The 55679-nt window shown below is 72.9% G+C and carries 52 protein-coding genes (1 of these 52 running past the window's edge); 18 read left to right on the forward strand and 34 right to left on the reverse strand.

What is annotated here, in order from left to right:
• Positions 1-639 precede the first annotated feature (639 nt).
• On the forward strand, positions 640-1665 hold the full coding sequence (gene trpS, locus IEZ05_RS10910; protein ID WP_189229861.1) for a tryptophan--tRNA ligase: 1026 nt from the start codon (positions 640-642) through the stop codon (positions 1663-1665).
• Here trpS and IEZ05_RS10915 read toward each other — a convergent pair.
• Positions 1605-2621: a GlxA family transcriptional regulator gene (locus IEZ05_RS10915; RefSeq protein WP_189229862.1), complete on the reverse strand. Its 1017-nt coding sequence runs from the start codon at positions 2619-2621 to the stop codon at positions 1605-1607. The two genes, trpS and IEZ05_RS10915, sit on opposite strands and share 61 nt — an antisense overlap.
• Positions 2622-2696: 75 nt before the next feature.
• On the opposite strand from IEZ05_RS10915, the gene IEZ05_RS10920 reads away from it, so the two are divergent.
• Entirely contained in the window at positions 2697-3281 is a 585-nt protein-coding gene (locus tag IEZ05_RS10920; protein WP_189229863.1) for a cysteine hydrolase family protein, read from the forward strand.
• Between the two features lie 25 nt (positions 3282-3306).
• Here the strand turns inward: IEZ05_RS10920 and proC are convergent, their stop codons facing one another.
• From proC to IEZ05_RS10950, 6 genes are all read right to left on the reverse strand, one after another.
• On the reverse strand, positions 3307-4119 hold the full coding sequence (gene proC / locus IEZ05_RS10925) for a pyrroline-5-carboxylate reductase (protein WP_189229864.1): 813 nt from the start codon (positions 4117-4119) through the stop codon (positions 3307-3309).
• Between the two features lie 154 nt (positions 4120-4273).
• Positions 4274-5068 carry an ABC transporter permease gene (locus IEZ05_RS10930; RefSeq protein WP_189229865.1) on the reverse strand — a complete coding sequence of 265 codons (795 nt, stop codon included), beginning with the start codon at positions 5066-5068 and terminating at the stop codon, positions 4274-4276.
• On the reverse strand, positions 5065-5898 hold the full coding sequence (locus IEZ05_RS10935; protein ID WP_189229866.1) for an ABC transporter ATP-binding protein: 834 nt from the start codon (positions 5896-5898) through the stop codon (positions 5065-5067). The genes IEZ05_RS10930 and IEZ05_RS10935 overlap by 4 nt, the downstream gene beginning before the upstream one ends.
• A gap of 32 nt (positions 5899-5930) precedes the next feature.
• On the reverse strand, positions 5931-6722 hold the full coding sequence (locus tag IEZ05_RS10940) for a class I SAM-dependent methyltransferase (RefSeq protein ID WP_189229867.1): 792 nt from the start codon (positions 6720-6722) through the stop codon (positions 5931-5933).
• Between the two features lie 323 nt (positions 6723-7045).
• Positions 7046-7549 (reverse strand): EamA/RhaT family transporter, encoded by a 504-nt coding sequence (locus tag IEZ05_RS10945; protein ID WP_189229868.1) that lies wholly within the window; start codon positions 7547-7549, stop codon positions 7046-7048.
• A 43-nt stretch (positions 7550-7592) separates the two neighbouring features.
• Complete coding sequence (locus tag IEZ05_RS10950) at positions 7593-7919, reverse strand: SH3 domain-containing protein (protein ID WP_189229869.1); 327 nt, start codon at positions 7917-7919, stop codon at positions 7593-7595.
• Between the two features lie 194 nt (positions 7920-8113).
• Here IEZ05_RS10950 and IEZ05_RS10955 point away from each other — a divergent pair, with 194 nt between their 5' ends.
• A complete protein-coding gene (locus tag IEZ05_RS10955) occupies positions 8114-10216 on the forward strand; it encodes a serine/threonine-protein kinase (RefSeq protein WP_189229870.1) in 2103 nt (700 codons plus the stop codon).
• A gap of 20 nt (positions 10217-10236) precedes the next feature.
• Here IEZ05_RS10955 and ilvD read toward each other — a convergent pair whose 3' ends face one another.
• The 4 genes from ilvD to IEZ05_RS10975 form a co-directional block, all read right to left on the reverse strand.
• Positions 10237-12090 (reverse strand): dihydroxy-acid dehydratase, encoded by a 1854-nt coding sequence (gene ilvD / locus IEZ05_RS10960; protein WP_189229871.1) that lies wholly within the window; start codon positions 12088-12090, stop codon positions 10237-10239.
• A gap of 133 nt (positions 12091-12223) precedes the next feature.
• Positions 12224-12859, reverse strand: a complete 636-nt coding sequence (locus tag IEZ05_RS10965; RefSeq protein ID WP_189229872.1) for a TetR/AcrR family transcriptional regulator — start codon at positions 12857-12859, stop codon at positions 12224-12226.
• Positions 12856-13695 carry a sugar phosphate isomerase/epimerase family protein gene (locus IEZ05_RS10970; RefSeq protein ID WP_189229873.1) on the reverse strand — a complete coding sequence of 280 codons (840 nt, stop codon included), beginning with the start codon at positions 13693-13695 and terminating at the stop codon, positions 12856-12858. The genes IEZ05_RS10965 and IEZ05_RS10970 overlap by 4 nt, the downstream gene beginning before the upstream one ends.
• Before the next feature lie 163 nt (positions 13696-13858).
• Positions 13859-14791, reverse strand: a complete 933-nt coding sequence (locus tag IEZ05_RS10975; protein ID WP_189229874.1) for a Ppx/GppA family phosphatase — start codon at positions 14789-14791, stop codon at positions 13859-13861.
• A gap of 161 nt (positions 14792-14952) precedes the next feature.
• Here IEZ05_RS10975 and IEZ05_RS10980 point away from each other — a divergent pair, with 161 nt between their 5' ends.
• Positions 14953-15747, forward strand: a complete 795-nt coding sequence (locus tag IEZ05_RS10980; protein ID WP_372462692.1) for a hypothetical protein — start codon at positions 14953-14955, stop codon at positions 15745-15747.
• Positions 15748-15755: 8 nt separating this feature from the next.
• Here IEZ05_RS10980 and IEZ05_RS10985 read toward each other — a convergent pair whose 3' ends face one another.
• On the reverse strand, positions 15756-17522 hold the full coding sequence (locus IEZ05_RS10985; RefSeq protein WP_189229876.1) for a BACON domain-containing protein: 1767 nt from the start codon (positions 17520-17522) through the stop codon (positions 15756-15758).
• A gap of 529 nt (positions 17523-18051) precedes the next feature.
• On the opposite strand from IEZ05_RS10985, the gene radA reads away from it, so the two are divergent.
• Both radA and disA read left to right on the forward strand, forming a co-directional pair.
• Positions 18052-19461, forward strand: a complete 1410-nt coding sequence (radA, locus tag IEZ05_RS10990) for a DNA repair protein RadA (protein WP_161166834.1) — start codon at positions 18052-18054, stop codon at positions 19459-19461.
• Between the two features lie 81 nt (positions 19462-19542).
• A complete protein-coding gene (gene disA / locus IEZ05_RS10995; RefSeq protein WP_189229877.1) occupies positions 19543-20667 on the forward strand; it encodes a DNA integrity scanning diadenylate cyclase DisA in 1125 nt (374 codons plus the stop codon).
• A 9-nt stretch (positions 20668-20676) separates the two neighbouring features.
• Here disA and IEZ05_RS11000 read toward each other — a convergent pair whose 3' ends face one another.
• A complete protein-coding gene (locus IEZ05_RS11000; protein WP_189229878.1) occupies positions 20677-21522 on the reverse strand; it encodes a hypothetical protein in 846 nt (281 codons plus the stop codon).
• 175 nt (positions 21523-21697) lie between these two features.
• On the opposite strand from IEZ05_RS11000, the gene IEZ05_RS11005 reads away from it, so the two are divergent.
• On the forward strand, positions 21698-22348 hold the full coding sequence (locus IEZ05_RS11005) for a phosphatase PAP2 family protein (protein ID WP_189229879.1): 651 nt from the start codon (positions 21698-21700) through the stop codon (positions 22346-22348).
• A gap of 9 nt (positions 22349-22357) precedes the next feature.
• On the opposite strand, the gene IEZ05_RS11010 is transcribed toward IEZ05_RS11005, so the two are convergent.
• Entirely contained in the window at positions 22358-23023 is a 666-nt protein-coding gene (locus tag IEZ05_RS11010; RefSeq protein ID WP_189229880.1) for a response regulator transcription factor, read from the reverse strand.
• A complete protein-coding gene (locus IEZ05_RS11015; protein WP_189229881.1) occupies positions 23020-24693 on the reverse strand; it encodes a sensor histidine kinase in 1674 nt (557 codons plus the stop codon). Before IEZ05_RS11015 ends, IEZ05_RS11010 begins: the two co-directional genes overlap by 4 nt.
• A gap of 118 nt (positions 24694-24811) precedes the next feature.
• Between IEZ05_RS11015 and IEZ05_RS11020 the strand changes: the two genes are divergently transcribed.
• From IEZ05_RS11020 to cseC, 5 genes are all read left to right on the forward strand, one after another.
• On the forward strand, positions 24812-25768 hold the full coding sequence (locus tag IEZ05_RS11020) for an A/G-specific adenine glycosylase (RefSeq protein ID WP_189229882.1): 957 nt from the start codon (positions 24812-24814) through the stop codon (positions 25766-25768).
• Between the two features lie 307 nt (positions 25769-26075).
• Positions 26076-26615 carry a SigE family RNA polymerase sigma factor gene (locus IEZ05_RS11025; protein ID WP_161166322.1) on the forward strand — a complete coding sequence of 180 codons (540 nt, stop codon included), beginning with the start codon at positions 26076-26078 and terminating at the stop codon, positions 26613-26615.
• Positions 26603-27268 (forward strand): hypothetical protein, encoded by a 666-nt coding sequence (locus IEZ05_RS11030; protein WP_189229883.1) that lies wholly within the window; start codon positions 26603-26605, stop codon positions 27266-27268. Before IEZ05_RS11025 ends, IEZ05_RS11030 begins: the two co-directional genes overlap by 13 nt.
• A gap of 152 nt (positions 27269-27420) precedes the next feature.
• On the forward strand, positions 27421-28125 hold the full coding sequence (gene cseB / locus IEZ05_RS11035; RefSeq protein ID WP_189229884.1) for a two-component system response regulator CseB: 705 nt from the start codon (positions 27421-27423) through the stop codon (positions 28123-28125).
• Between the two features lie 8 nt (positions 28126-28133).
• Positions 28134-29501, forward strand: a complete 1368-nt coding sequence (cseC, locus tag IEZ05_RS11040) for a two-component system sensor histidine kinase CseC (RefSeq protein ID WP_189229885.1) — start codon at positions 28134-28136, stop codon at positions 29499-29501.
• A 45-nt stretch (positions 29502-29546) separates the two neighbouring features.
• On the opposite strand, the gene IEZ05_RS11045 is transcribed toward cseC, so the two are convergent.
• The 3 genes from IEZ05_RS11045 to IEZ05_RS11055 all read right to left on the reverse strand — a co-directional run bounded on the left by IEZ05_RS11045 (position 29547) and on the right by IEZ05_RS11055 (position 32209).
• Complete coding sequence (locus IEZ05_RS11045) at positions 29547-29993, reverse strand: VOC family protein (RefSeq protein WP_189229886.1); 447 nt, start codon at positions 29991-29993, stop codon at positions 29547-29549.
• A gap of 66 nt (positions 29994-30059) precedes the next feature.
• Entirely contained in the window at positions 30060-30494 is a 435-nt protein-coding gene (locus IEZ05_RS11050; RefSeq protein ID WP_189229887.1) for a helix-turn-helix transcriptional regulator, read from the reverse strand.
• A 113-nt stretch (positions 30495-30607) separates the two neighbouring features.
• Positions 30608-32209, reverse strand: coding sequence for an MDR family MFS transporter (locus IEZ05_RS11055; protein WP_189229888.1), 1602 nt, complete (start codon positions 32207-32209; stop codon positions 30608-30610).
• 147 nt (positions 32210-32356) lie between these two features.
• On the opposite strand from IEZ05_RS11055, the gene IEZ05_RS11060 reads away from it, so the two are divergent.
• Positions 32357-32956, forward strand: a complete 600-nt coding sequence (locus IEZ05_RS11060) for a TetR/AcrR family transcriptional regulator (RefSeq protein WP_189229889.1) — start codon at positions 32357-32359, stop codon at positions 32954-32956.
• Between the two features lie 62 nt (positions 32957-33018).
• Here the strand turns inward: IEZ05_RS11060 and IEZ05_RS11065 are convergent, their stop codons facing one another.
• Positions 33019-33690, reverse strand: a complete 672-nt coding sequence (locus tag IEZ05_RS11065; protein WP_189229890.1) for a M23 family metallopeptidase — start codon at positions 33688-33690, stop codon at positions 33019-33021.
• A gap of 546 nt (positions 33691-34236) precedes the next feature.
• On the opposite strand from IEZ05_RS11065, the gene IEZ05_RS11070 reads away from it, so the two are divergent.
• Positions 34237-34914 carry an HAD family acid phosphatase gene (locus tag IEZ05_RS11070; RefSeq protein WP_189229891.1) on the forward strand — a complete coding sequence of 226 codons (678 nt, stop codon included), beginning with the start codon at positions 34237-34239 and terminating at the stop codon, positions 34912-34914.
• Between the two features lie 43 nt (positions 34915-34957).
• On the forward strand, positions 34958-37999 hold the full coding sequence (locus IEZ05_RS11075) for an NACHT domain-containing protein (RefSeq protein WP_189229892.1): 3042 nt from the start codon (positions 34958-34960) through the stop codon (positions 37997-37999).
• Positions 38000-38066: 67 nt separating this feature from the next.
• Here IEZ05_RS11075 and IEZ05_RS11080 read toward each other — a convergent pair whose 3' ends face one another.
• Entirely contained in the window at positions 38067-40592 is a 2526-nt protein-coding gene (locus tag IEZ05_RS11080; RefSeq protein ID WP_189229893.1) for an ATP-dependent Clp protease ATP-binding subunit, read from the reverse strand.
• Between the two features lie 430 nt (positions 40593-41022).
• On the opposite strand from IEZ05_RS11080, the gene IEZ05_RS11085 reads away from it, so the two are divergent.
• Positions 41023-41622: an SCO3374 family protein gene (locus IEZ05_RS11085; RefSeq protein ID WP_189229894.1), complete on the forward strand. Its 600-nt coding sequence runs from the start codon at positions 41023-41025 to the stop codon at positions 41620-41622.
• Between the two features lie 68 nt (positions 41623-41690).
• Here IEZ05_RS11085 and IEZ05_RS11090 read toward each other — a convergent pair whose 3' ends face one another.
• From IEZ05_RS11090 to IEZ05_RS11135, 10 genes are all read right to left on the reverse strand, one after another.
• Positions 41691-42026 (reverse strand): histone-like nucleoid-structuring protein Lsr2, encoded by a 336-nt coding sequence (locus tag IEZ05_RS11090; RefSeq protein WP_189229895.1) that lies wholly within the window; start codon positions 42024-42026, stop codon positions 41691-41693.
• Between the two features lie 285 nt (positions 42027-42311).
• A complete protein-coding gene (locus IEZ05_RS11095; RefSeq protein ID WP_189229896.1) occupies positions 42312-42821 on the reverse strand; it encodes an amino-acid N-acetyltransferase in 510 nt (169 codons plus the stop codon).
• 9 nt (positions 42822-42830) lie between these two features.
• On the reverse strand, positions 42831-43229 hold the full coding sequence (locus tag IEZ05_RS11100; RefSeq protein WP_189229897.1) for a BlaI/MecI/CopY family transcriptional regulator: 399 nt from the start codon (positions 43227-43229) through the stop codon (positions 42831-42833).
• Positions 43230-43447: 218 nt separating this feature from the next.
• Positions 43448-43627 (reverse strand): hypothetical protein, encoded by a 180-nt coding sequence (locus IEZ05_RS11105; RefSeq protein WP_189229898.1) that lies wholly within the window; start codon positions 43625-43627, stop codon positions 43448-43450.
• Between the two features lie 23 nt (positions 43628-43650).
• Positions 43651-44274, reverse strand: a complete 624-nt coding sequence (locus tag IEZ05_RS11110) for a hypothetical protein (RefSeq protein ID WP_189229899.1) — start codon at positions 44272-44274, stop codon at positions 43651-43653.
• Positions 44275-44860: 586 nt separating this feature from the next.
• The gene (locus IEZ05_RS11115; protein ID WP_189229900.1) at positions 44861-45658 is read right to left on the reverse strand and encodes a type III pantothenate kinase; all 798 of its coding nucleotides are present in this window, start codon (positions 45656-45658) and stop codon (positions 44861-44863) included.
• Positions 45659-45662: 4 nt separating this feature from the next.
• Complete coding sequence (gene nadC / locus IEZ05_RS11120; protein ID WP_189230325.1) at positions 45663-46643, reverse strand: carboxylating nicotinate-nucleotide diphosphorylase; 981 nt, start codon at positions 46641-46643, stop codon at positions 45663-45665.
• A gap of 5 nt (positions 46644-46648) precedes the next feature.
• On the reverse strand, positions 46649-48382 hold the full coding sequence (locus tag IEZ05_RS11125) for an L-aspartate oxidase (RefSeq protein WP_189229901.1): 1734 nt from the start codon (positions 48380-48382) through the stop codon (positions 46649-46651).
• The gene (gene panC, locus IEZ05_RS11130; RefSeq protein ID WP_189229902.1) at positions 48379-49371 is read right to left on the reverse strand and encodes a pantoate--beta-alanine ligase; all 993 of its coding nucleotides are present in this window, start codon (positions 49369-49371) and stop codon (positions 48379-48381) included. The genes IEZ05_RS11125 and panC overlap by 4 nt, the downstream gene beginning before the upstream one ends.
• The gene (locus IEZ05_RS11135; protein WP_189229903.1) at positions 49368-50324 is read right to left on the reverse strand and encodes a Rossmann-like and DUF2520 domain-containing protein; all 957 of its coding nucleotides are present in this window, start codon (positions 50322-50324) and stop codon (positions 49368-49370) included. The genes panC and IEZ05_RS11135 overlap by 4 nt, the downstream gene beginning before the upstream one ends.
• Positions 50325-50532: 208 nt before the next feature.
• On the opposite strand from IEZ05_RS11135, the gene IEZ05_RS11140 reads away from it, so the two are divergent.
• Entirely contained in the window at positions 50533-51726 is a 1194-nt protein-coding gene (locus IEZ05_RS11140; RefSeq protein WP_189229904.1) for a threonine aldolase family protein, read from the forward strand.
• A 53-nt stretch (positions 51727-51779) separates the two neighbouring features.
• Here IEZ05_RS11140 and IEZ05_RS11145 read toward each other — a convergent pair whose 3' ends face one another.
• Entirely contained in the window at positions 51780-51995 is a 216-nt protein-coding gene (locus IEZ05_RS11145; protein WP_189229905.1) for a hypothetical protein, read from the reverse strand.
• Between the two features lie 164 nt (positions 51996-52159).
• On the opposite strand from IEZ05_RS11145, the gene IEZ05_RS11150 reads away from it, so the two are divergent.
• Positions 52160-53266, forward strand: coding sequence for a DUF5937 family protein (locus tag IEZ05_RS11150; protein ID WP_189229906.1), 1107 nt, complete (start codon positions 52160-52162; stop codon positions 53264-53266).
• A gap of 32 nt (positions 53267-53298) precedes the next feature.
• Here the strand turns inward: IEZ05_RS11150 and IEZ05_RS11155 are convergent, their stop codons facing one another.
• The 3 genes from IEZ05_RS11155 to IEZ05_RS11165 form a co-directional block, all read right to left on the reverse strand.
• The gene (locus IEZ05_RS11155; protein ID WP_189229907.1) at positions 53299-53931 is read right to left on the reverse strand and encodes an AAA family ATPase; all 633 of its coding nucleotides are present in this window, start codon (positions 53929-53931) and stop codon (positions 53299-53301) included.
• Positions 53932-53972: 41 nt separating this feature from the next.
• On the reverse strand, positions 53973-54647 hold the full coding sequence (locus IEZ05_RS11160; protein WP_189229908.1) for a response regulator: 675 nt from the start codon (positions 54645-54647) through the stop codon (positions 53973-53975).
• A gap of 84 nt (positions 54648-54731) precedes the next feature.
• Positions 54732-55679, reverse strand: partial view of a sensor histidine kinase gene (locus IEZ05_RS11165; protein WP_189229909.1) — the 3' portion only. 255 nt of this gene lie beyond the right edge of the window; only the last 948 of its 1203 coding nucleotides appear in the window; the start codon falls outside the window, past its right edge — the gene reads right to left on this strand; the stop codon is at positions 54732-54734.

Here is a 55679-nt window from a genome sequence, read left to right on the forward strand (position 1 = left end):
TGTACTCACCCTCTCGGGCTTTCCTCCGGGCGCTTCCCTTCGGTCTTGCGTTTCCGACTCTATCAGATCCTTTTCCGATCCGATTTCCTCGGTGCTTTCCAGGTTTCCGCTTTCGCGTTTCCCTTTCCGGCGGTTCCGACTCTATCAGATCCTTTCGGGCCCTGATTCCCCGTCAGAGGGGGTTGTCTTCCCGGCTGTTGGGCCGTTCCGACGAGTGAGACTCTAGCGGATTCCCGACTCCCGAGCTAATCGGGGCCGCGTTCTTTCGAACGTGGATTCCTCATTCCGCGAATACGCGTGCCAATGACACGACGACGCCGACAGCGCGACTGTTCGTCGAGAGTGGTTGGTACTTGCGGAATCGCTGTCCGGGGACCGACCGAGGTCGGCGCTCACGTCGGACAACTCGGAGAACAGTACGGATGGGGGCATGCCGTGTCAACTTCATGGCGAAGCGGCTGTTCGAGGCGTAGCGTGACCGACGTGATGACGCGTACGTGCAACCAGTTCTGGTGGGCCGCCTGACGGCGGCCGCGCTCACGTACGCACTCGACGGCCGCCGCTTCGGCGGCCGTTCTCGTATCTCCCTCCAGGAGGGGCGGCCGGCGGGTGGCGGCGGCCCTGACCAGAGGTGGAGAGATGACACGGGTCTTCAGTGGGGTCAAGCCGACCGGGCATCTGACGCTGGGGAACTACCTGGGAGCCATGCGGCAGTGGGCCGCGGAGGACCAGCATCGGTCCGACGCGCTGTTCTGCGTGGTCGATCTGCACGCGCTGACCGTCGACCACGATCCGGCACGGGTGCGCCGGCTGAGCAGGCAGGCGGCGTCGCTGCTGCTGGCGGCGGGGCTGGATCCGGAGTTGTGCACCGTGTTCGTCCAGAGCCATGTGGACGAACACGCGCGGCTGTCGTACGTACTGGAGTGCGTGGCCACGGACGGTGAGATGCGCCGGATGATCCAGTACAAGGAGAAGGCCGCGCGGGAGCGGGAGCGGGGCGGGAGTGTGCGGCTGTCGCTGCTGACGTATCCCGTACTGATGGCGGCCGACATCCTGGCGTACGGGACGGACGAGGTGCCGGTCGGGGAGGACCAGACGCAGCACGTGGAACTGGCCCGGGATCTCGCCGTGCGGTTCAACCAGCGGTACGGGCACACGTTCGTGGTGCCCAAAGCCACGAATCCGGCGGTGGCGGCCCGGGTGATGAATCTGCAGGAGCCGGCGTCGAAGATGGGGAAGAGCGACGACGTCGGGCCGGGGATCGTCTATGTGCTGGACGAGCCGGACGTGGTGCGGAAGAAGGTCATGCGGGCCGTGACCGACAGCGGGCGCGAGGTCGTGTACGACCGGGAGACGCGGCCGGGGCTCGCGAACCTGCTGGAGATCCTCGCCGCGTGCACGGGCGGGGACCCGGCGGAGCTGGCGGGGGCGTACGACGCGTACGGCGCGCTGAAGAAGGACGTCGCGGAGGCCGTGGTGGAGGTGTTGCGGCCGTTGCGTGAGCGGCACCAGGAGCTGTGCGCGGATCCCGGCTACGTGGAGGGCGTGCTGCGGGACGGCGCGGAGAAGGCGCGGGCGATGGCTCGGCCGACCGTGGATGCCGCCTATCGCGCGATCGGACTGTTGCCACCGGTGGCGGACACCGTGGTGAACGCGGCCCGATAGGCGCGGGGACTGGTGGCGAGGCGCGATGCGAAGTGCTGACGCATCGTGACCTCGCTGCCGAAGCCGGCCCGGCGGGCGATCTCGGGCATGGGGAGGTCGGTGCGCTCCAGGAGTTTCTGGGCGGCGGCGATGCGCTGGTCGAGGAGCCAGCGCAGCGGCGTGGTGCCGGTGGCCGCCGTGAAGTGGCGGGCGAAGGAGCGGGGTGACATGCCCGCGCGGGCGGCCAGGTCGGCGACGGTCAGGGGCTCGTGGAGGTGGCGCAGCGCGTGCTCGCGGACGGCGGCGAGGGCGTCGGCGTCCCGGTCGGTGCGGGGCGTGGGGTGCTCGATGAACTGGGCCTGGGTGCCCGTGCGGAAGGGTGCGGTGACCATCGAGCGGGCGATGGTGGCGGCGGCCTCGGCACCATGGGCCAGGCGGACCAAGTGGAGACAGAGGTCTATGCCGGCCGCGGTGCCGGCCGCGGTCCAGAGGTTGTCGTCCTCGATGAAGAGGGCGTCGGGGACGACGGTGACGCGGGGGTGGTGGGCGCGCAGGAGGTCGATCAGCCGCCAGTGGGTGATGGCGCGGCGGCCGTCGAGCAGGCCCGCTTGAGCGAGGGTGAACGCGCCGCCGCAGAGGGCGGCGACGGTGGTGCCGCGGGCGTGGGTGCGGCGGAGGGCGTCGAGGACCGGCGCCGGGGCCGGGGTGAGGTGGTCGTCGAGGCCGGGGACCACGACGAGGTCGGCGTCGTCCAGCCAGTCGAGGGGCCTGTCGGGGTGGAGGGCGAGCCCGCCGCGCATCGGGACCGCGGTGGTGCCGTCGGCGGCGACGCGGCGCAGGTCGAAGGCGGGGGCGCCGCGGTCGGTGCGGTCGGCGCCCCAGACCTCGGTGATGACGGAGACGTCGAAGGCCCGGATGCCGGGGAAGGCGACGAGGGCGACGCGGTAAGGGGCCTGGACGGTGGCCTGCACTGCCATGGGTGGCAGTAAACCATCGATCGCTGACTTCTGTACCGCTGGGGAGCGCGGCCGTCCGGCGGCACGATCGTGGGCATGGACATCGCGGAGAACGCAGCGCTGGTGGTCGTGGACGTGCAGAAGGGCTTCGAGGAGCTCGGCTTCTGGGGGACGCGCAACAACCCGGCGGCGGACGACAACATCGCCGCCCTCATCGACGTATGGCAGTCGACCGGGCGGCCGGTCGTCTTCGTGCGGCACGACTCGGCCAAGCCGGGGTCGCCGTTGCGGACGGGGTACGAGGGCAACGACTTCAAGGAGTACGTCGAGCAGCGGCGCGGGAAGGGGAACGGGGCCGAGCTGCTGATCACGAAGACCGTGAACTCGGCGTTCCTCGGGACGCCGGACCTGGGAGCGTGGCTCGGGGAGCAGGGGATCGACCAGGTGGTGCTGGCCGGGATCCAGACGAACATGTGCGTCGAGACGACGGCCCGGATGGGCGGGAACCTCGGGTACGACGTGCTGGTCGCGTTCGACGCGACGTACACCTTCGGCCTGGAGGGGCCCTTCGGCTGGCGGCAGAGCGCGGACGAGCTGGCCAGCGCGTCGGCGGTGTCGCTGCACGGGGGCGGGTTCGCGCGGGTGGTGACGACGGGGGATGTGGTGGCCGCGGCGGAGTGAGCCCCCGCGGGGGCTCACCGGGTCGTCAGTCCTTGGTGCCGGAGGCCAGTTCGCGGCTGCGGTCGCGGGCGGCTTCCAGGGCGGCGATGAGGGCGGCGCGGACGCCGTGGTTCTCGAGTTCGCGGATGGCGTTGATGGTGGTGCCGGCGGGGGACGTGACGTTCTCGCGGAGCTTGACCGGGTGTTCGCCGCTGTCGCGGAGCATCTTCGCGGCGCCGATCGCGGACTGGACGATCAGGTCGTGGGCCTTGTCGCGGGGCAGACCCAGGAGGATGCCGGCGTCGGTCATGGCCTCGACCAGGTAGAAGAAGTACGCGGGGCCCGAGCCGGAGAGGGCGGTGCAGGCGTCCTGCTGGTTCTCGGGGACGCGGAGGGTCTTGCCGACGGCGCCGAAGATCTCCTCGGCGTGGGCGAGGTGGGCGGCGGTGGCGTGGGTGCCGGCGGAGATGACGGACATGGCCTCGTCCACGAGGGCGGGCGTGTTCGTCATGACGCGGACCACCGGGGTGCCGGCGGCGAGGCGGTCCTCGAAGAAGGAGGTCGGGATGCCCGCGGCGCCGCTGATGACCAGGCGGTCGGCGGGGATGTGCGGGGCGAGTTCGTCGAGGAGGGTGCCCATGTCCTGCGGCTTGACCGTGAGGATCAGGGTGTCGGCGGTCTTGGCGGCCTCGGCGTTGGTGACCGGGGTGACTCCGTAGCGGGTGCGGAGTTCGTCGGCCCGTTCCTGGCGGCGGGCGGTGACCAGGAGGTCGGCGGGTGCCCAGCCGGCTCCGATCATTCCGCTGAGCAGGGCTTCGCCGATCTTGCCGGTCCCGAGGACTGCGACTTTCTGGGTCATGGGTTCGGTGCCCTCCGGTGCCCTGTCTGGGGTGGGTCTGGGGTGTGTCGTCCGTCGTCGTCATCCTCGCATTCGCGGGGGCGGGTGGGGTGTGGAGTCCAGTCCGCGGGACGCGGGGGCTGCGGGCCTGGTCCTCGTACGCCGGGCGGGCTGACTACGCCGTGCGGCGCTTCAACGTCGCCGCGCCCAGGGCCAGGACCAGGAGGGCGCAGCCCGCCACGATCAGGGCGTCCCGTACGAAGGTGGCCGTCATGTCGGTGTGGCGCAGGACCTCGTTCATGCCGTCGACCGCGTAGGACATCGGCAGGACGTCGGAGACGGCCTCCAGGGCGGGGTGCATGCGGTCGCGCGGGGTGAAGAGGCCGCAGAGGAGGAGCTGGGGGAAGATCACTGCCGGCATGAACTGGACCGCCTGGAATTCCGAGGCCGCGAAGGCCGAGACGAAGAGGCCGAGCGCGGTGCCCAGGAGGGCGTCGAGCAGGGCGACCAGGAGCAGGAGCCAGGGGCTGCCGGTGACGTCGAGGCCGAGGAACCAGACGGCCAGGCCCGTCGCCAGGGCCGACTGGACGATCGCGAGGGCGCCGAAGGCCAGGGCGTAGCCGGCGATGAGGTCGCCCTTGCCCAGGGGCATGGCGAGGAGCCGTTCGAGGGTGCCCGAGGTGCGCTCGCGCAGGGTCGCGATGGACGTGACCAGGAACATCGTGATCAGCGGGAAGATCCCGAGCAGGGACGCGCCGATGTTGTCGAAGGTGCGCGGGCTGCCGTCGAAGACGTAGCGCAGCAGGAACAGCATCACGCAGGGGATGAGGAGCAGCAGCGCGATCGTGCGGGGGTCGTGGGCGAGCTGACGCAGGACGCGGGCCGCGGTGGCGGTGGTGCGGGAGAGGTTGAGGGGGCGGGTGGGGACCGGGCGGAGTGTGGCCCCTGTGGTGGGAGTCGTGGTGGTCATCGCGTGGTCTCCTTCGTGCGGGCTGCCGCCGTGGCCTCGTCCACCAGGTGCAGGAAGGCCTCCTCGACCGTCTCGGCGTCCGTGCGGGTGCGCAGGGCGTCGGGGGTGTCGTCGGCGAGGAGCGTGCCCTCGCGCATCAGGAGGAGGCGGTGGCAGCGCTCGGCCTCGTCCATGACGTGCGAGGAGACGAGGAGGGTGGCGCCGCGGTCGGCGGCGAGGGAGTGGAACAGGGTCCACAGGTCGCGGCGGAGTACGGGGTCGAGGCCGACCGTCGGTTCGTCGAGGACCAGGAGTTCCGGGGCGCCGAGAAGCGCGACGGCGAGGGAGACGCGGCTGCGCTGGCCGCCGGAGAGGTTGCCGGCCAGGGCGTCGGCGCGGGTGGTGAGGTCGACGTCGGCGATGGCCCGGGTGACGGTCTCGCGGCGGCGGTCGGAGGAGGCGCGGCCGGGGTCGAGGATCGCGGCGAAGTAGTCGAGGTTCTGGCGGACGGTGAGGTCGTCGAAGACGGACGGGGCCTGGGTGACGTAGCCGATGCGGGTGCGCAGGTCGGGGTGGCCCGCGGGGCGGCCGAGGACGTCCAGGGTGCCGGTGACCTTGGCCTGGGTGCCGGCGATCGCCCGCATGAGGGTGGACTTGCCGCAGCCGGAGGGGCCGAGGAGGCCGGTGATCTGGCCGCGCGGGACGGTGAAGCCGAGGCCGCGCAGGACGGTGCGGGAGCCGCGGGCGACGGTGAGGTTCTCGGCGTGGACGGCGGGGGTGGTTCCCCCGTCGGGGGCGGCGGCGACGGCTGTCGTCCGGTCGCCGGGAGGGCGGGGCGAGTAATTCATCATGTGATGAATAGTGCTCCCGCGCTCCCGTCGCGTCAAGCAGTCGTGGGGGTCCTGGCGAGCAGCAGGATCACGTCGTACGTCTCCTCGACGATCCCGTCCGGGAAGACGGCCAGGAGGTGCTCCCGCTCCTCGGCCAGGAAGGCCGCGCTGCGTTCCTCGCCGTGGGTGAGGAAGACGGAGTGGCTGGCGAGGTTGGCCAGGTGTGTGTCCAGCGGGACGCGGCGGCTCCAGCGGATCGTGCGGCGGGTGAAGGCCAGGCGGCCGGAGGGGTCGGCGACGCGAGCGTTGACGTCCCGTTTCTCGGCGGAGACGTTCAGGCCGAACTGCCGCTCCGTGCGCTCGGCCGCCTCGGCCGTCCACGGCACGTCGAGGGCGTCGGTGTTCCACCACAGCGCCAGCGCCCCGCCCGGACACAGCACGCGCAGCGCCTCCGGGACCGCCCGGGCGGGGTCGGTCCAGTGCCAGGCCTGGGCGTAGGTGAGGAGGTCGAGGCGGTGGTCGGCGAGGGGGAGGGCGTTGCCGTTGCCGCGGATCACCGGCACGTCGGGAAGGCCCCGGCGGAACTCGGCCGCCATGCCCGCGCCGGGCTCGACGGCGATGACGTCGGCGCCGCGTTCGCGCAGGCGGGCGGTGGCGATGCCCGTACCGGCGCCGACGTCCGCGACGCGGGAGCCGGCCAGGGGGCGGCCGGACAGCTCCTCGATCGCCTCGAAGAGGGCGGACGGGTAGGAGGGGCGGTTGGCGGCGTATTGGGCCGCGGCCGCGTTGAAGGAGTGGGCGCGGGCGGAGTGGCCGGCCGGCGAGTCGGGCCTCGGTGTCGTCATACGGCCATGGTGGCCGGGTGGCCGCGGGGCGCAGGGGCTTTCGCCGTCTACCAGGATGTCCGGACGCCCGCACGCGTCGACGACGGCCTCGGTGAGGCGGCCGCCTCACCGTCCCCGGCGGCGTTCGACCGGCTGCCGCGGGCGCCCGGCAGTCCGGCGGCACGGGCCTCGCCCGCCGCCGCGGAGTGCGCGGAGCCGGCGACGATCCGGACGCCGTCGGCGGCCGGGCGGCGTGCGACGGCCGCGCCGACGCCCGGGGACGACCCGGCGACCGGGGCCACCCGCGGTCGGCCTGTCGCACCCGGAGGGCATCACGGCACGGGCTAGGAGCGGCGGCGCTTCTTCGACGGGTTGCGGGAGCGGCGGGTGGTGCGCTTCTCGTACTCCTCGCGGGCCGTGTCGTACTCGGTGCGGTGCAGCGCCTCGCCCGGGGCCTCGGTGAAGGTGCGGAGGAAGTAGGCGAGGAGCGTACCGACGAAGCCGATGGTGAGCAGGCCGCGCAGGGAGGACTGGCGGTCGGGGTCGGGGCGGCTGCTGAAACCGGACCAGGTGTGCCGGAAGGCCAGGGCGCTGCAGACCGCGAACATCACGACCATCAGCAGCGACACGAAGCCGCCGATGTCGGCGATCTGGAGGCCCTCGTAGGCGATGCGGAGCACGAAGCAGGCGGCGGCCGCCGCGGCGAGCGAGCCGACGGCCAGGCCGGCCCGGCGGGCGACGTAGCCGTGGTCGTGGTTCACCCAGGTCGTGCCGAAGAACCGGAGGGGTTCGGGGCGGGGGCCCGCGGGGGTGTCCGGGATGCCGTTCGTGCCGTTCTCTGCGCTCACGGAACGATTATGGCGCCGGACGTGCCGCGGACCCCGGGTGGGCTCAGGAGCAGCGGGACGCGACGTAGCCGTCGCTGCCGGTGCGTACGTACGTGTCGGAGACGTATCCGTTGCCGATGTTGTCCCAGATGTTGTTGGTGCCGTACGGGCCCGTCACCGTCGTCCCCGGCGTCTGGCAGTAGATCGGGACGCGGGCTCCCTCCGACAGGACCCGCACGATGCCGTAGCCGGTGCCGGGACCGCTGCGGACGTTGAGACGGACGCCCGGAGCGACCGGGTAGGACGAGACGGCCGCCGCGGTCGCCGTCATCGTGACGGCTTCCGCGCCGCCGTCGGTTTCTTCCAGCCGGCCGACATGGTCGACAGTCATGTGTTCTCCCCCGTGGGGCCCCGCGTGTGCCGTGGGGCCCTGTCGATTCCGCTGTGACGGACTGTCCGGAACAGGCCGTCACACACGAGTTCGCGACTCGCACGCGGAGGCTAGCAAGCCGCCTCGGTCCCGTACGAGTCATCGACTAGGCTCCGAGCGTCGCGCGCGCACAGGAACAGCACGGGGGTGGTCCCATGGCGCCACGGGAGTACGACGGGGCGGGCGCGGAAGCGGAACGTCCGGAATATGCCGGTCACTACCGTCTGGAGTCCTGTCTGGGATCGGGCGGTATGGGCGTCGTGCACGTGGCCCGCAGCACCTCCGGGATGAAGCTGGCGGTGAAGGTCGTCCACGCCCGCTATGCCGAAGACCCCGAGTTCCGGGGGAGGTTCCGGCAGGAGGTGGCCGCGGCGCGGCGGGTGAGCGGTGCCTTCACCGCTCCGGTCGTCGACGCCGACCCGGAGGCCGGGCGGCCCTGGATGGCCACCCTGTTCATCCCCGGGCCGACCCTCTCGGAACAGGTGAAGCGGAACGGGCCGATGGACCCCGCGCAGTTGCGCCGGCTGATGGCCGGGCTCGCCGAGGCGCTGCGGGACATCCACCGGGTCGGGGTCGTGCACCGGGACCTGAAACCGAGCAACGTGCTGCTCGCCGAGGACGGGCCGAAGGTCATCGACTTCGGCATCTCCCGGCCGAAGGACAGCGAACTGCGGACCGAGACCGGGAAGTTGATCGGCACGCCGCCGTTCATGGCGCCCGAGCAGTTCCGCCGGCCCCGGGAGGTGGGCCCCGCGGCCGACGTCTTCGCCCTCGGCTCCCTGATGGTGCACGCGGCGACCGGGCGCGGGCCCTTCGACTCGGACAGCCCGTACGTCGTCGCCTACCAGGTCGTGCACGACGAGCCCGACCTGACGGGCGTACCGGAGACGCTCGCGCCGCTGGTGCTGCGGTGCCTGGCCAAGGAGCCGGAGGAGCGGCCCACGCCGGACGAGCTGATGCGGGAGCTGCGGTCGGTGGCGGCGTCGTACGACACGCAGACCTTCCTGCGGGCGCCGCGGACCGAGGAGGCGGACGGGCCGGAGGCGGACACGCCGGAGGCCCTGGCGGCCGAGCCCCCGCCGCGGCCCGCACGCCGTCTCGGCCGGCGGACGGTGCTGGTCGCCGGGGTGCTCTGCCTCGGCGTGCTCGGCGGGCTCGCCTCGCTCCCGTGGTCCGGCGGCTCCGAGCCGGCGCGGCAGACCGCCGTCGCGCAGGACGCGTCGGGTTTCGGCGCGTGGGAGACGGAGGCGGTCCCGCGCAGCGGTGTGCCGCAGTGCTCGTACGGCGCGGGCAAGCTGATGTGCGGGCGGCCCGGGCTGGTCTTCGCCCTCGATCCGGCCGACGGCCGCACCCTGTGGCGCCACGACGTCACGGAGGCGACGCGGAGCGAACCGCCGGTCATGGCGGGTGGTCTCGTGCAGCCCGAGGTCGGCCTGATCGGCGACCTCGAGGCGCTCGACCCCGCCACCGGCAAGGTGGCGTGGCACCAGGGGATGCCCGAGTACAACGGGCTGCGGTGCGCGGGCGGCATGCTCCTGCTCACCGCCGCCGACGGTCGGGTCACCGGCGTGGACGGCGCCTCGGGCGAGACCGCCTGGTCCCGCCGGATCCCCGGGCAGGACGTGCCGTACTTCACGTCGTTCGCCGGGGACCGGTCGGCCTACGCGACGACCGTGTCGGACGACGGGTCCAGGACCCGGGTGACCGCGGTGGATCCGACGACCGGCGACGTGCGGTGGGACGCCGGCCTCGACGGGGCGCTGACGCCGGTGGGTGCGGCGAACGGATTCGTGTACTTCCTGGTCGGCGGCGCGACGTACGGGGACGCGGCCGCCGTCGTGCGCTACACGCCCGGCAGCGGGGCGACCCGCCGGGTGACGCTGGACGTCCCGGTCGCCGAGGCGCAGGCCGGGGTGCGCGGGAACACCGTGCACCTCATGGGCGCGGGCGGCTCGCTGGTGGCCGTGGACATGGCGGCCGGGAAGCAGCGGTGGCGGCTGGAGACCGGCGTGAGCCGGGGCTCGGCGCCCGCCTCCGACGGACGGCACGTGTACGTCACCGTGCCCGACGGACGGCTCCTCGGGGTCGACGCCCGCACGGGCAAGCTCCTCGGGCAGACCCGGCCGCGGCTCGCCGCCGACTCCGACCGTGTGCCCGCCACACTGCACGTACCGGTGCTCGCGGGCGGGCACGTCTACGCCGGTGCGCCGGACGGGACCGTGTTCGGCGTGGACGGGCGGGACCCGGCCGCCTGGTAGCCGGGCCCCCGCTGGGCCGGTCAGCCCAGCTTGCTCACGTCACGCACGGCGCCCTTGTCGGCGCTCGTCGCCATCGCGGCGTACGCCCTCAGGGCCGCGGAGACCTTGCGCTCGCGGTTCTTCGGGGCGTACACGCCGTTCAGGGCCTGCTCGCGGCGGGCCAGCTCGGCGTCGTCGACCAGCAGCTCGATGGAACGGTTCGGGATGTCGATGCGGATGCGGTCGCCGTCCTCGACGAGGGCGATGGTGCCGCCCGAAGCCGCCTCCGGGGAGGCGTGGCCGATGGACAGGCCCGACGTGCCGCCGGAGAAGCGGCCGTCGGTGACGAGCGCGCACGCCTTGCCGAGGCCGCGGCCCTTCAGGTACGAGGTCGGGTAGAGCATCTCCTGCATGCCGGGGCCGCCCTTGGGGCCCTCGTAGCGGATGACGACGACGTCGCCCTCCTTGACCTGCTGGGTGAGGATCTTCTGGACGGCGTCCTCCTGCGACTCGCAGACCACCGCGGGGCCCTCGAAGGTCCAGATGGACTCGTCGACGCCGGCGGTCTTCACGACGCAGCCGTCGACGGCGAGGTTGCCCTTGAGGACCGCGAGGCCGCCGTCCTTGGAGTAGGCGTGCTCGGACGAGCGGATGCAGCCGCCCTCGGCGTCGGTGTCCAGCGCCTCCCAGCGCTCGGACTGGGAGAAGGCCTCGGCGGAGCGGACGCAGCCGGGCGCCGCGTGCCACAGCTCGAGGGCCTCGGGCGACGGGGAGCCGCCGCGCACGTCCCAGGTCTTGAGCCAGTCGGCCAGGGAGGGGCTGTGGACGGAGTGCACGTCCTCGTTCAGCAGGCCGGCGCGGTGCAGCTCGCCGAGGAGGGCGGGGATGCCGCCGGCGCGGTGCACGTCCTCCATGTAGTACGTGCGGTCCTTGGCGACGTTCGGCGCGACCTTCGCCAGGCACGGCACCCGGCGGGAGACGGCGTCGATCTGCTCCAGGCCGAAGGGGACGCCGGCCTCCTGGGCGGCGGCCAGCAGGTGCAGGATCGTGTTGGTGGAGCCGCCCATCGCGATGTCGAGGGCCATGGCGTTCTCGAACGCCTGGAAGGTGGCGATGTTGCGCGGCAGGGCGGACTCGTCGTCCTGCTCGTAGTAGCGGTGGACCAGGTCCATCACGGTGCGCGCGGCGTCGACGTAGAGCTGCTTGCGCGCGGTGTGGGTGGCGAGGACCGAGCCGTTGCCGGGCAGGGACAGGCCGATGGCCTCGGTCAGGCAGTTCATCGAGTTGGCGGTGAACATGCCGGAACAGGAGCCGCAGGTCGGACAGGCGTTCTCCTCGATGCGGAGCATGTCCTCGTCGGAGATCTTGTCGTTCACCGCGTCGGACATCGCGTCGACCAGGTCGAGCGTGCGGACCGTGCCGTCGACCAGGGTGGCGCGGCCGGACTCCATCGGACCGCCGGAGACGAAGACCGTCGGGATGTTCAGCCGCAGGGCGGCGTTGAGCATGCCCGGGGTGATCTTGTCGCAGTTGGAGATGCAGATCAGGGCGTCGGCGCAGTGGGCCTCGACCATGTACTCCACGCTGTCCGCGATCAGGTCGCGGGAGGGCAGGGAGTAGAGCATGCCGCCGTGGCCCATGGCGATGCCGTCGTCGACGGCGATCGTGTTGAACTCGCGCGGGATGCCGCCGGCCGCGACGACCGCCTCGCTGACGATCCGGCCGACCGGGGCGAGGTGCGTGTGGCCCGGCACGAACTCCGTGAAGCTGTTGGCGATCGCGACGATCGGCTTCCGCCCGATGTCCGCACCGGGTACACCGGAGGCGCGCATAAGGGCGCGGGCGCCCGCCATGTTGCGGCCGTGGGTGACTGTGCGGGACCTCAGCTCGGGCATCGTCGCTCGCTCCTTCGGAGAGTTCTGCCAGGAAACGCTGACAGTTTTCTGACTGTCGACGAGCGTACGCCGGTCATCCAGGGACCGGGACAAGGTGTCCGGAATACGGGACGGCCGTCTCGCCGTCGGGGCTTCAGGGGCCGGTGAGATGGCCCTGTACGACCGGTGCCAGCCGCGCGATGATCCGCTCGGGGTCCGCCGACGCCAGCGGCTCCACCTTGATCACGTACCGGAGCATCGCGCACCCCACCAGCTGCGCCGCCGCCAGCTCGGCGCGCAGCTCCGCGTCCGGCAGGTCCAGCTGGTCGGCGATGCGGCGCAGCAGCTGGGCGGCGATCAGCCGGCGGAAGACGGCGGCGGCGGTCTCGTTGTTCACGGCCGAGCGGACGATCGCCAGCAGCGGCGCACGGGTGCCGGGGTTCTCCCAGAGGCCCAGGATGAAGCGGGTCAGGCGCTCGCCGACCCCTTCGAGCGGGCCGTCGCCGATCGCCTCGGGGGCTTTGAGGGCGGGCGCGAAGGCGACCTCGATCGCCGCTTCGAAGACCTGTTCCTTGGTGCCGAAGTAGTGGTGCACGAGGGCGGAGTCCACGCCCGCCGCCTTGGCGATGCCGCGTACGGAGGTCTTCTCGTAGCCCCGCTCGGAGAACTCCTCGCGGGCCGCGGCGAGGATGCGGTCGCGGGTCCCGGCCGACTCGGTGCGCGGCGGGCGGCCGCGGCGGCGGGCGGGGGTGCCGGAGGCGCCCGGGGTTCCCTCGGTGGCGTCGCTCACGGCCGGGGCGACCTCGCCGCCGAGGAGGCCGACGCCAGGTGCAGGCGCGTGAAGGCCAGCGCCTCCGCGAGGTCGGCCTCACGTTCGGCGCTGGACATGGCGCGACGGGTGTTGACCTCGATGACGACATGGCCGTCGAAACCTGTGTGCGCGAGGTTCTCCAGCACCTCGGCGCAGGGCTGGTCGCCGCGGCCGGGGACGAGGTGCTCGTCCTTGGCGGAGCCCTTGCCGTCGGCGAGGTGGACGTGACCGAGACGGTCGCCCATGCGCTCGATCATGCCGAGGGTGTCGGTGCGGGCCGTGGCGGCGTGGCTGAGATCGATCGTGAAGTGACGGTAGTCCTCCTTCGTCACGTCCCAGTCGGGCGCGTACGCGAGCATCTCGCGGTCCCGGTAGCGCCAGGGGTACATGTTCTCGACCGCGAACCGCACGTCTGTCTCGTTCGCCATCCGCCAGATGCCGCTGACGAAGTCCCGGGCGTACTGGCGCTGCCAGCGGAACGGCGGGTGCACGACCACGGTGCTCGCGCCCAGCTTCTCGGCGGCGGCCTGGGCGCGCTGGAGCTTGGTCCAGGGGTCCGTGGACCAGACCCGCTGGGTGATGAGCAGGCAGGGCGCGTGCACGGCCAGGATCGGCATCCGGTGGTAGTCGCTGAGCCGGCGCAGGGCCTCGATGTCCTGGCTGACCGGATCGGTCCACACCATGACCTCGACGCCGTCGTAGCCGAGGCGCGCGGCGATCTCGAAGGCCGTCGCCGTCGACTCCGGGTAGACGGAAGCCGTCGACAGGGCGACCTTCGCATCCGGGATGCGGACTACGTCCCTTGGTTCTGCCACGGTGGCCAGGTTACGGGGTGGCGGTCGGAGGGTGCGGGGGGCGTGGTCGCCGTTGTGGCGAGTGCCATAGGTGCGGGGGCGGTTTCAGGGCGGGGCGGCTTCGTTCGTCGCGTCCCGTGGCGGCGCCGTGCGTCGATACGGGCCCGTGCCGCCTCCGGGCGCGTCAGTCCTGGCCCATGTGGTCCAGGCGGCGGAGGATCACGCCCTCCCTGAGGGCCCACGGGCAGATCTCCAGGCTCTCCACGCGGAAGAGGTCCATCGCGGCCTCGGCGACCAGGGCGCCGGCCAGGAGCTGGTTCGCGCGGCCCTCGGAGACGCCGGGGAGCTCGGCGCGCTCGGCGGCGGTCATGGCGCCCAGGCGGGGCACCCAGGCCTCCAGCGAGGCCCTTTTCAGCTCCCGCTGGACGTAGAGGCCCTCCGCCGAGCGGGCGGCGCCCGCGATGCGGGCGAGCTGCCGGAAGGTCTTGGAGGTGGCGACCACGTGGTCCGGGGCGCCGAAGCGGCTGAACTCGCCGACCGTGCGGGCGATCTCCGTACGGACGTGGCGGCGCAGCGCCCGGACGTCGTCCGGGTCGGGCGGGTCGCCGGGCAGCCGGGCGGCGGTCAGCCGGCCCGCGCCGAGCGGCAGCGACACCGCGGCGTCCGGCTCCTCGTCGATGCCGTAGGCGATCTCCAGGGAGCCGCCGCCGATGTCCAGGACCAGCAGCTTGCCCGCCGACCAGCCGAACCAGCGGCGGACGGCGAGGAAGGTGAGCCGGGCCTCCTCGGCGCCGCTGAGCACGGTGAGCTCGACGCCGGTCTCCTCGCGGACGCGCGCGAGGACGTCGTCGGCGTTGCGGGCCTCGCGCACGGCGGAGGTGGCGAACGGCAGGAGGTTCTCGACGCCCTTGTCCTCGGCGGCCTGGAGCGCCTCGTGGACGACCGTGATCAGCCGGTCCACGCCCTCGGGACCGATGGCGCCGTCGCCGTCGAGGAGTTGGGCGAGGCGCAGCTCCGCCTTGTGCGAGTGCGCGGGCAGCGGGCGTGCGCCGGGGTGCGCGTCCACCACCAGCAAATGCACCGTGTTCGAACCCACGTCGAGGACACCGAGTCTCATGAAGGGAACGCTACTGCCGGCGGGGCGGACAGCGGTGCCGTCGTCCGGTCCGGGCGACTTACCCTGGAGCCGTGCCAAAGACGAAAAAGGCGAAGGACGGAAAGTCGCCCAAGAAGGACAAGCAGGACAAGAAGGTCGGGCTGAGCGAGCCGGCCGGGGTCATCGGGGTCTCTCCGACGGGTCCGGTGCCGGGTCCTGCGTCCGACGACGAGAAGGGGCTCGACTTCGCGCGCGCGTGGGTGGAGTTCCCGGATCCGGCGGACGACGAGCAGGTCTTCCGCTGCGATCTGACCTGGCTGACCTCCCGCTGGAACTGCATCTTCGGCAGTGGCTGCCAGGGCATCCAGGCGGGCCGCGCGGACGACGGGTGCTGCTCGCTGGGCGCCCACTTCTCCGACGAGGACGACGAGCAGCGGGTCGCCGAGCACGTGGCGAGGCTCACGCCGGACATCTGGCAGCACCACGCCGAGGGCACCCGGAACGGATGGGTCTCCGAGGACGACGAGGGCTCCCGGCAGACCCGTCCCTTCCAGGGCTCGTGCATCTTCCAGAACCGGCCCGGCTTCGCCGGCGGCGCGGGCTGCTCGCTGCACATCCTGGCGCTGCGCGAGGGCAGGGAGCCGCTGGAGACCAAGCCGGACGTGTGCTGGCAGCTGCCGGTGCGGCGGACGTACGAGTGGATCGACCGGCCCGACGACACCCGCGTCCTGCAGGTGTCGATCGGTGAGTACGACCGGCGCGGCTGGGGGCCGGGCGGGCACGACCTGCACTGGTGGTGCACGTCGGCGACCTCGGCGCACGGCGCGGGCGACCCGGTGTACGTCAGCTACCGGCCGGAGCTGATCGAGTTGATGGGCAAGGCGGGCTACGACCGGCTGGTCGAGCTGTGCGAGGCACGGCTGGCCTCGCAGCTGCCGTTGCTGGCGCCGCATCCGGCGGATCCCGCGCCTCGCTGAGGCGGCTGTCAGGACGCGGCCGGGCTTGCGCCGCCGTCGGGCGGGGGTGTCGAGCCGCCCGTGCCGCCGGTCGGGGCCGGTTCGGTGGGCGTCGGGTCCGGGCCGGGTGACGTGGGCGTCGGGTCGACGGTCGGCGTGGGGTCGGGCGGTGCCGGGGTCGACGGCGACGGGTCCGGGTCGGACGGGGACGGTCGGTCGTCGGGCGTGCTGGGGCGCGGGTCCGGGCGGGGCGGGCTGGGCGCGGTGCCGTAGCCGTGGATGGAGACGACGGCGCCCGCGGGCGAGACGGCCACCTTGGCGCTCCAGGGGCCGGACGGCTCGCGCAGATGGTCGACGTACACCTTGATCGTCAGCACCTCGCCGGGGCGGAGCGTTCCCGACGACTGACTCAGGTAGAGCCAGGGGGCGCTGGTGGAGGCGGACCAGCGCACCGGTGCGTCGCCGGTCGCGGCCAGTGTGACCAGCGTGGTGTCGCCGTGGTTCCCCGCCATCACGTCGAGGCGGCCGGCGCCCCGCGCGCCCGCGCCGGAGACGCTGACGACCTCGACGGAGACGTCGGCCTGGCCGTCCTTGCCGAAGCGGGTGCCGGGTGTGCTGCTCGCGTTGCCGGCGTTCTCGTAGCCGTAGCCGTCCGCGGACTCGCCGTTCGGGGCGTCCGGGCCCTGCGCCTCGCTGGCGCTGGACGAGCGGCCGTCCTCGCCCTCGCCGACCGGCGTGCCGCGGTAGGCCGCCCACAGGGCCAGCACGGGAGCCGCGACGACCGTGGCGACGACCGTGGTCGTGACGGCACGGGCGCGCAGGCGGTCCCGGCGGGCCGCGCGGTCCTTGGGGTCCATCGGGAAGCCGCGCCGGTCGAAACGGGGTGCCGCCCCCCGCGGGCGCGGGCCGTGCGCCATGGCGACGTGCAGCGCCGCGCGCGGGGCCTCCAGGACCGGGAGTTCGGCGGGGGTGACGGTGGTGCCGGGCCAGCGGCCGGGAATCGCGCGCTCGGCCGCGCGGCGGCAGCGCGGGCAGTCGTCGACGTGCCGGACCAGTTCGCGGCGCAGGGCGGCGCTGAGCACGAAACGGTTCTCGCCGGTGAGGCGGGACACGCCCTGACAGGCACCGGTCTCGACGACCGCGAGGGCCGCGCGGGTGCGTTCGACCTCGCAGGCGGCCGCGGCGAGCAGTTCCCGGGTGGCGGCGAGGTCCAGGCCGAGCACGGCGGCGACCTCGGGGGCGGCGAGGTGGTGGCGCACGGCGAGTTCGAGTGCCTCGCGCTGCTCCGGGGTGGTGCCGGCGGCCTCCGGCCAGGCCAGCAGGGACAGTTCGCGGCGGCGGCGCTCCTGCTCCTCGCCGGACGGCTGCGGGGGCGCGGGCGGCTGCGCCGGGCGCCGGCGGTCGGGGGCCGTGCGGTCCGCCGCGGGGCGGCCCGCCGCGTGGCTGCCCGGACGTTTCTGCTTGGCCTCGGCCAGCTTGCGCAGGCAGGCCCAGCGGGCCAGCGCGTACAGCCAGGCCCTGCGGTCCGCCTGCTCGGGGCCGCGGTTGCCGCGGTGGTCGCGGCGGTCGCGGCGCTCGGCGAGCGCGAGGACGTCGCCGAGGGCGGCGGTCGCGGTGTCGTGGTCGCACAGGACGGACAGGCAGTAGGTGAACAGGCCGTCCAGGTACGCCTCGTAGCGCGTGGGCGGCCGCTGCGCCAGCGTGCGCGCCGCCGCGCGGTCACGCGCTTCCCGGTGCTCCCGGTGTGCCCGGTGGGTGCCGGTCGTGCGGGTCGTGGTCTCCGGACTGCTCCTCATCACCCGGCGACCGTAGGCGGCCATGGGTGGCGCGAACTGGCGCGTTGGACACTTTTAATCCGTACGGGTGAAACGATCCCTCATAAGGGGACAGGAGCCTGTTGTTCGGTGGCCGGGGCAGGGTGGGGGTGGCCCGTTCGGGGGGGCCTGCGGGTGCCTCCGGCGGTGGGGCCGGGTGCCTGCGGGTGCCTCCGGCGGTGGGGCGGGGTGCCTGCGGCGGCCTGTGCGGGTTCGGTGGGGGTGCGGGTAGCGCGGTGCGTGGTCTTGTGGGTCGGGGCCGCGCCGGGGGGTGTCCGTCCTCGGAACGGCGCGGAATCGGTCGGCCACAGAAGTACTCGGCGCGGACGCGCCAACCGCTGCGGGCGGACACCCCCCGACACGTCCCCTTCTCGCCGTACGCGACTGACCGCCGTCGCCCCATCCCGCCGCGCCCGCACCCACGCCGGGTGCGACCCCCGTCACACCCGGCCGCTGTACTGGGAACACCGGGCCGCGCCGCATTGTCAGTGGGGGCGGTTACCGTTCGTGCATGGCTGCCCGTACGAAGACCACCAAGGACCGGCCGTCCTACCGCTGCACCGAGTGCGGCTGGCAGACGGCCAAGTGGCTCGGCCGCTGCCCCGAGTGCCAGGCCTGGGGGACGGTCGAGGAGTACGGCGCGCCCGCGGTCCGTACGACGACGCCGGGGCGCGTCACCACCTCCGCGCTGCCCATCGGCCAGGTCGACGGCCGTCAGGCGACCGCCCGCCCGACCGGCGTGCCCGAGCTGGACCGGGTGCTCGGCGGCGGACTGGTGCCCGGGGCCGTGGTGCTCGTCGCGGGCGAGCCCGGCGTCGGCAAGTCCACGCTGCTGCTCGACGTCGCGGCCAAGTCGGCCAGCGAGGAGCACAAGACCCTGTACGTCACGGGTGAGGAGTCGGCGAGCCAGGTGCGGCTGCGTGCCGACCGCATCAAGGCCATCGACGACCATCTGTACCTCACCGCCGAGACCGACCTCGCGGCGGTGCTGGGGCACCTGGACGCGGTCAAGCCGTCGCTGTTGATCCTCGACTCCGTGCAGACGGTTGCCTCCCCCGAGATCGACGGCGCCCCCGGTGGCATGGCGCAGGTGCGGGAGGTGGCGGGCGCGCTCATCCGCGCCTCCAAGGAGCGCGGCATGTCCACGCTGCTGGTGGGCCACGTCACCAAGGACGGCGCCATCGCCGGACCCCGGCTGCTGGAACACCTCGTGGACGTCGTTCTGCACTTCGAGGGCGACCGGCACGCGCGGCTGAGGCTGGTGCGGGGCGTCAAGAACCGGTACGGGACGACGGACGAGGTCGGCTGCTTCGAGCTGCACGACGAAGGGATCACGGGGCTTGCCGATCCCAGCGGGCTGTTCCTCACGCGGCGGGCCGAGCCGGTGCCGGGTACCTGTCTGACCGTCACCCTGGAGGGGCGCCGGCCACTGGTGGCCGAGGTGCAGGCGCTCACCGTCGACTCGCAGATCCCCTCGCCGCGGCGCACCACGTCCGGTCTGGAGACGTCCCGGGTGTCGATGATGCTGGCCGTGCTGGAACAGCGGGGCCGGATCAGCGCGCTGGGCAAAAGGGACATCTACAGTGCGACGGTCGGCGGGGTGAAGCTCTCCGAGCCGGCCGCCGACCTCGCCATCGCGCTCGCCCTCGCGTCGGCCGCCAGCGACACCCCGCTCCCCAAGAACCTCGTCGCGATCGGCGAAGTGGGCCTCGCCGGCGAGGTGAGACGGGTCACGGGCGTGCAGCGCAGGCTCGCCGAGGCGCACCGGCTGGGATTCACGCATGCCCTGGTACCGACCGATCCAGGCAGGGTCCCTGACGGCATGAAGGTCCTGGAAGTCGCGGACATGGGGGACGCCCTGCGGGTCCTTCCGCGCTCCCGTCGGCGAGAGGCCCCACGGGAGGAGGAGGACCGCCGGTAGACTTTGCCCTGGTCTCGCCCGTCCGTACGTCCGAGTGTGCGACACGGCAGCGCCAGAAGAACCTGCGACCGGAGGAGTGCAGTGGCAGCCAACGACCGGGCAGCAGCTCCCGGAAAGTCCGGTGGGAGTGCCGGTGCCGATGGCCTGATGCGCGCCTCACTGAGCGCCGTGGCGCCCGGCACGCCTCTGCGTGACGGCCTCGAGCGGGTCCTTCGCGGCAACACCGGCGGCCTGATCGTGCTCGGCTCCGACAAGACCGTCGAGTCGATGTGCACCGGCGGCTTCGTGCTGGACGTCGAGTTCACCGCGACCCGGCTGCGCGAGCTGTGCAAGCTCGACGGCGGCATCGTGCTGTCCTCGGATCTGTCGAAGATCCTGCGGGCGGGCGTGCAGCTCCTTCCGGATCCGACGATCCCCACGGAGGAGACGGGCACCCGGCACCGTACGGCGGACCGGGTCAGCAAGCAGGTCGGCTTCCCCGTCGTCTCCGTCTCGCAGTCCATGCGGCTGATCGCCTTGTACGTGGACGGGCAGCGGCGGGTTCTGGAGGATTCCGCCGCGATCCTGTCGCGGGCCAATCAGGCACTGGCCACGCTGGAGCGGTACAAGCTGCGCCTCGACGAGGTCGCGGGCACGCTGTCGGCGCTGGAGATCGAGGACCTGGTCACCGTCCGGGACGTCTCGGCGGTGTCCCAGCGGCTGGAGATGGTGCGCCGCATCGCGACCGAGATCGCCGAGTACGTGGTGGAGCTGGGCACGGACGGGCGTCTGCTGGCGCTCCAGCTGGACGAGTTGATCGCCGGAGTGGAGCCCGAGCGTGAACTGGTCGTGCGCGACTACGTGCCCGAGCCGACCGCCAAGCGCTCCCGCACGGTCGACGAGGCGCTCATCGAGCTGGACAAGCTGAGCCACGCCGAGCTGCTCGAACTGTCCACGGTGGCCCGTGCGTTGGGCTACACCGGGTCTCCGGAGACGCTGGACTCGGCGGTGTCGCCGCGCGGCTTCCGGCTGCTGGCGAAGGTGCCGCGGCTGCCCGGCGCGATCATCGACCGGCTGGTGGAGCACTTCGGCGGACTGCAGAAGCTGCTCGCCGCCAGCGTGGACGACCTGCAGACCGTCGACGGTGTCGGCGAGGCCCGGGCACGCAGTGTGCGGGAGGGCCTGTCGCGCCTGGCCGAGTCGTCGATCCTGGAGCGGTACGTCTGACCGTCCGCGTCAGTCGTTCTCCAGCACGAACGACGTCTGCACCTTGCCGAACCCGGCGGCCTTCGCCTCCACCAGGTACGTCCCCGCCCCGGCCGAACCCGCCGGGGGCGTCCCGCACTCGGGGGCGCTCGGCTTGCGGTCCCACTTCACGGTGGAGGTGATGCCGCTGTCGGCGGCCACCCGGAACGTGAGGCTCCCCGAGCCCTTGGGGCAGTCGTCGGAGGACCAGTACGCGTCGTCACCGCTCGCCGGAGTGATCGTCAGCACGGCATGCTTCGGGCCGAGGTCGATCTTGCAGTCGCTGCCGGAGGTGTTCCGGGCGGTCACTTCGAAGGTGGGCGTCTGCCCGGGCGAGTAGGAGTTGCGGACGCTGCGCACGCTCAGCTTGACCGCGTTCGCCGTGCAGTCGGGCAGGCTCGACCCCGCCGGCAGCGCGTCGCCCGCACCGACCCCGGTCGCCGGACCACCGGAACCCGAACCGCCCGACCCGCCGGAACCGTCCCCGCCGGCCTCACCGGAACCGCCCCCGGACCCGTCGTCGGACCCGTCACCGGAACCGTCGTCCTCGCCGGAACCCGATCCGGAGCCGCTGGAGTCACCGCCACCGGACTCGTCCCGGCCGCCCGGCGCCTGACTGATCGCCGGCCCGGAACCCGAGGGGCCGGGGGTGATCGACGGCGCGGGATGCTTGCCGTCGGCGCCGTCCTCGTGGCCGTTTCCGCCGCCCCCGCCACCGGCGACCACGATCCACGTGATCAGCAGCGCCAACAGGGCGAACACGGACAGCAGTACGGCCCTCCGTCGCCAGTAGATGGAGGAGGGAAGCGGCCCGACCGGATTGCGCAGAGATCCCACGGCGCAAACTGTACGAGAGATCGGCGCGTTCCCTTGTCCCACCCGCCGCTTGAGCCCGCAACTTTTCCGGATCATCATTCCGGAGACGTCCCCGGCACCCCTGCCGATCGTCAGGTGCCCCCCGTGTCGATCGCAGGGTGTGACCGTTCTGCTCGATCGCCTACGGTCCGTGAGTATGACCTTCGAGGACGACGCGCTCTACCGTGACATCACCGGCTTCGCCCACGACACCCCGCCGTGGGTCCAGCACACGGCGGAGGTGTGGACGGAAGCCGGACTCCTGCTGTTCGCCGTGCTGTTCGTCACCGCCTGGTGGAGGGCGCGCGGCGGCAGCTCGCGGGCGTTCGCGATCGCGGTCCTTGCACCCGTGGCCACGGCTGTGGCGTACGTGTGCAGTGAGCTGCTCAAGTCCGGCATCACCGAGGAGCGTCCGTGCCGGGCGGTCACCGGGGCCGTCGCGTCGCTGGCCGAGTGCCCGGCGAGCGGCGACTGGTCCTTCCCCAGCAATCACGCCACCATCGCGGGCGCCGCGGCCGTCGCCCTGGCCCTCGTCCGGCGCGTGCTCGTCCTGCTGACGGCGCCCCTCGCCCTCCTGATGGCCTTCTCCCGGGTCTTCGTCGGCGTCCACTATCCGCACGACGTCGCCGCCGGGCTGCTGTTGGGCGCCGTCGTCGCCGTCGTCGCCGTACGGCTGGGCAGGCGCCCGGCGACCCGGCTGGCCGACGCCCTGCGCGCCTCGTCGGCGCCCGCGGCCCGGTGGCTCGCCGGGCCGGGGACGGACACCGCGCCCGCGGCGGCGTACGTCGCCACGCACCGGCGGCGGTGAGATCTCACCTCACGCGTCCGGTGCGACGAGTCCCGCCTCGTACGCCACGATCGCCGCCCGCACCCGGTTGCGCACCTCCAGCCGGTCCAGGACCGCGCTCACGTACGCCTTCACCGTGCCCTCGACGAGGTGCAGCCGGGCGGCGATCTCCGGGTTGGACAGGCCGGCGCCCACGAGACCGAGCACCTCGCGTTCGCGCGGGCTCAGCCGCGCCACGCGCGCGCGTGCGTGTTCCTCCCGGGCGAGCCGGCCGCCGCCCCTGCCGAGGTCCTCGATGACGTACCGGGCCACCTTCGGCGACAGGAAGGCGGCGCCTTCCGCCACGGCCCGCACGCCCGCCATCAGTTCGTACGGGTCACCGGACTTGAGCAGGAAGCCGGTGGCGCCGGCGGCCAGCGCGCGGGCCACGTAGGCCTGTTCGGAGAAGGTGGTCAGCATGGCGACCGCGGTACCCGGGACGGTGCGCACGATCTCCTCGGCCGCCGCGAGGCCGTCCAGGCGGGGCATGCGGATGTCCAGCAGGGCGACGTCGGGGCGGTGGGCCCGGGCCAGTTCGACCGCTTCCCGGCCGTCACCGGCTTCCGCGACGACCTCGCTCTCGCCGCCGCTCGCCAGGATCGCGCGCACCCCGGCCCGCACCATCGCCTCGTCGTCGGCCAGCAGGACCCGGATCACCGTACGAACTCCTCGTATTCCTCACGTCCCTCGCCGGACAGCCCGACGCGGGGGACGACGTCCTTGGCGACGAGGAGGCCCTCGTCGTCGAAGCAGAGCCGGAAGTGGTCGACGGACACCAGAAGTTCGCCGCTCGCCCGGTAGTAGCGGCAGTCGGCGTCCTCGGGCGGCGCGGGCGCCCGGTCGGACGGCGGGTCGTGCACCGCGCGGTCCGGCAGTACGTCCGCGACCTCCGCGAGCGGCGTCCCCAGGGACAACCCGGCGTACGCGCCGGGGCTGAGCACCGAGTGCGTCTCCGTGTACGCGTACCAGCCGAAGGCCGCGCCGACTAGGACGACCCCGGCACCGGCGGCGGCGCCCAGACCGAGGGCGACGCGGCGGCGGGCCCGGGCGAAGGCGGGCGTGGCGGGCACGCGGGGGACGGGCGGGGCGGCGGTGTCCTGCGCGGGGACGTACGCCCGGACCCGGAACCCCTCCCCGTGCGGGCCCGCGTCGAGGTCGCCGCCGACCGAGGTCACGGCGGCGCGCAGCCCGAGCAGGCCGGAACCGCCCGTCGAGGGCGAGGCCGCCTCGGTGGCCGGGCCGTTGGTGACGGTGACCGTCGTACCGCGGGCCTGCCCGGTGACCGCGACGACGACGGGGGCGCCCGGGGCGTGCCGGGCCGCGTTGGTCAGCGCCTCGCGCACCACGCGGTGCAGCAGCCGCCCGGCCATCCCGGCGGGGTCCGGGACCGGTACGGCGTCCGACGGCTCCCAGCGGACCGCGAGCCCCGACTCGGCGGCCCGGGCGACGAGGTCCTCGACGCTCTCGCCCGCCGGGGCCAGCGGGGCCGGCTCGTCGGCCTCGCGCAGTACGCCGATGATCCGGTGCAGCCGGTCCGTGGCGTCGGCGGCGGCCAGCCGCAGGTCGGCCGCGGCGGCACGGTGGTCGGCGGCGAGCCCGGGGGCGACCTGGAGGGCGCCGGCGCGCAGGGCGATCAGGCTCAGTTCGTGGCCGAGGGAGTCGTGCATGTCCTGGGCGATCCTGGCCCGCTCCCGCAGCCGGGCCCGCTCCTCGGCGTGCCGCTGCTCGTCCTCCAGCCGGGCCGCCCTGAGCCATCCGGCCTCGGCGAGCGCGCGGCTCTGCCGCCAGTAGCGTCCGCCGAGCCAGGGGAAGACGCAGCCGAAGAGCAGCGTGCCGGTCATGACCAGCCACTCCGGGGCCGGGTCCGCGCCGGTCAGCGCGATCCGCGCCGTCCCGGCGGCGCCCACCGCGGCGAAGGCGGCCACCGCGGGGCGTGCCCGGGCCGCGCGCAGACCGAGGAGCAGGGCGAAGACGCCGAGCGCGGGGCCGTAGGAGACGCTGAAGAGGGCGGGCGCGGCGGTCAGGCCCAGGCCCGCGGCCAGGGCGAACGCGGCGAGGGGACGGCGGCGGGCGGCCACGGCGGCCGCGGCGAGCACGACCAGTCCGGCCACCTGCTGCCACAGGGGACGCGGCTCGTTCAGCCCGAGCCGGTCCGCCGTGACCGCCGGGGCGGCGAGGACCGCCCAGAGCAGGGCACCTCTGCCGATCGCACGCACGGACGGTGAGCGGCCGCCGTCGCGCGGTCGGTCGCCGGTGTCGGTACGGCTGTCCGGGCCCGTCGCGCGGCTGTCGGGCTCGGGGTGCGGGGACCGGCGAGGGCGTTCCATGCGTCCGACGCTACAAGCGGCGGTCGGGACGGCGCCCCTGCCGATCGTCAGGTGCCGCGGCCGCCGTCGGTGGCGGTGCGCCCGTCGGGCCCTCCTCCCGTGGCAGGATCGGAGGGTCATGACTGCGCCCACGAAGCCCTCGCACAACGGCCCCACCGACCCCGCCGCCGTCCCCCCGGCCCTCGCCGCCCCGGCCGTGTCCGGCGAACCGCTGCACTCCCCCGTCATCGGCTGGTTCGACGAGCACGCCCGCGACCTGCCGTGGCGGCGCCCGGAGGCCGGCGCGTGGGGCGTGATGGTCAGTGAGTTCATGCTCCAGCAGACGCCGGTCAGCCGGGTCCTGCCCGTGTACGAGCAGTGGATGGCCCGCTGGCCGCGCCCCGCGGACCTCGCCGCGGAGGCCCCCGGCGAGGCCGTCCGCGCCTGGGGCCGGCTCGGCTACCCGCGCCGCGCCCTGCGCCTGCACGGCGCCGCCGCCGCCATAACGGAACGGCACGGCGGGGACGTACCGGCGGACCACGCGCAGCTGCTGGCGCTGCCCGGCATCGGCGAGTACACGGCCGCGGCGGTCGCCTCCTTCGCCTACGGCCAGCGGCACGCCGTGCTGGACACCAACGTCCGCAGGGTCTTCGCCCGGGCGGTCACCGGCGTGCAGTACCCGCCGAACGCCACCACCGCCGCCGAGCGCAGGCTGGCGCGCGCGCTGCTGCCGGAGGACGAGGCGAGGGCCGCTCGCTGGGCCGCCGCGTCCATGGAACTGGGCGCGCTGGTGTGCACGGCGCGCAACGAGTCGTGCCACCGCTGCCCCATCGCCGCGCAGTGTGCCTGGCGGCTCGCCGGCAAGCCCGAGCACGACGGGCCGCCGCGCCGCGGGCAGACGTACGCGGGCACCGACCGGCAGGTGCGCGGCCGGCTGCTCGCGGTGCTGCGCGAGGCGCACGGGCCGGTGCCGCAGGCGGCGCTGGACCGGGTGTGGCACGAGCCGGTCCAGCGCGCCCGCGCCCTGGACGGCCTGGTCGCCGACGGCCTGGTGGAGCCGCTGGCGGACGGGATGTACCGGCTGCCGCTGAGCTGACGCACAGCGGGGTCACAGCGGGCAGGTCACCGCGGTCGCCGTCCGCACGGGCTTCCGTCACAGCGGCATCGCCGGACAAATCACCCTTTAAGGCACTCAAGTCGCCTACTGCGTCGCCCCGTTCCGCGGTTCGTTACACAACCGACGGACAGCCGAGGGTTAGCCGCAGGCTGCTTCGCACAGCGCCGTGACAACGCTTCCCTACCTTCGTATCCGTGCCCGGGGGACACGGGACGACGAGGAACCACAGGCAGTGGACCGGCGGGTGACCAGCCGCCGGTAAACGGGGATCGGAAGGCGGTTGACCATGGCGCAGGGCGAGGTGCTCGAGTTCGAGGAGTACGTCCGCACCCGGCAGGACGCGCTGCTGCGCAGCGCCCGACGCCTGGTCCCCGACCCCGTCGACGCCCAGGACCTGCTCCAGACCGCGCTGGCCCGGACGTACGGCCGCTGGGAGACCATCGAGGACAAGCGGCTGGCGGACGCCTATCTGCGCCGGGTGATGATCAACACCCGCACCGAGTGGTGGCGGGCGCGGAAGCTGGAGGAGGTGCCGACCGAGCAGCTCCCGGAGTCCTGCGTGGACGACTCCACCGAGCAGCACGCGGACCGCGCCCTGCTGATGGACGTCATGAAGGTGCTCGCCCCGAAGCAGCGCAGCGTCGTGGTGCTGCGACACTGGGAGCAGATGTCAACGGAGGAGACGGCCGCCGCCCTCGGCATGTCGGCCGGAACGGTCAAGAGCACGCTGCACCGGGCGCTCGCCCGGCTCCGCGAGGAGCTGGTCGCCCGCGATCTGGACGCACGGGCGCTGGAGCGTGAGGAGCGGGAGCGTTGCGCGGCCTGACCGACGGTCGGACACCCGGGGAGACCCGGAAGAGCGTGCAGGCGACGAGTGCGGCGGTGGCCGTGTTCGTCGCCGTCGGCGTTTCCCTCTCCGGCTGTGCCGCCGGCGGCACCGGCGCGCGCGACGAGGGGCCGGCCCACGCGGACGCGGCCGCCGGCGCCGCCTCCGCCTCCCCTACGCCCGTGGTCTCCCCGTCCAAGATCCCCGACCGGGTGGACGCGGTCCGGCTCGTCAAGGCCGACCCCAAGGTCTCCGCGGAGGTCAAGCGCGAGCTGAAGCCGTGCGTCGCCGACGAGTACCCCGTCGACGTGTCGTACGGGGAGCTGACCGCGGGCACGGCCGAGGACGTCGTCGTCAACGTGCTGACCTGCGGTGACGGGGTGGGCGTGGGGAGTTACGTGTACCGGGAGAAGGACGGCGGGTACCAGAATGTGTTCCAGGCCGAGGAGCCTCCGGTCTACGCGGAGATCGACCGGGGCGACCTGGTGGTGAGCAAGCAGGTGTACGGGAAGGGCGACCCGGTGTCGAGCCCGTCCAGCGAGAACGTGATCACGTACCGCTGGTCCGCGGGCCGCTTCACCGAGGCCTACCGCACGCACACCGACTACAGCAATGCCGTCGGGGCCGCGCCGACTCCCGCCCCGGACAGCTGACGCGCGCGGCGGGTGAACCGATCGGGCCGCTCGGACCGATGGAGAAATGAACGCGGTGCGCGATCTCCGCGTCTGCCTAGTGACCGCACATGCGTCCGGCGACCGTGACCGCGCCCGAACCGACCATGACCACGAGGACTGAGAGCACCGGGATGGCAGACCAGACCCACGTCCTGTTCGTCGAGGACGACGACGTCATCCGCGAGGCCACGCAGCTCGCCCTGGAGCGGGACGGCTTCGCGGTCACCGCGATGCCCGACGGGCTGTCCGGCCTGGAGGCGTTCCGCGCCGACCGCCCGGACATCGCGCTGCTCGACGTCATGCTCCCCGGCCTCGACGGCGTCAGCCTGTGCCGCCGGATCCGGGACGCGTCCACCGTGCCCGTGATCATGCTGTCGGCGCGGGCGGACTCCATCGACGTCGTGCTGGGTCTGGAGGCGGGCGCCGACGACTACGTCACCAAGCCGTTCGACGGGGCCGTCCTGGTGGCCCGCATCCGTGCGGTGCTGCGCCGCTTCGGTCACGCCGCCGGCGGCGACCGGACCGACGCGGGGGCCGGCGCGGACACGGGCGGCGTGCTCACCTTCGGCGAGCTGGTGGTCGACACCGACGGCATGGAGGTGCGGCGGGCCGGGCACCCGGTGGCGCTCACCCCCACCGAGATGCGGCTGCTGCTCGAGTTCTCCTCCGCGCCGGGCACGGTGCTCTCGCGCGACAAGCTCCTGGAGCGCGTCTGGGACTACGGCTGGGGCGGTGACACCCGCGTCGTCGACGTCCATGTGCAGCGGCTGCGCACGAAGATCGGCCAGGACCGCATCGAGACGGTCCGCGGCTTCGGCTACAAGTTGAAGGCCTGAGCGGGGACATGCGGGGGTTGATCCGACGCCTGGCCGCCTCGCCCCTGAGGCGCACGGGCATCCGTACGGGGCTGCGGTGGAAGCTCAGCGCGGCCATCGCCCTGGTCGGCGCGCTGGTGGCGGTCGCGCTGAGCCTGGTCGTGCACAACGCGGCCCGGGTGTCGATGCTGGACAACGCGCGCGACCTCGCGGACGACCGCGTCCTGATCGCCCAGCGAAACTACGAGCTCTCCGGCCGCCTGAACTTCCCGAACGCCCAGATCGACGACCCCGAGCTGCCGGCCGGGCTGCGGAAGAAGGTCGAGGACGGGCGCCGGGCGACCTACGTCTCCGAGCGTGAGAACGGGGTGACGGACATCTGGGCCGCCGTGCCGCTCAAGGACGGGCACGTGATGTCCCTGCACTCCGGGTTCACCGACCGCAGCGCCGACATCCTCAAGGACCTCGACCAGGCCCTGGTCATCGGCTCCATCGCGGTCGTCCTCGGCGGCAGCGCGCTCGGCGTGCTCATCGGCGGGCAGCTGTCGCGCCGGCTGCGCAAGGCCGCGAGTGCCGCGAACCAGGTCGCCAAGGGCGAGCCGGACGTCCGCGTCCGGGACGCCATCGGCGGCGTCGTCCGGGACGAGACCGACGACCTCGCGAGCGCGGTGGACGCGATGGCGGACGCCCTCCAGCAGCGGCTGGAGGCCGAGCGCCGGGTCACCGCGGACATCGCGCACGAGCTGCGCACCCCGGTGACCGGGCTGCTGACCGCCGCCGAGCTGCTGCCGCCGGGCCGGCCCACGGAGCTGGTACTGGACCGGGCGAAGGCCATGCGGACGCTGGTGGAGGACGTCCTGGAGGTGGCCCGGCTGGACGGCGCCTCGGAGCGGGCCGAGCTGCAGGACATCATGCTGGGCGACTTCGTCAGCCGGCGGGTGGCGGCCAAGGACCCGGCAGTGCGGGTGCTCGTGGTGCACGAGTCGGAGGTCACCACCGACCCGCGCCGCCTGGAGCGCGTCCTGTTCAACCTGCTCGCCAACGCCGCCCGGCACGGCAGGCCGCCCATCGAGGTCAGCGTCGAGGGCCGGGTGATCCGGGTCCGCGACCACGGCCCCGGCTTCCCCGAGGACCTGCTCGCCGACGGCCCGAGCCGCTTCCGCACCGGCAGCGCGGACCGGGCCGGCCGCGGGCACGGGCTGGGGCTGACCATCGCGGCCGGGCAGGCCCGGGTGCTCGGCGCCCGGCTCACCTTCCGCAACGTCCGGCCCGCCGGGGCGCCCGCGCACATACCGGCCGAGGGTGCGGTGGCGGTGCTGTGGCTGCCGGAACACGCGCCGACGAACACCGGGAGCTTTCCGATGCTGCCGGACCGGTCGTCGCAGGGCGTGTCCTGACGGACGGGACGACCGGCGGCGGCTCACCCGCTCACCGGCCGGGGGCTAGCAGGAGAAGTCCTTGTCCATGTCGAGACCGCCCTCGCGGCGCTGGGTGAAGGAGAACCAGTTGCCGGAGTCGTCGCGGAAGAGCGCCTCCGTGCCGTACGGACGCTCCTGCGGCTCCTGGAGGAACTCGACCCCGCGGTCCTTGAGCTTCCGGTAGTCGCCGTGGATGTCGTCGGTGGTCAGGACGCCGGGACCGAGCGCGCCCTTGGCCACCAGCTTCCTGATCATCTCGGCGGATTCGGGGTCCGAGGAGCCGGTGCCCGGGACCATCAGCGTCAGTTCGACGTCGGGCTGGCTCGGGGAGCCGACCGTGAGCCAGCGCATGCCGCCCTCGCCCATGGTGATGTCCGTGCGGACCTCCAGGCCCAGCTTCTCGGTGTAGAACCGCTTGGCGCGTTCCTGGTCGAGGACCCAGACGGTCGAGATGGCGAGACCCTTGATCATGGCGTGCTCCAGTCTTCGTGGCGGGGCCGTTTCGTGCTTGCCCTGTCACGGTAGGCAGCGTGCCGCTCAGCCCGCTTCTCCGGAATTGCGCCGTGCCCCGGCGCCCGGCCCGCTGCGGAAACCGCCCGCCCAGAGCATGGCGTAGCAGCCCGGGATCAGGGCGGCTCCGCGGCCGACGTGCTTCGTCCGGTACTCGCTGGGGGTCAGGCCGGTCCACGCCTTGAAGCGGGTGCAGAAGGTGCCCAGGCCGGTGAAGCCGACCAGGTGGCAGATCTCGGTGACGGACAGGTCCGCGGTGCGCAGCAGGTCCTCGGCCCGCTCGATGCGGCGGTGGGTGAGGTACTGGCCGGGCGTCTCGCCGTACGCCTCCTTGAAGGCGCGCAGGAAGTGGTAGCGGGAGTAACCGGCGTGTGCGGCGACCGCGTCCAGGTCGAGCTCCGGGTCGGCCCAGTCGCGGTCCATGGCGTCCTTGGCCAGCCGCAACTGCCGCAACTTGTCCATGCGGCCGATGGTGGCACGCGGCACTGACATCGGCCGGCCCCCTCCCGGGCGCGGACATGCCGAAGGCCCCCGGGCGGACACCCCGGGGGCCTTCGGCAGCAGGATCAGTCGGTTCAGACCGACTCGGTCACCGGCGTCTTCGCCGTCGCGGCACCGGCGTCGCCGCCGCCCGGGCCGTCCGCCGCCTTCGGTCCCGTCCCCTTCAGCGGGACCTCCTTGACGAACACGGCCGCGACCAGCGCGAGCACGGCCACCGCCGCGCCCAGCAGGAACGCTCCGTGCGTACCGGCGGTCACCGCGTGCTGGTAGGCATCGCGGACCGCCGCCGGCAGCTGCTCCAGCGCGTCCGCGGTCAGGGTCGCGGACTGCTCCGTCGCCTGGGAGGCCGTCGCCCCGGCCCGCTCCGCCATGACGTCCTGGACGCGGTGGTTGAACAGGGCACCCATGATCGCGACGCCGAAGGACGAGCCGAGGGTGCGGAAGAGGGTGGTGGACGAGGACGCGACGCCCATGTCCTTCATCTCCACGCTGTTCTGCGCCACCAGCATGGTGATCTGCATCAGGCAGCCCATGCCGAGACCGACGACGGCCATGTACAGGCCCGAGGTGAAGCGGCTGGTGTCGGTGTCCATCAGCGACAGCAGGAACAGCCCGACGGTCATCAGCGCGCCGCCGACCACGGGGAAGATCTTGTAGCGGCCGGTGTTGGTGGTCACCCGCCCGGCGACCATCGAGGTGACGAGCATCGCGCCCAGCATCGGCAGCAGGAGCAGCCCCGAGTTGGTGGCGGAGGCGCCCTGCACCGCCTGCTGGTACAGCGGCAGGAAGAGGGTGGCGCCGAACATCACGAAGCCGGTGATGAAGCCGATGAGGGACATCAGCGTGAAGTTGCGGCTGCGGAAGATGTGCAGCGGCACGACCGGCTCGGCGGCCCTGGTCTGCCAGAACACGAACCCGACCAGCGCGGCGACCCCGATGCCGATCAGCTCCATGATGCGCGCGGACGTCCAGGCGTACTCCGTGCCGCCCCAGGTGGTCACCAGCACGATGGCGGTGATGCCGATGGTCAGCAGTGCGGCGCCCAGATAGTCGATGCGCGCGTCGCTGCGCTTCTTCGGCAGGTGCAGGACGACGCTGATCGCGACCAGCGCGACCGCGCCGAGCGGCAGGTTGATGTAGAAGGCCCAGCGCCAGCCCCAGTGGTCGGTGATGGTGCCGCCGACCAGCGGTCCGCCGATCATCGCCAGCGCCATGACGCCGGCCATCATGCCCTGGTACTTGCCGCGCTCCCGCGGCGGGATCAGGTCGCCGATGATCGCCATGACGCCGACCATCAGACCGCCGGCGCCGAGCCCCTGGACGGCGCGGAAGCCGATGAGCTGGCCCATGTCCTGGGCCATGCCGCTGAGCGCCGAGCCAGCCAGGAAGATCACGATGGAGGTCATGAACGAGCCCTTGCGCCCGTACATGTCGCCGATCTTGCCCCACAGCGGGGTGGACGCGGCGGTGGCGAGGGTATAGCCGGTGACCACCCACGACAGGTGTTCCAGACCGCCCAGCTCGCCGACGATCGTCGGCATCGCCGTGCCGATGATCATGTTGTCGAGCATCGCGAGCATCATCGCGATCATGAGCGCGAGCAGGACCACCCGCACGCTCTTCGGCTGTTTCCCGCCGTCGGTGTCGACGGCCTTGTCCGTCGGTGTGTCCGCCATCGCTGCCACTCCCCCAGCTACCCGCTGTGCATCCGCTACTTACTTGCCGACCGGCAAGTTGACTACACTCGGGAAGGTAGACGCGTAACTAGCCGGGCGTCAAGTAAGTTTTCCGGAACGTGCGCGGAGCAGGAGGTGCGTAGGAGGATGGGCGGCACGATGGACAGCACCAAGCAGCAGCGGCGCCGCGGGGACACCCGCCAGCGCATCCAGGACGTGGCGCTCGAACTCTTCGCCGAGCAGGGGTACGAGAAGACCTCGCTCCGCGAGATCGCCGAACGCCTCGACGTCACCAAGGCGGCGCTGTACTACCACTTCAAGACCAAGGAAGAGATCCTCGTCAGCATCTTCGAGGATCTCTCGCGGCCGATCGAGGACCTGATCGAGTGGGGCCGGCTCCAGCCGCACACCCTGGAGACCAAGCAGGAGATCGTCCGCCGCTACAGCGACGCGCTGGCGGGTGCTGCGCCGCTCTTTCGCTTCATGCAGGAGAACCAGGCGGCGATCCGGGAACTGCGCATCGGGGAGATGTTCAAGACCCGCATGCTGGGCCTGCGGGACATCCTCATAGACCCGGAAGCGGACCTGGTCGACCAGGTCCGCTGTGTCAGTGCGATGTTCACGTTGCACGCCGGGATGTTCGTTCTCCAGGACATGGAGGGCGACCCCGAGAAGAGGCGCGAGGCCGTGCTCGAGGTCGCCACCGACCTGATAACCCAGGCGCACCGGGGAGCCGGGGGCTCCTGACCGGCCAGGTGCGGCCGGTCAGGACCGGACGGCTCCGACCGGCCGGTCGCGTCGCGTCATGCTCAGACAGTCACGCCGTGCGCACGCAGGAAGGCGACCGGGTCGACGGCGGAGCCGTAGTTCGGGGTCGTGCGGATCTCGAAGTGCAGGTGGGGACCGCTGGAGTTGCCGGTGTTGCCGGACTTGGCGATGTGCTGGCCGGTCTTGACGACCTGGCCGATCTTCACGTCGATCCGCGACAGGTGGGCGTACTGGGAGTACGTGCCGTTGCCGTGCTTGATGACGATGGCGTTGCCGTAGGCGGGGCCGTCACCGGCGCCGTTGCCGCCGGCCTTGACGACGGTGCCGCCGTGGGTGGCCATGACGTTGGTGCCGATCGGCACGGCGAAGTCCTGGCCGCTGTGCTTGTGCGCCCACATGCCACCGTTCTGGGCGAACTTGGCGCTGAGCGCGTACTTCTTGACCGGGTCCACCCAGGAGGCCGCCTTCTTCTTGGCGGCGACCTTCTTGGCGCCGACGGCGGCCTTCTCGGCCTTCGCCGCCTTGGCCTGCGCCGCGGCCTGGGCCTCGACGGCGTTCGCGACGGTGGAGGTACCGGAGGCCGCCGTGGTGCCGCTGGCGGCCGCGACCCCTGCTCCCAGCGCGACCGAGGCTCCGAGGCCGGCAGCCATCACGGCGGCGCGGGTGCGGACGGTGGTCGTACGGGAAGAGCGGGACGTGACACGCGAGAACATTCGAACCTCATGGGGACGGGAACACAGGAACGCCCCTCGGCGGATGCACAGGCACTCACCGGGCGGGCTCCACATTGGTAACCCGCCGGGCCGTAACCGCACAAAGGTGTGATCTACGACCCTATGTAGTACTTCAGCGCGAAACTTCCCGACCCTTGACAGACCCCCCATTTCAGACAGAACCAGCTCAGAGACCCGCAATCAGGCCAACACTTCAGGGCGATCTGTCCGTTTTCGTAGTTCTTGCGGCTCCCACTATTCCTCGTAGTACCGGGCAAATCGCCTGTGCGGCACATCACCGGCGACCATGATCCAAGGGCCGGTGGATGTGACCCGGGCTACTCCGCTCACGACTGACGAACCCCTCGCGCAAGGCCGTTCAACCGCCCCGAATCGTGGCCGAGGCCACATCGATCGAGCCCGCCACGTGCTACTACTCGCCAGTAACCCAATCGTTGCCGTCCCGCCACTTGTCCGGGCGAACATGCACGCGTCAATTTTGGTGCCGTCAGGCATCCGCGCAGGCATGAGAGGACCCCGCCCCCCATGACCGAACAGAACGGACAGACCGGACAGGCAGGGCGAACCGGCCGGGCGAGACGGCCCGGGCACACCTGGAAGCGCGCCCTCGGCACCGCTGCCGTCACCGCTGCCGCGCTCACCGTGGCCGTCACACCGGCCGACGCGACCCCCGCCGCGCCCACCGGTACGGCCGCGGCGGCCGCCGCCGACGTCGACTACGCCACCTGGCAGCGGGACTGCCGGGCCGTGATGGACCAGGCCCTGCCGTATCTGAAGGAGCGGATCGCCGACGCCGTCCCCGGCGAGAAGCAGGCGATCGTCCTCGACATCGACAACACCTCCCTGGAGACCGACTTCGGCTTCAGCTACCCGCAGCCCGCCAACCGTCCGGTCCTGGAGGCCGCCCGGTACGCCCAGGAGCACGGCGTCGCCCTCTTCTTCGTGACCGCCCGGCCGGGCATCATCGCGGCGCCCACCGAGTGGAACCTCGACCACGCCGGCTACGAGTCCTCCGGCCTCTACGTGCGCGGCTTCCTCGACCTGTTCCGCAACGTCGCCGAGTACAAGACCGCGCAGCGCGCCCACATCGAGTCGAAGGGCTACACGATCATCGCCAACATCGGCAACACCCCCACCGACCTGTCGGGCGGCCACGCCGAGAAGGCGTTCAAGCTGCCGGACTACGACGGCCAGTTGTCCTGACCCCCGATAGGCTCCCCCCGACGACCGACCACGGGGGTGGCGCATGGAACCGGCGGTGCTCGGCGGGAAGTTGGCGTCCAGTCTGGTCGCCCCGCTGGTGAGGAAACTGTTCGTGACGGACGGACCGGGCGCCGGGATGGTCGACAGGCCCGTCCGGCTGACCCGTCTGGTGTCCTTCCGGGGCGAGCAGCGCCACCTCGGTGAGACGGAGGTGGGCAAGCTCGCCGGGCGGCTGGTCGGGGCGTCCCTGGACTCCCCCGGCGAGCCGCCCTTTCCGCGCGACGAGGAGACGGCCGTCGTCCTCGCCCTGGCCGCCCGGCTGCTCGCCCTCGGCGACCTGGACATGGACGACGTCCAGGCGGTCCGGCTGGGGCACCGGGAGCTGGCCGCCCGGCTGCGGCGGAACGCTCCCGGGGCCGGTGACGGCCTGTCCGCCGACGCCCGCCACTTCCTCGACTCCGCCACGGAGTGGGCCTGCCTGCACGTCCTGGAGTTCTTCACCCGGCGCTCGACGTTCGTCGCACGGACGCTGGTGGAGCAGACGCGGTCGCAGACGGAACTGATCGCGAAGGTCGACGAGCTGATCGCCCGCACTCCGCGCCCGGACACCCGGGACACCGCGTTCGAGCGCCGCTACCTGCCGTACGTCGCCGAACGGCACAACCACCTCACCATCTACGGCCTCGACCTGCGCGACTCCCCCGACCGCTGGCCCCTCGAAGTCGCCTATCTGAGCCTGGAGGCGACGGCGGACCGGGAACGGCCCACCGCCCTGCCCGAGGAACACCTCGGCAGCCCCGTGGCCGTGCGCCTCCCCGCCGAGGACGCCCTCACGGGCCACGACCGTGTGCTGCTGCGCGGCGACGCGGGTTCCGGCAAGACGACGCTGGTGCAGTGGCTTGCGGTGACCGCCGCGCACGCCGGCGACCGGGTGCCGTACGTCCTCCCCCTGCGCACCCTGATCCGCGCGGGTGCCCTGCCCTCCCCCGCCGCCTTCCTCACCGCCGTGGGCTGCCCGCTCACCCCGCCCGAGGGGTGGGCGGAGCGCGTCCTCACGGCCGGAAGGGGCCTTCTCCTCGTCGACGGCCTGGACGAGATCCCCGCCCCCGACCGGCACCGCGCCCGCGACTGGCTGCTGGCCCTGGTCCGCGCCTTCCCCGGCAACCGCTGGCTGCTCACCTCCCGCCCCACCGCCGTACGCCCCGACTGGCTGACCGCGGAGGGCTTCCGGGAACTGGCGCTGACCCCGATGCGGCAGGCCGACGTGGCCACCTTCGTCCGGCGCTGGCACGCCGCGGCGCAGGCGCCCGAGTACGAGACGAAGCTGCTCGACGCCCTGCGCACGAAGCGCGATCTGGCCCGCCTCGCCACCAATCCGCTGTTGTGCGGCCTGATCTGCGCCCTGCACCGCGAGCGGCGCGGCTATCTGCCCACCGGCCGCAAGGAGTTGTACGACGCCGCCCTGACCATGCTGCTCGCCCGCCGGGACCGGGAGCGGGGCATGGACGCGCTGGAGCTGGGCGAGGAGGCCCAGTTGGAACTGCTGCAACGGCTGGCGTACGCCCTCGTGTTGAGCGGGCGCACGGAGATGGAGGTGGAGACGGCCGAGGGCATCGTGGAGCGCTGCCTGCCGTCGGTCGCCTCGGCGGCGGGACAGGGCGACGCGGCGACGGTCCTGCGGACCCTGCTGCTGCGCAGCGGGCTGCTGCGCCGGCCCGGAGAAGGGGTGCTGGACTTCGTCCACCGCACCTTCCAGGACTACCTGGGAGCCCGGTACGCGGTGGAGGAGGGCCACCTCGACGTCCTGGCCGGCCACGCCCACGACACGCAGTGGGAGGACGTCATCCGCATGTCGGTGGCCCACGCCCGGCCCGGCGAGCGGGCGGTCCTGCTGCGGCGGCTGCTGGCGGAGGACACCCCGCGGCTGACGCTGCTCGCCCTGGCCTGCCTGGAACACGCCACCGCGCTGGACCCGGCGGTACGGGCGGAGGTGGAGACGCGGGCGGGGGCGCTGATCCCTCCGGGGACGAAGGAGGAGGCGAAGGCGCTGGCGGACGCGGGGCCGCTGGTGCTGGAGCTGCTGCCGGGACCGGAGGGCCTGACGGACGCGGAGGCGCACGGGGTCGCGGTCGCGGCCTCGCTGCTCGCCACGCACGAGCCGGCCGGGGCCCTGGCGGTGCTGCGCCGGTTCCGGGAGCATCCCTCGCTCGATGTGCGGCGGCAGTTGGTGGGCACCTGGGAGCGGTTCGACGCGCGGGAGTACGCGGTCGAGGTACTGGACCACCTGGTCCGGACGGATCTCACGCTGACCTGCGCCACCGACGCCCAGCGCGCGGCCGCCGCGGACCTGCGCCCGTGGCACCGCTGGGAGTTCCGGGGCCGGCACAGCCTCGCGGACGTCACCGCCGCGGTAGCGGGCCCGGACGGCGTCGAGACGCTGCGCCTGCTCTACAACCCGGAAGCGGGCGACCTGGGTCCGCTCACGGCCTTCCCCTCGCTGCGGCGCCTGGTGGTGATCGACTGCGAGTCCGCGCACGGGTTCGGGCGGCTCGCGGAGCTGCCGCTCCAGCAGCTCGTCGTCGGCCGGGTCGCCGACGTCGACGGCCTGCGGCGGCTGGACTCGCTCCGTCTGCTGTCGCTGACGCACACACTGACCGGCACGTGTCTGACGGACGTCCTGCCCGCCGCCGCTCCCCTGGAGTTCCTCTTCCTGGGCCGCGGCACCACGGAGGGGGCCGGGCTGCGCGGGCTGTCCCACTGGGCCGGCCTGAAGGTGCTCAGCCTGTCCCCCACGGCGCCGCTCACCGCGGACGACTGGTCCGAGATCGCCCGCCTGCCGCTGCTGACCCGGCTCCAGCTGAACGCCCGGCTCTTCCCGGACGGCCTGGGGCCCATGCCGGTCCTTCCCGGGATCACCGAGCTGCGCCTGGCGGAGCTCCGGGGCGGCGAGGACCTCTCCGCGCTGCCCTCGCGTCTGCCCGGCGTCCGCGTCGTCGACGTCCGGGGCGTCCCCGGGCCCCGTCCGGACGTCGCCGCCTTCACAGCCCTGTTCCCCGGCGCCGAGGTGACCGTGGGCGACCGCTGACACGGCGAAGGGGCCGCCCCGGGACCGAAGTCCCGGAGCGGCCCCTGCACAGGCTCACCCCGGAGGGCTACGCCTCCTTGCTCAGGTTCGGACCGGCGCCACCGGCCGCCTGCTCGATCGGCGGGACGTCGGGGAGGGCCGACTTCTCCTCACCCCGGAAGGTGAAGGTCTTGGCCTCGCCCTCGCCCTCGGTGTCCACGACCACGATGTGACCGGGACGCAGCTCGCCGAAGAGGATCTTCTCCGACAGCGAGTCCTCGATCTCGCGCTGGATGGTCCGGCGCAGCGGCCGGGCGCCCAGCACGGGGTCGTAGCCCTTCCTGGACAGCAGCTCCTTGGCGGACTGGGAGAGCTCGATGCCCATGTCCCGGTCCTTCAGGCGCTCGTCCACCTTGCCGATCATCAGGTCGACGATCGCGAGGATGTCGTCCTGGGTCAGCTGCGGGAAGACGACCACGTCGTCGACGCGGTTGAGGAACTCGGGGCGGAAGTGCTGCTTGAGCTCGTCCGACACCTTGTTCTTCATGCGCTCGTAGTTGGTCTTCGTGTCGCCCGCGGCGGCGAAGCCCAGGTTGAAGCCCTTGGAGATGTCCCGGGTGCCGAGGTTGGTCGTCATGATGATGACCGTGTTCTTGAAGTCCACGACCCGGCCCTGGGAGTCGGTCAGGCGACCGTCCTCCAGGATCTGCAGCAGCGAGTTGAAGATGTCCGGGTGGGCCTTCTCGACCTCGTCGAAGAGGACGACCGAGAACGGCTTGCGGCGCACCTTCTCCGTCAGCTGACCGCCCTCCTCGTAGCCCACGTAACCGGGGGGCGAACCGAAGAGACGGGAAACGGTGTGCTTCTCGCTGAACTCCGACATGTCGAGGGAGATCAGCGCGTCCTCGTCACCGAAGAGGAACTCGGCGAGCGCCTTGGACAGCTCGGTCTTACCGACACCGGACGGGCCGGCGAAGATGAACGAGCCACCCGGACGCTTCGGGTCCTTCAGACCGGCACGCGTACGGCGGATCGCCTTCGAGAGCGCCTTGACGGCGTCCTTCTGGCCGATGACCCGCTTGTGGAGCTCGTCCTCCATGCGCAGCAGGCGGGACGACTCCTCCTCCGTCAGCTTGAAGACCGGGATGCCGGTGGCGGTCGCGAGGACCTCGGCGATCAGCTCGCCGTCGACCTCGGCGACGACGTCCATGTCGCCGGCCTTCCACTCCTTCTCCCGCTTGGCCTTGGCGGCCAGGAGCTGCTTCTCCTTGTCGCGCAGGGAGGCGGCCTTCTCGAAGTCCTGCGAGTCGATCGCGGACTCCTTGTCGCGGCGGACGCCGGCGATCTTCTCGTCGAACTCGCGGAGGTCCGGCGGCGCGGTCATCCGGCGGATGCGCATCCGGGAACCGGCCTCGTCGATCAGGTCGATCGCCTTGTCCGGCAGGAAGCGGTCGGAGATGTACCGGTCGGCCAGGGTGGCGGCCTGGACCAGCGCCTCGTCCGTGATGGAGACCCGGTGGTGCGCCTCGTAGCGGTCGCGCAGACCCTTGAGGATCTCGATCGTGTGCGGCAGCGACGGCTCCGCGACCTGGATCGGCTGGAAGCGGCGCTCGAGGGCCGCGTCCTTCTCCAGGTGCTTGCGGTACTCGTCCAGCGTGGTCGCACCGATGGTCTGCAGCTCACCGCGGGCCAGCATCGGCTTCAGGATCGAAGCGGCGTCGATGGCGCCCTCGGCGGCACCCGCACCGACCAGCGTGTGCAGCTCGTCGATGAACAGGATGATGTCGCCGCGGGTGCGGATCTCCTTGAGCACCTTCTTCAGGCGCTCCTCGAAGTCACCGCGGTAGCGGGAGCCGGCGACCAGCGCGCCGAGGTCCAGGGTGTAGAGGTGCTTGTCCTTGAGGGTCTCGGGCACCTCGCCCTTGACGATGGCCTGCGCGAGGCCCTCGACGACGGCCGTCTTGCCGACACCGGGCTCACCGATGAGGACCGGGTTGTTCTTGGTACGGCGGGACAGCACCTGCATGACCCGCTCGATCTCCTTCTCGCGCCCGATGACCGGGTCGAGCTTGGACTCACGAGCGGCCTGGGTGAGGTTCCGGCCGAACTGGTCGAGGACCAGGGACGTCGAGGGGGTGCCCTCGGCAGGCCCGCCGGCGGTGGCGGTCTCCTTGCCCTGGTAACCGGAGAGCAGCTGGATGACCTGCTGCCGCACCCGGTTCAGATCTGCGCCCAGCTTGACCAGGACCTGGGCGGCGACGCCCTCGCCCTCGCGGATCAGGCCGAGCAGGATGTGCTCCGTGCCGATGTAGTTGTGGCCCAGCTGAAGGGCCTCGCGGAGCGACAGCTCCAGGACCTTCTTGGCACGGGGGGTGAAGGGAATGTGACCCGACGGGGCCTGCTGGCCCTGCCCGATGATCTCCTCCACCTGCTGGCGGACCGCCTCGAGCGAAATCCCGAGGCTCTCAAGGGCCTTGGCGGCGACACCCTCACCCTCGTGGATCAGGCCCAGGAGGATGTGCTCGGTGCCGATGTAGTTGTGGTTGAGCATCCGGGCTTCTTCCTGAGCCAGGACGACAACCCGCCGCGCGCGGTCGGTGAACCTCTCGAACATCGTTAATCGCTCCTCAGAGCGGTCAGGCAGTGGGGGGAACTTCCCCTCCCTGTCCTTCCGCAGCTTAGTCCCGCAAGCGGGGACCGCTCATTCCAACTGCCGACACCGTCGATGGCCTCCTGACCCCTGACGCCGACATCTGCCACAACCCGATGGTGCGAGACGATGTTCCCGCAGGCCAGGCACTTACCCCGCTCGCCAGTACGCCGATGGCGAACGTGAGACGGCCCATTCTGCGTGTCGCCCCCTCCCACTAGGGATGTCTTACCCGCTGGGACTGACACTCCATGCCGCGCGCACCGGTTCCCTCCGCTACGGGCGAACAACCTTGCGCCTCCCCACACTCCCGCGCGCCCCCATTTCCGGCACCCACCGCGATCGTTTGGCGACCCAGCGTAACCCGAGCACCTTTTCGACGGTTGCGCTTGGCATGGCTGGCGTCCCGCCCACGACCTCCACGGTGCCGTTCCCCCGTCGGCCGCTCGAAGAGAGCGGGGCGTGGGAGCGGGTGCGACGGTGGTACGAGAGCGGGCTCGGCTGGCCGACGGCGCCCGGCACCCCCGTACGGCTTCGGGTGGGTGTTCGCTTCGACGTCCTCGACGTCCCGGCCGTGGCCGGTCACGAGGCGTTGCGGCGCCATGCAGGCGGCTTTCCGGTGGCGCTCCGGGGCGAGCGGATGCTGCTGCTCGTCGCCGCGGGCGGCGCGGACGAGTTGCCCGGGCTGCTGGACTGGCTGGAGTGGGGTTCCCTGGCGCTCGACCTGCGGGCGGTCGGCGCGGGCGGCCTCCTGGACGCGCCCCTGCCCCCGGAGCCCGGGCCGGCCGGTCCCTCGTCGCCGCCGTCGGGCCATGACGCTTCGCAGGGGGCCGCCGTGTGGCTGCGGCCCCCCGGGACGGGCAGCGAGGTCCCGGCCTCGCTGCCGACGCTGTCGGCCCTGGGGGGCGCCGGGACCGCCCCCGATCTCGCACGGCTGGTGCACACGCTCGCGACGCAGTGCCACCGGCTCCGGCTCTCCCGGGCGCCGCGCTGAGGGCATGCGGGCCGGCAGCGCGCTGACCGGGAGTGTGCGGGGGGCCGGGTCGGTGACGTGGCCCCTGATCAGCCGTTGGCCTCTTCGTACGCCTGCCGGATCGCAGCGGGGACCCGGCCGCGGTCGTTGACGTCGTGGCCGTTCGCCTTCGCCCAGGCGCGGATCGCCGCGGTGTCCTGGCTGCCGCCCGAAGAAGCGCGCGTCTTGCCGCGGCCGCCCGAAGCGCGGCCCCCGGTCCGACGGCCGCCCTTCACGTAAGGCTCGAGAAGACCACGGAGCTTGTCCGCATTGGCGGTGGTGAGATCGATCTCGTACGTCTTGCCGTCCAGCGCGAACGTCACCGTCTCGTCCGCCTCGCCGCCGTCGAGGTCATCGACAAGAAGGACCTGAACCTTCTGTGCCACCGGATTTCCTTTCATAGATAACGTGAGGGCCGGAGGTCCGCCGGCGTCCGCCGTATCGCCGCCCCTTGTTATATGCAGTACTGCAGTACGCCGGAAAGCAAACCGCTTTTGCCGGAAAAACACAAACCCCCGGTGGGAACCCGCAGCCCGCCTCCGCCCGGAAAGATACGCGTTTCGGACATAGGGAACCCGCGCGCGGTCCGCGGGTGGAATAAACCTGGCGACGGGTCGCGGATGCGGTTGTGGTTCCCGACGGGTCGTCTCTTGGCGACTGTCGGCGGTGGATCACAGATGCAGAAGCATCCGGCTGTTGCCCAGGGTGTTCGGTTTCACCCGTTCGAGACCCAGGAACTCCGCTACACCCTCGTCATAGGAACGCAGCAGCTCGGCGTAGACATCCGTGTCCACGGGCGTCTCTCCGATCTCCACGAAGCCGTGCTTGGCGAAGAAGTCCACTTCGAAGGTGAGACAGAAAACGCGGCGAACACCCAGCCGGCGTGCGGTCTCCAGCAACTTCTCCAGCAACTGATGTCCGACACCGGCGCCCTTCAGGCCCGGCTTCACCGCGAGAGTCCGGACTTCCGCCAGGTCTTCCCACATCACGTGCAGGGCGCCACAGCCGACCACCTCGGCGTTGTCGTCCCGTTCCGCGACCCAGAACTCCTGGATGCTCTCGTAAAGCGTCACCATCGCTTTGTCGAGCAGGATGCGGTCGTGGACGTACTCGTCGAGGAGCCGGCGTACGGCCGGGACATCGCTGGTGCGGGCCCGCCGGACGGTGATGGCAATTGACATGTGGGGACGCTATCGCTCGCCGGTGTCCGTCACGGAGCCGGGGCCCGGCGCGGGTGTTTCCGGGCCCTGCGCGATGCGGATGGCGTCCCTGAGAGCCTGGCGCTGTTCCTCGCTCATCATGCCGAAGAAGGCGATGAGAGCGGCGGCGGGGTTGTCGCTCTGCGACCATGCGTCGTTCATCAGCGCGGCGGCGTAGGCGGCGCGGGTGGAGACCGCCTCATATCGATAGGCCCGGCCTTCCGACTCGCGGCGGACCCAGCCCTTCTGATGGAGATTGTCCAGGACGGTCATGACGGTGGTGTACGCGATCGACCGTTCCTGTTGGAGATCTTCCAGGACTTCTCGAACGGTCACCGGGCGGTTCCACTTCCACACCCGCGTCATGACCGCGTCTTCGAGTTCTCCCAATGGGCGAGGCACCCTCACGACAATAGTGGGGAATCAGGGCGATCGCGTGCCGGACGTGCGCTTTCGCCTGTTTTCGTGGGCGAGAGGGGGCAAAAAGGGGCGTACGGCTCGTCGGCGCGGGTGCGCGGAGGAGCCGTACGCGGGGTGCGGGCGGTGGGGCGGGTGCGGCGGCGCCGGCGGGGCGGTGCGGTGCGCGGCGCGCGGTGCTGGTGGCGGGGTCAGGCCTTCGGGCGCGCGGCCGCCTGGCCGGCACCCTCCGCCCGTGCGAGGGCGGCGTCGACGGCCGCGTCCTCCTTGGCCTTGCTGGCCCCGCCCTGGGTCTTCACGATCACCCTGACGACGCCGATGAAGAAGGCCGCCATGACGGCCGGGGGGAGGAGCGCGGAGACGTAGTCCATGGATCCAGGGTAGCCAGGCCGTGTCAGCCGGCGGCGAGGTGGTGCCGGGAGCCGGCGGGGGGCGGGGTCGGCTTGCGGCGGGGGAAGACCTCGCCGGGGGTGGGGACGGGGCGTTTCGGGTTGGCCGGGTCGGCCGGGGCGGGGCTGGGGGCCGGCTTCTGCGGGGGCTTCGCACCGGGACGGGCGGCCGGGTCCTGGCCGCCGCCGCCCGCGCAGCGGCCGCCGGGGAGGGCGAGGAGGCGGGTGCGTGCGGCCGGGACGGTGGCGGTGACGGTGGCCGCCGGGGGTGCGCAGCGGGACAGGAGGGCTGCGGCGGCGCGGTTGCCGCGCAGGGCCCGGAGGGCGGCGAGGTCGTCCGCGGTCGGGCGGTGGCCGGCGCTCAGGGCCTCGTCGAGGAGGGTGAGGTAGCCGGCGATGCTGCCGGGGAGGGCGGCGCGGTACCGGGCTAGGTCGGCCAGCAGGAAGTCGCGCAGCCGGGCGCTCTCCTCCATCGCCTCGTCGAGCGACTCCGCGAGGCGGAGACAGTCCTGGACGTCCTCGGCCGAGGCGGGGCTGGGGTTCAGGGCGAGGGCGAGGGCGCGCCGGAGCACACGCAGCTCCTGAGCGCCGAACGCCATGCCGCCTCGGGATCCGTATGGCGTGGGCATGCGGCGACGATACGCGCTAATCAGACAAACTTGGCATAACGGGTGGGTGTGGCGTGGGGGGCCACTCGTATGCGTTGGCCTCCGGCGGTGGTGGCGGGTGCCTGCGGGTGCCTCCGGCGGTGGGGCGGGGGGCCTGCGGCGGCCTGTGCGGGTGCCTCCGGTGGTGGGGCGGGGTGCCTGCGGCGGCCTGTGCGGGTTCGGTGGGGGTGCGGGTAGCGCGGTGCGTGGTGCTGTGGGTCGGGGCCGTGCCGGGGGGTGTCCGTCCTCGGAACGGCGCGGAATCGGTCCCTCAAAAGGCAGGCGGGGCGTTGACGCGCCAACCGCTGCGGGCGGACACCCCCCGACACGTCCCCTTCGCGCCGTACGCGGCTGACCGCCGTCTCGCCGTCCCGCCGCGCTGCGGACCGCCGTCCCGCTCAGCTGCGGGCAGTCGTGCCTCCCACAGTGCCTGAACGGACTGGGAGGTGCCCCCAGGGGCGGCACGGGTGGGCGGTGGGCACCCCGGCTGCGCCGGGCCACCCGCCCCCCGCCCCGCCCCAGCGCCGGGTGGGCGGAGAACGCCGTCATGTGGCCCGGTCCGCGCCCCCTACATGCGGGACACGTTGCGTTCGTAGACCAGCCGGAGGCCCATCAGCGTCAGCCACGGTTCGTGTTCGTCGATGACCGACGACTCGCCCAGGACCATCGGCGCCAGACCACCCGTCGCGATGACCGTCACGTCGTCGGGGTCCGTGGCCAGCTCGCGGGCCATGCGGTTGACGACCCCGTCGACCTGGCCCGCGAAGCCGTAGATGATCCCGGACTGCATCGCCTCGACCGTGTTCTTGCCGATCACGCTGCGCGGACGCGCCACCTCGATCTTGCGGAGCTGGGCTCCCTTGACGCCGAGTGCCTCCACGGAGATCTCGATGCCGGGGGCGATGACCCCGCCGATGTACTCCCCGCGCGCGCTCACCGCGTCGAACGTCGTCGCCGTGCCGAAGTCCACGACGATCGCCGGGCCGCCGTAGAGCTCGACCGCGGCGACCGCGTTGATGATGCGGTCGGCGCCGACCTCCTTGGGGTGGTCGGTGAGGATCGGGACGCCGGTCTTGACGCCCGGTTCGACCAGGACCGCGGGGACGTCGCCGTAGTAGCGGCGGGTGACCTCGCGCAGTTCGTGCAGGACCGAGGGGACGGTCGCGCAGATGGCGATGCCGTCGATGCCGTCGCCCAGCTCGTCGCCGAGGAGCGGGTGCATGCCCATCAGGCCCTGGAGGAGGACCGCCAGCTCGTCGGCCGTGCGGCGCGAGTCCGTGGAGATGCGCCAGTGCTCGACGATGTCCTCGCCGTCGAAGAGGCCGAGGACGGTGTGCGTGTTGCCTACGTCGATCGTCAGCAGCATGCCTCTACTCCGCTTCCCGCAGGTCGAGGCCGATGTCCAGGATGGGAGAGCTGTGGGTGAGGGCGCCCACGGCGAGGTAGTCGACGCCCGTGTCGGCGTACGCCTTGGCGTTGGTGAGGGTGAGGCGGCCGGAGGCCTCCAGGGCGGCACGGCCGTCGACGAGGGCCACCGCCTCCTCGCACTCGCCCGGCGTGAAGTTGTCCAGCAGGATCAGGTCGGCGCCGGCGTCCAGGACCTCGCGGAGCTGGTGCAGCGTGTCGACCTCGACCTCGATGGGGACGTCCGGGAAGCGCTCGCGGACCGCCTGGAAGGCCGCCGCCACGCCGCCCGCGGCGACCACGTGGTTGTCCTTGACCAGGGCCGCGTCCGACAGGGACATGCGGTGGTTGACGCCGCCGCCGCAGCGGACCGCGAACTTTTCCAGGGAACGCAGGCCCGGGGTCGTCTTGCGGGTGTCCCGCACCCGGGTCTTGGTGCCCTCGAGGGCGTCCTCCCACGCGCGCGTGGCGGTCGCGATGCCCGACAGGCGGCACAGGAGGTTGAGCGCGCTGCGTTCGGCGGTGAGGAGGTCGCGGGTGCGGGTGGTGACCGTGAGGAGCTTCTGGCCGGGCTCCACCCGGTCGCCGTCCGCCACGTGGCGTTCCACTTCGAACTCGTCCGTCGCGACGATCGACAGGACCGCCTCGGCGACCCTGAGGCCCGCCACGACGCCCGCCTCGCGCGCGGTGAAGTCGGCGGTGGCCACCGCGTCCTCGGGGATGGTCGCGACCGTCGTCACGTCCACGCCGTGGGCCAGGTCCTCCTGGAGGGCGACGTTCGCGATGTCCTCGACCTCCACGGGGTCGAGGCCGGAGTCGAGCAGCAGGGCGGCGAGCGCGGGGTCGAGGCCGCACTCCAGATACGCCTCTGCGTCGGTGTCCGCGCCGCAGGCGCAGCCGTCGCCGCAGCCTCCGCCGGAGGCGAGGGGAAGGTCGGGGGTGTTCACTGTGGTCACTGCTCCTGGGGGCGCTGCGCCGGCTGAGGGCTTGGGGTGGTCGGGGGGAATTCTGGCGTCTCCGTGGTGTGCACGGCGAGCGTTCGGTCCGGGTTCAGGCGTACGACGATGTGGCGGCCCCACGTCGCGTCGTCGCGGTCCGCGTGGTCCTCGCGCCAGTGGCAGCCCCGCGTCTCCTCGCGCCGCGCCGCCGCGGCCACCAGGACGCGGGCCACGCACAGGAGGTTCGTCGCCTCCCACGTGTCGACGCCCGGCTCGGCCGTCTTGCCGTTCTCCTGGAGGGCGTCGCGGGCCTCGGTGTGCAGGTGGTGGAGCTGGTCGGCGGCACGGGTGAGGGAGTCGGCGGAGCGCAGGACGCCGGCGCCCTCGGTCATGATCCGCTGGACGGCGAAGCGGGCCTCCGGCGGGAGGAGGGGGTGCGTGGGCTGGGCCGCGTGCGGCAGCGGTGCCGGCACGCGCGCGTGGAGCGTGCCGTCGGCGTGGCGCGCCGCGACGTAGGCGGCGATGCGCTCGGCGTAGACCAGGCCCTCCAACAGGGAGTTCGACGCCAGGCGGTTGGCGCCGTGCACGCCCGTGCAGGCGACCTCGCCGCAGGCGTACAGCCCGGGGACCGTGGTGCGGCCCGAGGCGTCGGTGCGGACGCCGCCGGAGGCGTAGTGGGCGGCCGGCGCGACCGGGATCGGCTCGGTGACCGGGTCGATGCCGTGGGCGCGGCACGCGGCGAGGATCGTCGGGAAGCGGTGCTCCCACATCTCGGCGCCGAAGTGGCGTGCGTCGAGGTACATGTGCTCGGCGCCCCGCTCCTGCATGCGGCGCGTGATGCCCTTGGCGACGATGTCCCGGGGTGCCAGTTCGGCCAGTTCGTGCTGCCCCTGCATGAAGCGCACGCCGTCGGCGTCCACCAGGTGGGCGCCCTCGCCGCGTACCGCCTCGGAGACCAGGGGCTGCTGGCCCTCCGCGTCCGGCCCGAGGAAGAGGACCGTGGGGTGGAACTGGACGAATTCGAGGTCGCTGACCTCGGCGCCGGCGCGCAGGGCGAGCGCGACGCCGTCGCCCGTGGAGACGGACGGGTTCGTCGTCGCCGAGAAGACCTGGCCCATGCCGCCGGTCGCCAGGACCACGGCGGGCGCGTGGACCGCGCCGACGCCGTCGTGCTGGCCCTCGCCCATGACGTGCAGGGTGACGCCGGCGGTGCGGCCGTCGGCGTCCGTGAGGAGGTCCAGGACGAGAGCGTTCTCGACCGTCCGGATCCCGCGTGCGCGGACCGCCTCGACCAGGGCGCGGGAGATCTCCGCGCCCGTGGCGTCGCCGCCCGCGTGGGCGATGCGGCGGCGGTGGTGGCCGCCCTCGCGGGTGAGGGCGAGGCCGCCCTCGGACGACTCGTCGAAGTGCGCGCCGGTCTCGATGAGCCGGCGTACGGCGTCGGGGCCCTCGGTGACCAGGATGCGGACGGCCTCCGGGTCGCACAGGCCCGCGCCCGCCACCAGGGTGTCGTCGAGGTGCTGCTCGGGGGTGTCGCCCTCGCCGAGGGCGGCGGCGATGCCGCCCTGCGCCCAGCGGGTGGAGCCGTCGTCGAGGCGGGCCTTGGTGACGACGACCGTGTTCAGGCCGGCGGCCTCGCAGCGCAGCGCGGCGGTGAGACCGGCGACGCCGGAGCCGACGACCACCACGTCCGCCGTGAGGGCCCAGCCGGGCGCGGGTGCGTGCAGTCGTATGCCTGTGCTGGTCACGAGGCGGCTCCGAAGATGAGGGGGACGTTGTCGATCAGCCGGGTCGCGCCGACCCGGGCGGCGACGGCGAGGACGGCCTCGCCGGTGTGGTCGTCGCCGATCTCGGTGAAGTCGGACGGGTCGACCAGGGCGAGGTAGTCCAGCTCCAGCGGCGGGTCGAGACGGGCCGCGTCGTCCAGGATCAGACGGGCGGCGGCGCGGACGGCCGTGGCGCCGCCCGGCGCGGAGGTGGCGACGGCGTGCGCGTCGGCCGCCGCGCGGGACTCGCCGAGGGCGCTGAGCGCCTCGGCACGCGCGCGCGTGGCGGGCACTTCGCGGGCCCGCGCGCGCAGCGCCTCCTGGGCGGCGTGCCGGTCGAGGCCGGCGAACAGGGCCTGGGAGAGCGCGAGGGCGGTGCGGCGCTCCCGGGGCGAGAGGTAGCGGTTGCGGCTGGAGAGGGCCAGGCCGTCGTCCTCGCGCACGGTGGGCACGCCGACGATCTCCACGCCGAAGTTCAGGTCGCGGACCATGCGGCGGATCAGGGCGAGCTGCTGGGCGTCCTTCTGCCCGTACAGGGCCAGGTCGGGGCGGGTGAGGTGGAGCAGCTTCGCGACGACGGTCAGCATGCCGTCGAAGTGGCCGGGGCGGGAGGCGCCCTCCAGGCGTTCTCCCATGGGGCCCGCCGTGACGCGGACCTGGGGCTCGCCGCCCGGGTAGACCTCCTCGACGGACGGGGCGAAGACGGCGTCCGCGCCCGCCTGCTCGGCGATCTTCAGGTCGGCGTCCAGGGTGCGCGGGTAGCGGTCCAGGTCCTCGCCGGCGCCGAACTGGAGCGGGTTGACGAAGACGGTGACGACCACCTCGCCGTCCGGGCCGGCGATGCGCCGCGCCGTGCGGATCAGGGTGGCGTGGCCCTCGTGCAGGGCGCCCATGGTCATCACGACGGCCCGGCGCCCGTGCCGTACGCGCGCGTGCAGCTCGTCCGCGGTGCGCAGCAGGGTGGTGGTCATCGGGCGTCTCCCTCGGTGCCGTCGGTGCCGTCGGTCCCGGCGGCCCGGCCGCTTCCGTCGGCGAGTACTCCGAGCAGGTCCTCGGCGAGTTCGGGCTTGAGCAGGCCGTGGTCCAGGGCGCGGTCGGCCGTCGCGCGGGCCATCGCCACGTAACCGGCGACGGTCTGCGGGGCGTGTGCGCGCAGTTCCTCGATGTGCGCGGCGACCGTGCCCGCGTCCCCGCGCGCGACGGGGCCGGTCAGCGCCGCGTCGCCGGAGCGCAGGGCGTTGTCCAGGGCGGCGCCCAGCAGCGGGCCGAGCATCCGGGCGGGGGCCTCGACGCCGGCGGTGCGCAGCAGCTCCAAGGACTGGGCGACCAGGGTGACCAGGTGGTTGGCGCCGAGCGCGAGCGCCGCGTGGTACAGCGGGCGCTTGTCCTCGGCGATCCACTCCGGCTCGCCGCCCATCTCGATGACCAGGGCCTCGGCGGCCAGCCGCAGTTCCTCGGGCGCGGTCACGCCGAAGGAGCAGCCGGCCAGGCGTTCGACGTCGACGGGGGTGCCGGTGAAGGTCATCGCCGGGTGCAGGGCGAGCGGCAGGGCGCCGGCGCGCAGGGCGGGGTCCAGGACCTTGGCGCCGTAGCGCCCGGAGGTGTGCGCGAGCAGCTGGCCCGGGCGCACCGCGCCGGTCTCGGCGAGCCCGGTCACCAGGCCGGGCAGCGCGTCGTCGGGGACGGTCAGCAGCACCAGTTCGGCGTGCTGGAGGACCTCGGCGGGCGTCATGAGCGGCACGTCGGGGAGCAGGGCGGCGGCACGCCGTCTGGAGGCGTCGGACACCCCGGAGACGGCCACCGGGCGGTGCCCGGCGAGCTGGAGGGCCGCGGCCAGTGCGGGGCCCACCCGCCCGGCGCCGACGACGCCTACGGTGAGCCGCGCGGGGCGGTCCTTGGGGTCTGGCTGTGGGGTTGTGTTCACGCGACGGCGGCCTTCCCGTTCCAGTCCGCTCGGGGTACCGGACGATTTCTCGTCATGTTAACGCGATCGGTTCCGCGGGCGTCCGGTTGTCCACAGGCTGTGGGTTTTCGCACCGTCCGGCACCCGGCGCCCGCCCAGTCCGGGTGCGTACGCGGCGCTGACGGAAACCCCGGTGCCCCCGCCGGTTCCCGCACGGCATGATCCCGGCATGACTGACGCAGGGGAAAACGCGGAACAGGCGGAGCCGACGGAGCCACCGGAGCAGCGGGAGGAGCAGTACAGGCGCCTGCGTGAGCGGCGCGTGGCCGTCCATCGCAGCGCGAAGCGCCTGCTCGCCCGCCCCGGCTACGGCGCCACCCTCCGGGAGCGGATCGGCCTGCTGGACGGGGCCGGGGAGCTCTACGACCTCGACGAGCCGTCGGACCTGTACGGCAACGGCATCGTGACGGCGCTGGAGGAGCGGACGGCCGCCCTGCTGGGCCACGAGGCCGCCGCCTTCTTCCCGACCGGCACCATGGCGCAGCAGGTGGCGCTGCGCTGCTGGGCGGGCCGCACCGGCAACCCGGTCGTCGCCCTGCACGGGCTCGGCCATCCCGAGGTGCACGAACGGAACGCCTTCAGCCGGGTCGGCGGCCTGCGCCCGGTCCGGCTGACCGGCGAGCCCCGGCAGCCGACCGCCGCCGAGGTGCGCGACTTCGAGGAGCCGTTCGGGGCGCTGATGCTGGAGCTGCCGCTCAGGGACGCCGGGTACCTGCTGCCCACGTGGGAGGAGCTCAACGAGCTGGTCGGGGCGGCTCGGGAGCGCGACGCGGTGGTGCACTTCGACGGGGCCCGCCTGTGGGAGTCCACCGTGCACTTCGGCCGCCCGCTGGACGAGATAGCGGGCCTCGCGGACAGCGTGTACGTCTCGTTCTACAAGTCCCTCAAGGGGTACGGCGGCGCCGTCCTGGCCGGCCCCCGGACGCTGGTGGAGGAGGCCAGGGCCTGGCGGCACCGGTACGGCGGCAACGTGTTCCAGCAGTTCCCGACGGCCCTGTCGGCGCTGGCCGGCCTGGAACGGGAGCTGCCCCGGCTGCCGGAGTACGTGGAGCACGCGCGCGTGGTGGCCGCCGCGCTGCGCGAGGGCTTCGCGGCGGCCGGGCTGCCGTGGGCGCGGGTGCACCCCGGGGTGCCGCACACCCACGAGTTCCAGGTCTGGCTGCCGTACGACGCCGATGTCGTCGGGGAGATCGCGATCCGGCAGGGCGAGGAGACGGGGACCCTGCTCTTCGGCCGGCCCTGGGACGAGACCGGTCCGGGCATCGCCGTCACCGAGGTCGGGGTGGAGGCGGACGGCCTGGAGTGGACGGCCGACGACGTGAAGGCGGCGGTCGCGGACTTCGCCGCACGGCTGCCCCGCTGACCGGCTGACCCGCTGCCTCACCGGTCAGTCGCCCGGGCGAACGGTCCGGGTGGTCAGCCGAGGGGGCGCGGTCGCGGGGCCCACCACCGGCGCAGGGTCCGCCGTACGCGGCCGTGCGCCGGGCGGCCGGCCAGGACCCGGCGGAACCGGCGGCGGTCGCGCCATGCGCGCACGGCCTGCCGGTCGTGGGTGCCGGGCGCGGGCGGCGCGGGCTCGCCGAGCCGCTGGGCGCGGTAGGTGTCGAGGAGGTACTGCTGCGTGATGCTCATGGCGGATCGCCTTTCAGGGCACGAAGGCTGACGGGTCGGTGAGCGGGCTCCGCGGCTGCCCCGGTCGTCCCAGACTGCTCCGGCCGGCCCGGCGGCGTCGTGCCGATTGACGGTGGCGGTCAATCGACGACGGCGTTGTCGGTGGCGGCGTGCACCATGGGGGCATGAGCGTGCGCATCGACATCGCGGGGCTGCGGCCGGAGAGGGTCGCCGTCGTGCCCTCACCCCTGGCCGAGCTGTGCATGGCGCTGCACGCGCTGTCCGAGCCGGGGCACCACCCGGGGCTCCAGGGCTGGGTGACCGGTGTCGCCGCCCGGCTCGACTCGCACCTGGCCGACCGGATGTGCGAGGCCGACTTCCTGTGGCGGACGACGTTCTCCGACCTGTTCCTGCCGTTCGCCGGCATCCCCGGCCGCAGCGCGCTGCCCGGCGCCACCCTCGCCGAGGACCTGGACCTGCTGGACAAGCTCTCGGACGAGCAGTTCGTGGACGCGGCGCTGGAGTTCACCTGCGCCCTGCCCTACGGCGTCCAGGGCGCCTCCGTGCTCTCGGACGCGGTGGTGCGCCGGCGCGCCCTGGACCTGGCGGCCGCGCGGGGGCCGCAGCAACTGCGGTTCAGTGAGCGGCTGCTGGCCGACCCGCCCCGGATCCGGGCCTGGCTGCGCCAGTTCCTGCACGACTGCGACGAGGCGTTCTTCGCGGACGCCTGGTCCCGGCTGCGCCACCAGCTCGCGGCCGACGCCCGTCACAAGACGGACCTGCTGCGGCGCCGGGGCCTGGCCGAGGCGCTGGCCGCGGTGTCCCCGGCGGTGGCGCTGGACGAGGCGGCCGGCGTGATCACGATCGACAAGCTGGGCGACGGCCGTACGGCCACCGCGGACGGCGGCCTGCTGCTCCTGCCCACCAGCTTCGGCTGGCCGCACCTGTCGGTCCTGCACCGGTACGGCTGGCAGCCCGTCCTGCACTACCCGGTCGGCGCCGCCGAGCCGGTCTCCCCGCCGTCCGTTGAGCAGCTCACGCTGCGGATGTCCGCGCTGTCCCACCCGGTGCGGATGCGGATCTGCCGCCACCTGGCCCGCAGCGCGTACACCACGAGCGAGCTGGCGCAGGCGCACGGCATGACGGCCCCGGAGATATCCCGGCATCTCGGGGTGCTGAAGAAGGCGGGCCTGATCACCACGCGCCGCCGCGGGCGGTACGTCCTGCACCAGCTGGACGTGACGGTGGTGGCCCGGCTGGGCAGCGACTTCCTTGAGGGCCTCCTCCGGTAGCCCGCCGCCGCCCGGGTGGGAGTGGCCGGCGGTCAGTCGAGGCGGATGTGCCGCAGCCCCACCCCCGCCTGCCGCAGGCGGGTGCGCAGCGCGCCCTCGTTGTTGGGCTCCAGGGTGAGCCCGGCCAGGACGGCGATCCGGTCGGCGGTCTTCGGGACGGTCGTGTGGTCCGTCCACAGGTGCTCGGCGAACTCCGGCTCGCGCAGCCGCTCCAGGCAGTGGTCGAGCCGCCCCACGGCCCAGCTCTCCCGGCGCGGACCCGGGTTCCTGCCGGTGGCGTACGCCAGGAGGCGCCCGAAGCCCCGCTCGCGCAGCCGCCGCAGCACGGTCTCCCGTTCGGCGAGGAGCGTGAAGTGATGGACGTCGTGACCGAGTTCGCGCAGCCGGCCGACGGTCTCGGCGAAGTACCCCGGGTCGGTGACCGTCATGGGGGCGATGACGACGCCGTCGTGCCGGGCGAGGGCCAGGTTGAGGACCTCCACCACGCCCTGCCGCCAGGACACCAGGTCCTGGAAGTCTCCCCGCAGTTCCGGCGGCAGCATGCGCCGCAGGCCGAAGCCGGCGTGCTCGGGGTCGCAGATCACACTGCCGGACAGCCGGCGGTGTATCTCGTGTGCGGTCTGTGTCTTGCCGCCCCCGAAAGGGCCGTTGATCCACAGGAGCATGCGCGGCACCCTACCGATGCCGCACCCCTGCCGGGGCCCGCTCAGCCGTGTCCGCCGCCGGCTCGCACCAGCCCGGTCTCGTAGGCCAGGACCACGACCTGCACCCGGTCGCGCAGACCGAGCTTGGTCAGGATGCGGCCGACGTGCGTCTTCACGGTCGCCTCGGACAGCACGAGCCGGGCCGCGATCTCCCCGTTGGACAGGCCCTGCGCGACCAGCACCATCACCTCGCGCTCGCGCTCGGTGAGCCGCTGGAGCTCCGCGTGCCGGGGCTCCTGGCCGGTGGCCGGCAGCATCGGCGCGAACCGGTCGAGGAGGCGGCGCGTGGTCGAGGGGGCCACCACCGCGTCCCCGCTGTGCACGGAGCGGATCGCCGCGAGCAGCTCACCGGGCGGCACGTCCTTGAGCATGAAACCGGAGGCGCCCGCCTTCAGGGCCGAGAACGCGTACTCGTCCAGGTCGAAGGTGGTCAGGATCAGCACCTTCGGCGCGTTCGGGTCCACGCAGATCCGGCTGGTGGTCTCCACCCCGTCGAGCTTGGGCATGCGGACGTCCATCAGCACGACGTCCACGGCGGTCGAGCGCAGCACCTGGAGGGCCTCGACGCCGTCGCCCGCCTCCGCGACGACCTCCATGTCCGGCTGGGCCGCGAGCACCATCCGGAACCCGGTGCGCAGCAGCACCTGGTCGTCGACGAGCATCACGCGGATCGTCATCGGGGCCTCTTCCGTTCTCCGGCCGGCGATCCGGCTGGGGGCTGTGACAGGTGTCAACGCCGTACGTGCGTACGGGCGCGGAGGTCAGTGTGCGGGTTTCAGCGGCAGCAGCGCACTGATGCGGAATCCTCCGCCGGGCCGCGGGCCCGCGTCCAGGGTGCCACCGACCATGCCGATCCGTTCCCGCATGCCGATCAGTCCGTGGCCCTGGCCGTCGAAGCCGCCCTCCTCGTACAGCTCGTGGGGGGCGCCCTTGCCGTCGTCCTCGACGAGCAGGCCGAGCCCGTCGTCGAAGTAGACGAGGCGTACGCTCGCGCCCGCGTTGGGCCCGCCGTGCTTGCGGGTGTTCGTGAGCGCCTCCTGCACGATCCGGTACGCGGTCAGCTCGACGCCGCTGGGCAGCGGGCGCGGAGTGCCCTCCACCTTGAAGTCGACGGGCAGCCCGGAGGTGCGGCACTGCTCGACCAGGTCCTCGATCTGCTGGACGTCCGGCTGCGGGACGTACTCCCCGGCCTCCTGGTGCTCGCCGGTGCGCAGCACGCCGAGCAGGCGGCGCATCTCGGCGAGGGCCTGCCGGCCGGTGGAGGAGATGGTCTCCAGGGCCTTCTTCGCCTGGTCGGGGGCCGCGTCCAGGACGTAGGCGGCGCCGTCGGCCTGCACCACCATGACCGAGACGTTGTGCGCGACGACGTCGTGCAGCTCCCGGGCGATCCGGGCCCGTTCGGCGGCGACCGCGACCTTGGCCTGCGCCTCGCGCTCCTTCTCCAGCCGGGCGTTGCGCTCCTCCAGCTGCGCGAAGTAGGCGCGGCGGGTGCGGATGGAGTCGCCGAGCACCCAGGCGAGGGCGAACGGCACCGCCTGGAAGACCGTGATGGCGACGTTGCCCGCTATGCCGGTGTTCTCGCTGGGCCAGCGCAGCTGCGCGAAGGGCGCGGCGCACAGGCCCGTGGTGAGCGCGACCCGGGAGGCCCAGCGGGTGCCGGTCGCGGCGACCGTGTAGACGATCACCAGCAGGGCGAAGTCGGCGGACAT

This window comes from Streptomyces flaveolus, assembly GCF_014648815.1.
Taxonomy (GTDB): Bacteria; Actinomycetota; Actinomycetes; order Streptomycetales; family Streptomycetaceae; genus Streptomyces; species Streptomyces flaveolus.

What these genes read in the sequence shown, in the direction of transcription:
- trpS (WP_189229861.1), top strand. Translation starts at nt 640, where the DNA reads ATGACACGGGTCTTCAGTGGGGTCAAGCCGACCGGGCATCTGACGCTG.
- IEZ05_RS10915 (WP_189229862.1), bottom strand. Translation starts at nt 2,621, where the DNA reads ATGGCAGTGCAGGCCACCGTCCAGGCCCCTTACCGCGTCGCCCTCGTC.
- IEZ05_RS10920 (WP_189229863.1), top strand. Translation starts at nt 2,697, where the DNA reads ATGGACATCGCGGAGAACGCAGCGCTGGTGGTCGTGGACGTGCAGAAG.
- proC (WP_189229864.1), bottom strand. Translation starts at nt 4,119, where the DNA reads ATGACCCAGAAAGTCGCAGTCCTCGGGACCGGCAAGATCGGCGAAGCC.
- IEZ05_RS10930 (WP_189229865.1), bottom strand. Translation starts at nt 5,068, where the DNA reads ATGACCACCACGACTCCCACCACAGGGGCCACACTCCGCCCGGTCCCC.
- IEZ05_RS10935 (WP_189229866.1), bottom strand. Translation starts at nt 5,898, where the DNA reads ATGATGAATTACTCGCCCCGCCCTCCCGGCGACCGGACGACAGCCGTC.
- IEZ05_RS10940 (WP_189229867.1), bottom strand. Translation starts at nt 6,722, where the DNA reads ATGACGACACCGAGGCCCGACTCGCCGGCCGGCCACTCCGCCCGCGCC.
- IEZ05_RS10950 (WP_189229869.1), bottom strand. Translation starts at nt 7,919, where the DNA reads ATGACTGTCGACCATGTCGGCCGGCTGGAAGAAACCGACGGCGGCGCG.
- IEZ05_RS10955 (WP_189229870.1), top strand. Translation starts at nt 8,114, where the DNA reads ATGGCGCCACGGGAGTACGACGGGGCGGGCGCGGAAGCGGAACGTCCG.
- ilvD (WP_189229871.1), bottom strand. Translation starts at nt 12,090, where the DNA reads ATGCCCGAGCTGAGGTCCCGCACAGTCACCCACGGCCGCAACATGGCG.
- IEZ05_RS10975 (WP_189229874.1), bottom strand. Translation starts at nt 14,791, where the DNA reads ATGAGACTCGGTGTCCTCGACGTGGGTTCGAACACGGTGCATTTGCTG.
- IEZ05_RS10985 (WP_189229876.1), bottom strand. Translation starts at nt 17,522, where the DNA reads ATGAGGAGCAGTCCGGAGACCACGACCCGCACGACCGGCACCCACCGG.
- radA (WP_161166834.1), top strand. Translation starts at nt 18,052, where the DNA reads ATGGCTGCCCGTACGAAGACCACCAAGGACCGGCCGTCCTACCGCTGC.
- IEZ05_RS11005 (WP_189229879.1), top strand. Translation starts at nt 21,698, where the DNA reads ATGACCTTCGAGGACGACGCGCTCTACCGTGACATCACCGGCTTCGCC.
- IEZ05_RS11015 (WP_189229881.1), bottom strand. Translation starts at nt 24,693, where the DNA reads ATGGAACGCCCTCGCCGGTCCCCGCACCCCGAGCCCGACAGCCGCGCG.
- IEZ05_RS11020 (WP_189229882.1), top strand. Translation starts at nt 24,812, where the DNA reads ATGACTGCGCCCACGAAGCCCTCGCACAACGGCCCCACCGACCCCGCC.
- IEZ05_RS11025 (WP_161166322.1), top strand. Translation starts at nt 26,076, where the DNA reads ATGGCGCAGGGCGAGGTGCTCGAGTTCGAGGAGTACGTCCGCACCCGG.
- cseB (WP_189229884.1), top strand. Translation starts at nt 27,421, where the DNA reads ATGGCAGACCAGACCCACGTCCTGTTCGTCGAGGACGACGACGTCATC.
- cseC (WP_189229885.1), top strand. Translation starts at nt 28,134, where the DNA reads ATGCGGGGGTTGATCCGACGCCTGGCCGCCTCGCCCCTGAGGCGCACG.
- IEZ05_RS11045 (WP_189229886.1), bottom strand. Translation starts at nt 29,993, where the DNA reads ATGATCAAGGGTCTCGCCATCTCGACCGTCTGGGTCCTCGACCAGGAA.
- IEZ05_RS11050 (WP_189229887.1), bottom strand. Translation starts at nt 30,494, where the DNA reads ATGGACAAGTTGCGGCAGTTGCGGCTGGCCAAGGACGCCATGGACCGC.
- IEZ05_RS11055 (WP_189229888.1), bottom strand. Translation starts at nt 32,209, where the DNA reads ATGGCGGACACACCGACGGACAAGGCCGTCGACACCGACGGCGGGAAA.
- IEZ05_RS11060 (WP_189229889.1), top strand. Translation starts at nt 32,357, where the DNA reads ATGGGCGGCACGATGGACAGCACCAAGCAGCAGCGGCGCCGCGGGGAC.
- IEZ05_RS11065 (WP_189229890.1), bottom strand. Translation starts at nt 33,690, where the DNA reads ATGTTCTCGCGTGTCACGTCCCGCTCTTCCCGTACGACCACCGTCCGC.
- IEZ05_RS11070 (WP_189229891.1), top strand. Translation starts at nt 34,237, where the DNA reads ATGACCGAACAGAACGGACAGACCGGACAGGCAGGGCGAACCGGCCGG.
- IEZ05_RS11075 (WP_189229892.1), top strand. Translation starts at nt 34,958, where the DNA reads ATGGAACCGGCGGTGCTCGGCGGGAAGTTGGCGTCCAGTCTGGTCGCC.
- IEZ05_RS11080 (WP_189229893.1), bottom strand. Translation starts at nt 40,592, where the DNA reads ATGTTCGAGAGGTTCACCGACCGCGCGCGGCGGGTTGTCGTCCTGGCT.
- IEZ05_RS11085 (WP_189229894.1), top strand. Translation starts at nt 41,023, where the DNA reads ATGGCTGGCGTCCCGCCCACGACCTCCACGGTGCCGTTCCCCCGTCGG.
- IEZ05_RS11095 (WP_189229896.1), bottom strand. Translation starts at nt 42,821, where the DNA reads ATGTCAATTGCCATCACCGTCCGGCGGGCCCGCACCAGCGATGTCCCG.
- IEZ05_RS11105 (WP_189229898.1), bottom strand. Translation starts at nt 43,627, where the DNA reads ATGGACTACGTCTCCGCGCTCCTCCCCCCGGCCGTCATGGCGGCCTTC.
- IEZ05_RS11110 (WP_189229899.1), bottom strand. Translation starts at nt 44,274, where the DNA reads ATGCCCACGCCATACGGATCCCGAGGCGGCATGGCGTTCGGCGCTCAG.
- IEZ05_RS11115 (WP_189229900.1), bottom strand. Translation starts at nt 45,658, where the DNA reads ATGCTGCTGACGATCGACGTAGGCAACACGCACACCGTCCTCGGCCTC.
- panC (WP_189229902.1), bottom strand. Translation starts at nt 49,371, where the DNA reads ATGACCACCACCCTGCTGCGCACCGCGGACGAGCTGCACGCGCGCGTA.
- IEZ05_RS11140 (WP_189229904.1), top strand. Translation starts at nt 50,533, where the DNA reads ATGACTGACGCAGGGGAAAACGCGGAACAGGCGGAGCCGACGGAGCCA.
- IEZ05_RS11145 (WP_189229905.1), bottom strand. Translation starts at nt 51,995, where the DNA reads ATGAGCATCACGCAGCAGTACCTCCTCGACACCTACCGCGCCCAGCGG.
- IEZ05_RS11150 (WP_189229906.1), top strand. Translation starts at nt 52,160, where the DNA reads ATGAGCGTGCGCATCGACATCGCGGGGCTGCGGCCGGAGAGGGTCGCC.
- IEZ05_RS11155 (WP_189229907.1), bottom strand. Translation starts at nt 53,931, where the DNA reads ATGCTCCTGTGGATCAACGGCCCTTTCGGGGGCGGCAAGACACAGACC.
- IEZ05_RS11160 (WP_189229908.1), bottom strand. Translation starts at nt 54,647, where the DNA reads ATGACGATCCGCGTGATGCTCGTCGACGACCAGGTGCTGCTGCGCACC.